This window comes from Streptomyces sp. AC602_WCS936 (assembly GCF_019049125.1).
Taxonomy (GTDB): Bacteria; Actinomycetota; Actinomycetes; order Streptomycetales; family Streptomycetaceae; genus Streptomyces.
The window spans coordinates 1-57,238 of record NZ_JAGMUF010000021.1 but is presented as its reverse complement, the minus strand read 5'-3'; the positions used below and the strand labels follow the sequence as shown (position 1 = coordinate 57,238).

The 57,238-nt window shown below is 71.7% G+C and carries 52 protein-coding genes, 3 pseudogenes and 1 riboswitch (1 of these 56 cut by a window edge); of the genes and pseudogenes, 41 read left to right on the top strand and 14 right to left on the bottom strand.

Annotation, left to right across the window (positions count from 1 at the left end; translation table 11 throughout):
* The 17 genes and pseudogenes from KUM03_RS10255 to KUM03_RS10175 form a co-directional block, all read left to right on the top strand.
* Positions 1-410, top strand: partial view of a hypothetical protein gene (locus KUM03_RS10255; protein ID WP_043379434.1) — the 3' portion only. Its footprint begins 187 nt before the window's first position; the window shows 410 of its 597 coding nt (coding positions 188-597); its start codon lies beyond the left edge, outside the window; its stop codon occupies positions 408-410.
* Positions 411-653: 243 nt separating this feature from the next.
* Positions 654-1,073 (top strand): 30S ribosomal protein S16, encoded by a 420-nt coding sequence (rpsP, locus tag KUM03_RS10250; RefSeq protein ID WP_217246727.1) that lies wholly within the window; start codon positions 654-656, stop codon positions 1,071-1,073.
* Between the two features lie 2 nt (positions 1,074-1,075).
* On the top strand, positions 1,076-1,315 hold the full coding sequence (locus KUM03_RS10245) for an RNA-binding protein (RefSeq protein ID WP_003973401.1): 240 nt from the start codon (positions 1,076-1,078) through the stop codon (positions 1,313-1,315).
* A gap of 143 nt (positions 1,316-1,458) precedes the next feature.
* Positions 1,459-2,019, top strand: coding sequence for a ribosome maturation factor RimM (rimM, locus tag KUM03_RS10240; RefSeq protein WP_217246726.1), 561 nt, complete (start codon positions 1,459-1,461; stop codon positions 2,017-2,019).
* Positions 2,019-2,852 carry a tRNA (guanosine(37)-N1)-methyltransferase TrmD gene (gene trmD, locus KUM03_RS10235; RefSeq protein WP_217246725.1) on the top strand — a complete coding sequence of 278 codons (834 nt, stop codon included), beginning with the start codon at positions 2,019-2,021 and terminating at the stop codon, positions 2,850-2,852. The genes rimM and trmD overlap by 1 nt, the downstream gene beginning before the upstream one ends.
* Positions 2,853-2,988: 136 nt before the next feature.
* Positions 2,989-3,339 (top strand): 50S ribosomal protein L19, encoded by a 351-nt coding sequence (gene rplS / locus KUM03_RS10230; RefSeq protein WP_018531094.1) that lies wholly within the window; start codon positions 2,989-2,991, stop codon positions 3,337-3,339.
* 45 nt (positions 3,340-3,384) lie between these two features.
* A complete protein-coding gene (lepB, locus tag KUM03_RS10225; protein ID WP_217246724.1) occupies positions 3,385-4,197 on the top strand; it encodes a signal peptidase I in 813 nt (270 codons plus the stop codon).
* A pseudogene (gene lepB / locus KUM03_RS10220) lies at positions 4,190-5,272 on the top strand (signal peptidase I); the annotation flags it as partial. The gene lepB (KUM03_RS10225) and the pseudogene lepB (KUM03_RS10220), both read left to right, overlap by 8 nt.
* Entirely contained in the window at positions 5,163-6,170 is a 1,008-nt protein-coding gene (gene lepB, locus KUM03_RS10215; protein ID WP_217246723.1) for a signal peptidase I, read from the top strand. The pseudogene lepB (KUM03_RS10220) and the gene lepB (KUM03_RS10215), both read left to right, overlap by 110 nt.
* A gap of 123 nt (positions 6,171-6,293) precedes the next feature.
* Positions 6,294-7,061, top strand: coding sequence for a signal peptidase I (lepB, locus tag KUM03_RS10210; RefSeq protein WP_217246722.1), 768 nt, complete (start codon positions 6,294-6,296; stop codon positions 7,059-7,061).
* Complete coding sequence (locus tag KUM03_RS10205) at positions 7,051-7,575, top strand: NUDIX hydrolase (protein ID WP_217246721.1); 525 nt, start codon at positions 7,051-7,053, stop codon at positions 7,573-7,575. The genes lepB (KUM03_RS10210) and KUM03_RS10205 overlap by 11 nt, the downstream gene beginning before the upstream one ends.
* 56 nt (positions 7,576-7,631) lie before the next feature.
* Entirely contained in the window at positions 7,632-7,940 is a 309-nt protein-coding gene (locus tag KUM03_RS10200; protein ID WP_003993268.1) for a DUF2469 domain-containing protein, read from the top strand.
* A gap of 117 nt (positions 7,941-8,057) precedes the next feature.
* Entirely contained in the window at positions 8,058-8,420 is a 363-nt protein-coding gene (locus tag KUM03_RS10195) for a YraN family protein (protein WP_217246720.1), read from the top strand.
* Complete coding sequence (locus KUM03_RS10190) at positions 8,420-10,045, top strand: YifB family Mg chelatase-like AAA ATPase (RefSeq protein WP_217246719.1); 1,626 nt, start codon at positions 8,420-8,422, stop codon at positions 10,043-10,045. Before KUM03_RS10195 ends, KUM03_RS10190 begins: the two co-directional genes overlap by 1 nt.
* A 191-nt stretch (positions 10,046-10,236) precedes the next feature.
* Positions 10,237-11,367, top strand: coding sequence for a DNA-processing protein DprA (gene dprA / locus KUM03_RS10185; protein WP_217246867.1), 1,131 nt, complete (start codon positions 10,237-10,239; stop codon positions 11,365-11,367).
* 284 nt (positions 11,368-11,651) lie between these two features.
* Complete coding sequence (gene whiG / locus KUM03_RS10180) at positions 11,652-12,494, top strand: RNA polymerase sigma factor WhiG (protein WP_055421734.1); 843 nt, start codon at positions 11,652-11,654, stop codon at positions 12,492-12,494.
* Between the two features lie 128 nt (positions 12,495-12,622).
* A complete protein-coding gene (locus KUM03_RS10175) occupies positions 12,623-13,180 on the top strand; it encodes a TetR/AcrR family transcriptional regulator (RefSeq protein WP_217246866.1) in 558 nt (185 codons plus the stop codon).
* 145 nt (positions 13,181-13,325) lie between these two features.
* On the opposite strand, the gene KUM03_RS10170 is transcribed toward KUM03_RS10175, so the two are convergent.
* A complete protein-coding gene (locus KUM03_RS10170) occupies positions 13,326-13,877 on the bottom strand; it encodes a M23 family metallopeptidase (protein ID WP_217246865.1) in 552 nt (183 codons plus the stop codon).
* A 610-nt stretch (positions 13,878-14,487) separates the two neighbouring features.
* Between KUM03_RS10170 and rpsB the strand changes: the two genes are divergently transcribed.
* The 10 genes and pseudogenes from rpsB to KUM03_RS10120 all read left to right on the top strand — a co-directional run bounded on the left by rpsB (position 14,488) and on the right by KUM03_RS10120 (position 25,411).
* Entirely contained in the window at positions 14,488-15,399 is a 912-nt protein-coding gene (rpsB, locus tag KUM03_RS10165; RefSeq protein ID WP_217246718.1) for a 30S ribosomal protein S2, read from the top strand.
* A gap of 97 nt (positions 15,400-15,496) precedes the next feature.
* Entirely contained in the window at positions 15,497-16,333 is an 837-nt protein-coding gene (gene tsf / locus KUM03_RS10160) for a translation elongation factor Ts (RefSeq protein WP_217246717.1), read from the top strand.
* Positions 16,334-16,538: 205 nt separating this feature from the next.
* Positions 16,539-17,297 (top strand): UMP kinase, encoded by a 759-nt coding sequence (gene pyrH, locus KUM03_RS10155; protein WP_217246716.1) that lies wholly within the window; start codon positions 16,539-16,541, stop codon positions 17,295-17,297.
* Positions 17,298-17,478: 181 nt separating this feature from the next.
* A complete protein-coding gene (frr, locus tag KUM03_RS10150; RefSeq protein WP_217246715.1) occupies positions 17,479-18,036 on the top strand; it encodes a ribosome recycling factor in 558 nt (185 codons plus the stop codon).
* Complete coding sequence (locus KUM03_RS10145; protein ID WP_217246714.1) at positions 18,036-19,166, top strand: phosphatidate cytidylyltransferase; 1,131 nt, start codon at positions 18,036-18,038, stop codon at positions 19,164-19,166. The genes frr and KUM03_RS10145 overlap by 1 nt, the downstream gene beginning before the upstream one ends.
* Positions 19,167-19,472: 306 nt before the next feature.
* Complete coding sequence (gene rlmN / locus KUM03_RS10140; protein ID WP_217246713.1) at positions 19,473-20,579, top strand: 23S rRNA (adenine(2503)-C(2))-methyltransferase RlmN; 1,107 nt, start codon at positions 19,473-19,475, stop codon at positions 20,577-20,579.
* Positions 20,580-20,620: 41 nt separating this feature from the next.
* Positions 20,621-20,726: riboswitch (TPP riboswitch) on the top strand.
* A 79-nt stretch (positions 20,727-20,805) separates the two neighbouring features.
* Complete coding sequence (locus KUM03_RS10135; RefSeq protein WP_217246712.1) at positions 20,806-21,891, top strand: thiamine ABC transporter substrate binding subunit; 1,086 nt, start codon at positions 20,806-20,808, stop codon at positions 21,889-21,891.
* 62 nt (positions 21,892-21,953) lie between these two features.
* Positions 21,954-23,555, top strand: coding sequence for an iron ABC transporter permease (locus tag KUM03_RS10130; protein WP_217246864.1), 1,602 nt, complete (start codon positions 21,954-21,956; stop codon positions 23,553-23,555).
* A gap of 2 nt (positions 23,556-23,557) precedes the next feature.
* A complete protein-coding gene (locus KUM03_RS10125; RefSeq protein ID WP_217246711.1) occupies positions 23,558-24,586 on the top strand; it encodes an ABC transporter ATP-binding protein in 1,029 nt (342 codons plus the stop codon).
* 24 nt (positions 24,587-24,610) lie between these two features.
* A pseudogene (locus KUM03_RS10120) lies at positions 24,611-25,411 on the top strand (maleylpyruvate isomerase family mycothiol-dependent enzyme).
* Positions 25,412-25,478: 67 nt separating this feature from the next.
* Here the strand turns inward: KUM03_RS10120 and KUM03_RS10115 are convergent.
* From KUM03_RS10115 to KUM03_RS10085, 7 genes and pseudogenes are all read right to left on the bottom strand, one after another.
* Positions 25,479-26,201: an LAETG motif-containing sortase-dependent surface protein gene (locus KUM03_RS10115; RefSeq protein ID WP_217246710.1), complete on the bottom strand. Its 723-nt coding sequence runs from the start codon at positions 26,199-26,201 to the stop codon at positions 25,479-25,481.
* Between the two features lie 156 nt (positions 26,202-26,357).
* Positions 26,358-27,508 (bottom strand): annotated as a pseudogene (locus tag KUM03_RS10110) (LOG family protein).
* A 26-nt stretch (positions 27,509-27,534) separates the two neighbouring features.
* A complete protein-coding gene (locus KUM03_RS10105) occupies positions 27,535-27,942 on the bottom strand; it encodes a VOC family protein (RefSeq protein WP_217246709.1) in 408 nt (135 codons plus the stop codon).
* A gap of 117 nt (positions 27,943-28,059) precedes the next feature.
* Positions 28,060-29,433 carry a hypothetical protein gene (locus KUM03_RS10100; RefSeq protein WP_217246708.1) on the bottom strand — a complete coding sequence of 458 codons (1,374 nt, stop codon included), beginning with the start codon at positions 29,431-29,433 and terminating at the stop codon, positions 28,060-28,062.
* Positions 29,415-30,203, bottom strand: coding sequence for an ABC transporter ATP-binding protein (locus tag KUM03_RS10095; RefSeq protein WP_217246707.1), 789 nt, complete (start codon positions 30,201-30,203; stop codon positions 29,415-29,417). The genes KUM03_RS10100 and KUM03_RS10095 overlap by 19 nt, the downstream gene beginning before the upstream one ends.
* Positions 30,204-30,397: 194 nt before the next feature.
* A complete protein-coding gene (locus tag KUM03_RS10090; protein ID WP_217246706.1) occupies positions 30,398-31,768 on the bottom strand; it encodes an aspartate aminotransferase family protein in 1,371 nt (456 codons plus the stop codon).
* 2 nt (positions 31,769-31,770) lie between these two features.
* The gene (locus KUM03_RS10085; protein WP_073731558.1) at positions 31,771-32,286 is read right to left on the bottom strand and encodes an Lrp/AsnC family transcriptional regulator; all 516 of its coding nucleotides are present in this window, start codon (positions 32,284-32,286) and stop codon (positions 31,771-31,773) included.
* A gap of 208 nt (positions 32,287-32,494) precedes the next feature.
* Between KUM03_RS10085 and KUM03_RS10080 the strand changes: the two genes are divergently transcribed.
* From KUM03_RS10080 to KUM03_RS10070, 3 genes are all read left to right on the top strand, one after another.
* Complete coding sequence (locus KUM03_RS10080) at positions 32,495-33,934, top strand: gamma-aminobutyraldehyde dehydrogenase (RefSeq protein WP_217246705.1); 1,440 nt, start codon at positions 32,495-32,497, stop codon at positions 33,932-33,934.
* Positions 33,935-34,104: 170 nt separating this feature from the next.
* Positions 34,105-35,301, top strand: a complete 1,197-nt coding sequence (locus KUM03_RS10075; protein WP_217246704.1) for a PotD/PotF family extracellular solute-binding protein — start codon at positions 34,105-34,107, stop codon at positions 35,299-35,301.
* Positions 35,302-35,314: 13 nt separating this feature from the next.
* Positions 35,315-35,860 carry an HXXEE domain-containing protein gene (locus KUM03_RS10070; protein ID WP_217246703.1) on the top strand — a complete coding sequence of 182 codons (546 nt, stop codon included), beginning with the start codon at positions 35,315-35,317 and terminating at the stop codon, positions 35,858-35,860.
* A gap of 7 nt (positions 35,861-35,867) precedes the next feature.
* Here the strand turns inward: KUM03_RS10070 and KUM03_RS10065 are convergent, their stop codons facing one another.
* From KUM03_RS10065 to KUM03_RS10055, 3 genes are all read right to left on the bottom strand, one after another.
* Positions 35,868-37,028 carry a serine hydrolase gene (locus KUM03_RS10065; protein ID WP_217246702.1) on the bottom strand — a complete coding sequence of 387 codons (1,161 nt, stop codon included), beginning with the start codon at positions 37,026-37,028 and terminating at the stop codon, positions 35,868-35,870.
* 156 nt (positions 37,029-37,184) lie between these two features.
* On the bottom strand, positions 37,185-37,898 hold the full coding sequence (locus KUM03_RS10060; protein ID WP_217246701.1) for a glycerophosphodiester phosphodiesterase: 714 nt from the start codon (positions 37,896-37,898) through the stop codon (positions 37,185-37,187).
* A gap of 14 nt (positions 37,899-37,912) precedes the next feature.
* Positions 37,913-38,974 (bottom strand): adenosine deaminase, encoded by a 1,062-nt coding sequence (locus tag KUM03_RS10055; protein WP_217246700.1) that lies wholly within the window; start codon positions 38,972-38,974, stop codon positions 37,913-37,915.
* Positions 38,975-39,128: 154 nt separating this feature from the next.
* Here KUM03_RS10055 and KUM03_RS10050 point away from each other — a divergent pair, with 154 nt between their 5' ends.
* Positions 39,129-39,821 (top strand): DUF4190 domain-containing protein, encoded by a 693-nt coding sequence (locus KUM03_RS10050; protein ID WP_217246699.1) that lies wholly within the window; start codon positions 39,129-39,131, stop codon positions 39,819-39,821.
* Between the two features lie 54 nt (positions 39,822-39,875).
* Here the strand turns inward: KUM03_RS10050 and KUM03_RS10045 are convergent, their stop codons facing one another.
* Positions 39,876-40,475, bottom strand: a complete 600-nt coding sequence (locus tag KUM03_RS10045; protein WP_217246698.1) for an NADAR family protein — start codon at positions 40,473-40,475, stop codon at positions 39,876-39,878.
* Positions 40,476-40,678: 203 nt separating this feature from the next.
* Between KUM03_RS10045 and KUM03_RS10040 the strand changes: the two genes are divergently transcribed.
* From KUM03_RS10040 to KUM03_RS10005, 8 genes are all read left to right on the top strand, one after another.
* A complete protein-coding gene (locus KUM03_RS10040; protein WP_217246697.1) occupies positions 40,679-42,214 on the top strand; it encodes a gamma-aminobutyraldehyde dehydrogenase in 1,536 nt (511 codons plus the stop codon).
* A 56-nt stretch (positions 42,215-42,270) separates the two neighbouring features.
* Positions 42,271-43,518, top strand: a complete 1,248-nt coding sequence (locus tag KUM03_RS10035) for a spermidine/putrescine ABC transporter substrate-binding protein (protein ID WP_217246696.1) — start codon at positions 42,271-42,273, stop codon at positions 43,516-43,518.
* Positions 43,519-43,523: 5 nt separating this feature from the next.
* Positions 43,524-44,693, top strand: a complete 1,170-nt coding sequence (locus tag KUM03_RS10030; protein WP_217246863.1) for an ABC transporter ATP-binding protein — start codon at positions 43,524-43,526, stop codon at positions 44,691-44,693.
* Positions 44,693-45,622 (top strand): ABC transporter permease, encoded by a 930-nt coding sequence (locus tag KUM03_RS10025; protein WP_217246695.1) that lies wholly within the window; start codon positions 44,693-44,695, stop codon positions 45,620-45,622. The genes KUM03_RS10030 and KUM03_RS10025 overlap by 1 nt, the downstream gene beginning before the upstream one ends.
* A complete protein-coding gene (locus tag KUM03_RS10020) occupies positions 45,623-46,423 on the top strand; it encodes an ABC transporter permease (RefSeq protein WP_217246694.1) in 801 nt (266 codons plus the stop codon).
* A gap of 47 nt (positions 46,424-46,470) precedes the next feature.
* Positions 46,471-47,898: an FAD-binding oxidoreductase gene (locus tag KUM03_RS10015; protein ID WP_217246693.1), complete on the top strand. Its 1,428-nt coding sequence runs from the start codon at positions 46,471-46,473 to the stop codon at positions 47,896-47,898.
* 123 nt (positions 47,899-48,021) lie between these two features.
* Positions 48,022-48,480 (top strand): hypothetical protein, encoded by a 459-nt coding sequence (locus KUM03_RS10010; RefSeq protein ID WP_217246692.1) that lies wholly within the window; start codon positions 48,022-48,024, stop codon positions 48,478-48,480.
* 87 nt (positions 48,481-48,567) lie between these two features.
* On the top strand, positions 48,568-50,382 hold the full coding sequence (locus KUM03_RS10005) for a chitinase (RefSeq protein ID WP_217246691.1): 1,815 nt from the start codon (positions 48,568-48,570) through the stop codon (positions 50,380-50,382).
* On the opposite strand, the gene KUM03_RS10000 is transcribed toward KUM03_RS10005, so the two are convergent.
* On the bottom strand, positions 50,321-51,007 hold the full coding sequence (locus KUM03_RS10000; RefSeq protein WP_217246690.1) for a phosphatase PAP2 family protein: 687 nt from the start codon (positions 51,005-51,007) through the stop codon (positions 50,321-50,323). The two genes, KUM03_RS10005 and KUM03_RS10000, sit on opposite strands and share 62 nt — an antisense overlap.
* Positions 51,008-51,443: 436 nt before the next feature.
* On the bottom strand, positions 51,444-52,778 hold the full coding sequence (gene gabT / locus KUM03_RS09995) for a 4-aminobutyrate--2-oxoglutarate transaminase (protein WP_217246689.1): 1,335 nt from the start codon (positions 52,776-52,778) through the stop codon (positions 51,444-51,446).
* Positions 52,779-53,069: 291 nt separating this feature from the next.
* Here gabT and KUM03_RS09990 point away from each other — a divergent pair, with 291 nt between their 5' ends.
* Together KUM03_RS09990 and KUM03_RS09985 are read left to right on the top strand one after the other, a co-directional pair.
* Positions 53,070-55,202: an ATP-binding protein gene (locus KUM03_RS09990; protein WP_217246688.1), complete on the top strand. Its 2,133-nt coding sequence runs from the start codon at positions 53,070-53,072 to the stop codon at positions 55,200-55,202.
* 151 nt (positions 55,203-55,353) lie between these two features.
* Positions 55,354-57,039: a PucR family transcriptional regulator gene (locus KUM03_RS09985; protein WP_217246687.1), complete on the top strand. Its 1,686-nt coding sequence runs from the start codon at positions 55,354-55,356 to the stop codon at positions 57,037-57,039.
* Positions 57,040-57,238: the final 199 nt, after the last annotated feature.

Here is a 57,238-nt window from a genome sequence, read left to right as displayed (position 1 = left end):
CGCGCGGAGTACGCGACACCTCCCGCGCGGGGCGCTATCACAACCGTCGATTCCTTGCGATCGCCGAGGAGTTGGGCCTCGACCACCCCGAGGAGCCGCATCCCAGCAGCGGTTTCTCGCTGGTCACGCTCTCCCCCGAGGCGAAGCGCCGCTACCGCCCGACGATCGAGCGCCTCCAGCGAGCGCTGAAGGCCCACACCGCCGCGACCGCGACCGACTCGGCCCGCAGCTTCCGCGGTCCGGCCGCCCGCCACGGCTCCTCCGGGGGAGGGGTGCGCGTGAAGGCGGTCTGCGACTGCGGACGCAATGTACGGGTCGTCCCGTCGGTGCTGGCCCAGGCCCCGATCATGTGCGGCGGCTGCGGCAAGCCGTTCCGGATCCCGGAGGTGGTCGGCGCGGCGGCGGGCTGAGGATCCGGCTGCTCGTGGCAGCCGGATCCGGGCGCGGCGCCCCCGGTCCGCCCGATCTGTTCCCCGGTCCGCCCTCGGTCCGAAGGGTCCGGCCGCGTGTGGCACAATGGCTAGCTGTACTCGACAGTCGCACAGGACCCCTCTCTCCTCCGGCTGACGCGTCCATCGGGCACTCGGGTACCGCAACCCCACGCGGCCTTCCCGCCGTGCCCACCCACGTCAAAACCAGGAGAACCCACTCCCGTGGCAGTCAAGATCAAGCTGAAGCGTCTGGGCAAGATCCGTTCGCCTCACTACCGCATCGTCGTCGCCGACTCCCGTACCCGCCGTGACGGCCGGGCCATCGAGGAGATCGGCAAGTACCACCCGACGTACAACCCGTCGGTGATGGAGGTCGACGCCGAGCGCGTGGCGTACTGGCTCTCCGTCGGCGCCCAGCCGACCGAGCCCGTGCTCGCCATCCTGAAGAAGACCGGCGACTGGCAGAAGTTCAAGGGCGAGCCCGCCCCGGCGCCGCTGCTGCAGCCGGCCGAGAAGTCGGCCCGTCCGTCCTTCGAGGCGATCGGTGGCGACGACGAGGGCAAGGGTGAGGCGATCACCCAGAAGAAGAAGGCCGAGAAGAAGGACGAGGCTCCGGCCGAGTCCGAGTCGACCGAGGCCTGAGCATGCTCGAGGAGGCTCTCGAGCACCTCGTGAAGGGCATCGTCGACAACCCCGACGATGTGCAGGTCGCCTCGCGCAACCTGCGCCGCGGGCGGGTGCTCGAGGTCCGGGTCCACCCCGACGACCTCGGCAAGGTGATCGGCCGCAACGGCCGCACCGCACGCGCTCTGCGCACCGTCGTTGGCGCCATCGGCGGCCGAGGCGTCCGCGTCGACCTCGTCGACGTGGACCACGTCCGCTGACGCCGAACGCAGCACCGGCTCGGGCCGGGGAGGGCCACTGGGCCGTCCCCGGCCCGCAGTCGTTTGTGAGCCCCGTACGGCAGCAGCCCCGTAGGCAGCAGCCCCGTACGGCTCGCCGCAGTTCCGACAGGAGATCAAGCACAGTGCAGCTGGTAGTCGCGCGCATCGGCCGCGCCCACGGGATCAAGGGCGAGGTCACCGTCGAGGTCCGCACCGACGAGCCGGAGCTGCGGCTCGGGCCCGGTGCCGTCCTGGCCACCGACCCCGCCTCCGCCGGGCCGCTCACCATCGAGACCGGCCGGGTCCACAGCGGCCGCCTCCTGCTGCGCTTCGCCGGCGTCCACGACCGCACCGGCGCCGAGGCGCTGCGCAACACCCTCCTGATCGCCGACGTCGACCCGGACGAGCGTCCCGAGGACGAGGACGAGTACTACGACCACCAGCTGATCGACCTCGACGTGGTGACCAAGGACGGCGACGAGGTCGGCCGGATCACCGAGATCTCCCACCTGCCCACGCAGGACCTCTTCGTGGTGGAGCGCCCCGACGGCAGCGAGGTCTACGTCCCGTTCGTCTCCGAGATCGTCACCGGGATCGACCTGGACGAGCAGCGCGCGGTCATCGACCCGCCGCCCGGCCTGATCGACGACCGCGCGGAGATCGCTTCCTCGCGTGACGCCGCCGAAGACGGGGACGGCGCGTGATGCGGCTCGACGTCGTCACGATCTTCCCCGAGTACCTGGAGCCGCTGAACGTCTCCCTGGTCGGCAAGGCACGCGCGCGTGGACAGCTGAACGTCCACGTGCACGACCTCCGCGACTGGACGTACGACCGGCACAACACCGTCGACGACACCCCGTACGGCGGCGGGCCCGGCATGGTGATGAAGACCGAGCCCTGGGGCGACGCGCTGGACGCCGTCCTGGCCGACGGCTACGAGACCGGCTCCGGCGAGCCCGCCCTCATCGTGCCCACGCCCAGCGGCCGGCCCTTCACCCAGGAACTCGCCGTCCACCTCTCCGAGCGGCCCTGGCTGATCTTCACCCCGGCCCGCTACGAGGGCATCGACCGCCGCGTGATCGACGAGTACGCCACCCGGATGCCGGTCCACGAGGTGTCCATCGGCGACTACGTCCTGGCCGGTGGCGAGGCGGCCGTCCTCGTCGTCACCGAGGCCGTGGCGCGGCTGCTGCCCGGCGTGCTGGGCAACGCCGAGTCCCACCGCGACGACTCCTTCGCCCCCGGCGCCATGGCCAACCTGCTGGAGGGCCCCGTCCACACCAAGCCGCCGCAGTGGCGCGGGCGCGGCATCCCGGACGTACTGCTGAGCGGCCACCACGGGAAGATCGCCCGCTGGCGCCGGGACGAGGCCCTGCGGCGCACCACGGCCAACCGGCCCGACCTGATCGAGCGGTGCGACCCCGAGGCCTTCGACAAGAAGGACCGCGAGATGCTCTCCATCCTGGGCTGGGAACCCGACCCGGAGGGGGAGCCGTACGGTCGATTTTGGCGCAGGACCCCGGGCATGGAAGAATAGGCGGCTGTTGTGCGTCCGTCCGGAGCGCGCCCCTGCCACAGGGGGACACGACGCCCGTCCCGACCCGCACGACCCTGATTCCGAAACACCTAGTTTCCGTTGATGACCTGTGGCATCAGCGAAGAAAGCAGACGAAATGTCTCACCTGCTCGACTCCGTCGACGCCGCGTCGCTGCGCAGCGACGTCCCGGCCTTCCGCCCCGGTGACACCGTCAACGTCCACGTGCGCGTCATCGAGGGCAACCGCTCCCGTGTGCAGCAGTTCAAGGGCGTCGTCATCCGCCGCCAGGGCGCCGGCGTGCGCGAGACCTTCACGGTCCGCAAGGTCTCCTTCTCCGTCGGCGTCGAGCGCACCTTCCCGGTGCACACCCCGATCGTGGAGAAGATCGAGCTCGTCACCAAGGGTGACGTCCGTCGCGCCAAGCTGTACTACCTGCGCGAGCTGCGCGGCAAGGCCGCGAAGATCAAGGAGAAGCGCGAGAACTGAGCGCCCTCCGAGGTCCGTGCCGGGGCCGGATAGCATCTGGCCCCGATGGACACCGAAGCACAGCACACGGAGCGCGACCGCTCCTCCCACCCCTCCGACTCCGAGCAGCCCTCGGACCCGGAGGGCCCGGAGGAACGGTCGCGTTCCGCGTTGACGGGGTGGATCACGCAGTGGGTGCCGGGCGGCCGGATCACCGTGGCCCTGCTGGGACTGCTGACGTTCCTGCTGCTGTTCAGCACCTTCGTGCTCCAGCCCTTCCAGATCCCCAGCGGATCCATGGAGCGCGGATTGAGGATCGGGGACCGGGTTCTCGTAAACAAGTTGGCGTACCGTTTCGGTGACGGGCCGCAGCGGGGCGACGTCGTCGTCTTCGACGGCACCGGGCTCTTCGGGCCCGGCGACTACATCAAACGCGTCGTCGGTGTGGGCGGGGACCACGTGGTGTGCTGCGACAGGGAGGGGAGGGTCCAGGTGAACGGCCAGTCGGTCGACGAATCGGCGTTCCTGTACCCCGGCGACCGCCCGTCCACGGTGCCCTTCGACGTCGTCGTCCCCGACGGCACCCTGTTCGTCCTGGGCGACCACCGCTCGGCCTCCAGCGACTCCCGCGACCACCTGGGCTCGCCGGGCGGCGGCATGATCCCCGTCGACGAGGTGATCGGCCGCGCGGACTGGATCCTCTGGCCCTTCGGCCACGCCACCCACCTCGACCGCCCCGACGCCTACGCGCGCGTGCCGGACGCGGAGGCGGACGGAGCGGCCGGTGGCGCGGCGGGCGGCGTGTCAGGGGGTACGGCCGGTCCCACCTCCGGTGGAGCGTCCGGCGGTGCGCGCCGGTCCGAGGGCGCCGATGGGTAGCCGGGGGAAACCGCGCGGAGCGCCCAGCAGCCCCACGGAGAACCTGCTGCCCACCGGTTCACGGCGCACCGGCCCGCCGTCGGGTGGCCGGTCCCGGGCCGAGCGGCGCAAGCTGCAGCGCAAGGTCAAGCGGCGCCGCAGGCGCGGCGCGGTCAAGGAGATACCCCTCCTCATCGGTGTGGCCGTCCTGATAGCGCTGGTGCTGAAGACCTTCCTCGTCCAGGCGTTCGTGATCCCGTCCGGCTCCATGGAGCAGACCATCCGGATCGGTGACCGGGTCCTGGTGGACAAGCTCACTCCCTGGTTCGGCTCGAAGCCGCAGCGCGGCGACGTCGTGGTCTTCCGCGATCCCGGCGGCTGGCTCCAGGGCGAGCAGACCACCAAGAAGGACGACCCCGTCGTCATCAAGCAGGTCAAGGAAGGCCTCGCCTTCATCGGCCTGCTGCCCTCCGACGACGAGAAGGACCTCATCAAGCGGGTCGTCGGCGTGGGCGGGGACCGGGTCAAGTGCTGTGACACCCGGGGACGCGTCACCGTCAACGGTGTCCCCCTGAACGAGGACTACCTGTACCCCGGTGACGCCCCCTCCAGGACGCCCTTCGACGTCACGGTCCCCGAGGGCCGGCTGTGGGTGATGGGCGACCACCGGTCCAACTCCGCCGACTCCCGCGCGCACCAGGACACCGACTTCGGCACGGTGTCCGAGGACGAGGTGGTGGGGCGGGCCATGGTGATCGCCTGGCCGTTCGGCCACTGGACGACCCTGGACGAACCGAAAACGTATGCGTCCGTGTCCGACTCGGCCTCCGCCTCGACCGCCGCCGCCGGGCTGTCGCATAGGGTTGCCCCCTACGATCCGAACGCGATGATTCAACTCCCGACCCCTGCGGAACTCCCGCTCGTTATGGGAGTGGTGGGCCTGCACCGTGTACGGCGCAGGCGGTGGCAGAGAGTGAGGAGTTGGCGTGGGGGATGTGGCGGTTGGCGCACGGTCCGGACACGACGGCGAGGAGAACCGCGGACGCCCCGTGGAAGCGGCCGGCCCGTCCCCGGACGGCGCCCCGGCCTCCGGGCACGATTCCGGGACCGAGGACGGCAGGGTGACGGACGAACAGAACGGGACCGAGGACGAGGGCGTGGGCGGAACGCCGCCCCCCAAGGCCACGGCGGCCAAGAAGCAGCGCTCCTTCTGGAAGGAGCTGCCGATCCTGATCGGCATCGCGCTGGTGCTCGCGCTGCTGATCAAGACCTTCCTGGTGCAGGCGTTCTCGATCCCGTCCGCCTCGATGCAGAACACGCTCACGATCAATGACCGCGTCCTGGTCGACAAGCTCACCCCCTGGTTCGGCTCGGAACCCGAGCGCGGCGAGATCGTCGTCTTCCACGACCCGGACGACTGGCTGGCCGGCGAGCCGACGCCCGACCCGAACGCACTGCAGACGGTCCTCAGCTGGATCGGCCTGATGCCGTCCGCCGACGAGAAGGACCTGATCAAGCGCGTCATCGGGGTCGGCGGCGACACCGTCGAGTGCGAGGGCACCGGCCCGGTCAAGGTCAACGGCGTGGCCCTGAACGAGGAGTCGTACGTCTACCCCGGCAACACGCCGTGCAGCGTCGACGACCAGGGCGGCCAGTTCAAGGTCAAGGTCCCCGAGGGCCACATCTGGGTCATGGGCGACCACCGGCAGAACTCCCGGGACTCCCGCTACAACCAGTCCGACGAGCACGGCGGCATGGTCCCGGTGAAGGAGGTCGTCGGCCGCGCCATCGTGATCGCCTGGCCGATGAACCGCTGGGACACCCTGCCGGTCCCGGACACCTTCGACCAGGCCGGCCTGCAGGCCGACGGTCCGGGGGCCCGGTCGTCGGCCGCCGCCGCGCTGTCGGTCGCGCCCCAGGGCCTGGCGGTCGCCGGGGTCGTTCCGGTCGTCTGGTGGCGCCGCAGGCGCGTCGCCGCCGCCGAGACCCGCTGAGGCGCCCCGGGTCCTGCACCCGCCACCGCGGCCGCCGACGGCCGACACCACGCGAAGAGCGGCCCCTCCCGGGCTCCGGGAGGGGCTGCCCCGTTCCGGTACCGCCGGGTAAGGTGCGGCTTCATGGGTGGCGAGAGCACGACACGTACGGCCCCGCGAGGCGGCGGGAGCAAGGGCCCGGTGGGCAGCCGGACCGGGCAGCGGCTGTCCGGCCTCGCCGTGGCGCTCGGTCTGGTGCTGTTCCTCGGGGGCTTCGCCTGGGGAGCGGTGGTCTACCGCCCCTACACCGTGCCGACCAGCTCCATGACGCCGGCCATCGACGCCGGTGACCGGGTGCTGGCGCAGCGCATCGACGGCGCCGACGTGCGCCGCGGTGACGTCGTCGTCTTCAAGGACGCGACCTGGGCCAACGCCCCGATGGTCAAGCGGGTCGTCGCCGTCGGCGGGGACACCGTCTCCTGCTGCCAGGAGGGCAGGCTCAAGGTCAACGGCAAGGTGATCGACGAGCCGTACCTGCCCGCCGGTACGCCGGCCGAGACCAGCGGCTTCCCCACCGTGACCGTTCCCGAGGGCCGCCTGTTCCTGCTCGGTGACGAGCGCGACAGCTCCGTGGACTCCACCGCCCACCTCACCGACGCCGCCGGCGGCACCGTGTCGCGCTCCACCGTGGACGCCCGCGTCGACGCCGTGGTCTGGCCCATGAACGGCATGCTGGAGCGTCCGACCGGCTTCGAGACGCTGGGCGGCCTCTCCTCACCCGGTCCGCTCAGGACAGTGGTCGGGCTGGTCGTCGCCGGCGCGGTGCTGATCCTCGGCGGTGCCGCGTACGGGCCCTTCGCCAAGCGGGCCGCCCGCTCCCGGACGGGGACGGGGAGCACCGGTGGCCGCTGAGACGACACCGGCCGGTCAGGACACCTACGAGGGCGGACTGCGCAGGGTCGCCCGGGTGGTGCTGCTCGACCCCGAGGACCGCATCCTGCTCCTGCACGGCCACGAACCGGACGACCCGGCCGACGACTGGTGGTTCACCCCGGGCGGCGGTGTGGAGGGCGACGAGACCCGTGAGGAGGCCGCACGGCGGGAGCTCGCGGAGGAGACCGGCATCACCGACATCGACCTCGGCCCGGTGCTGTGGCGGCGCAGATGCTCCTTCCCCTTCGCGGGCCGCCGCTGGGACCAGGACGAGTGGTACTACCTGGCCCGGACGCAGCAGACCGCGACCCAGGCCCTCGGGCTGACCGAACTGGAGCGGCGCAGCGTCGCCGGAGCGCGCTGGTGGACGTGTCGGGAACTGACCCGGGCACATGAGACGGTGTATCCGACCAGACTCGCCGAGCTGCTGCGCAAGCTGCTCGACGAAGGTCCCCCGGCCGGGCCGGTGACTCTGGACACCGAAATCGTCTAGGGGCTCACGGGACTGGCGCACAATGGTGGGACCGCACGGCTGAAGGGGAACATGCCATGAGCGCCGAGGACCTCGAGAAGTACGAGACCGAGATGGAGCTCAAGCTCTACCGGGAGTACCGCGACGTCGTCGGTCTGTTCAAATACGTGATCGAGACCGAGCGGCGTTTCTACCTCACCAACGACTACGAGATGCAGGTGCACTCGGTCCAGGGAGAGGTCTTCTTCGAGGTGTCCATGGCCGATGCCTGGGTGTGGGACATGTACCGCCCGGCTCGGTTCGTGAAGCAGGTGCGAGTCCTGACGTTCAAGGACGTGAACATCGAGGAGCTCAACAAGAGCGATCTCGAACTTCCCAGCGGCTGACGATCCGCGCCTTTCACCCGTGTGGGTGACAAGGTTGTCCACAGTCGTCCGACCGTCCACCAAGATCCAATAGCTCGCTGAGCTGCCCTCATCGTTGGCGCCGGAGGTGGTGCCGACATGAACGCACGAGGTGCGATGGGCAAGTACGGCGAGACGCTCGCCGCCCGCCGGCTGACCGGGGCCGGCATGACGGTCCTGGAGCGCAACTGGCGCTGTGGCCGGACCGGTGAGATCGACATCGTCGCCCGGGACGGGGACGTCCTGGTCGTCTGCGAGGTCAAGACGCGCAGGGGCGGCTCCTTCGAGCACCCGATGGCCGCGGTGACCCCCGAGAAGGCGGAGCGGCTGCGGCGGCTCGCCGAACGCTGGATCCAGACCCACGGCGGGGCCCCGCCCGGCGGCGTCCGCATCGACCTGGTCGGGGTGCTCCTCCCGCAGCGCGGGGCCCCGGTGGTCGAGCACGCCCGGGGGGTGGCGTGATGGGGTTCGCGCGTACGTGCTCCGTGGCGCTCGCCGGCGTCGAGGGCGTGGTCGTCGAGGTCCAGGCCGACCTGGAGCCGGGCGTGGCGGCGTTCACGCTGGTGGGGCTGCCGGACAAGAGCCTGACCGAGAGCCGGGACCGGGTGCGGGCCGCGGTCGTGAACTCGGGCGCCGAGTGGCCGCAGAAGAAGCTGACAGTGGGACTCAGCCCGGCGTCGGTGCCGAAGAGCGGCAGCGGCTTCGACATGGCGGTCGCCGCGGCCGTCCTCGGTGCCGCGGAGCGGATCGACCCCCGCGTGCTCGCCGACATCGTGATGATCGGCGAGCTGGGCCTGGACGGACGGGTACGGCCGGTGCGCGGCATCCTCCCGGCGGTCCTGGCCGCGGCGGAGGCCGGCTACGAGCAGGTCGTCGTGCCCGAGTGCGCCGCCGCCGAGGCGTCCCTGGTGCCCGACGTCTCGGTGCTCGGCGTGCGCAGCCTGCGCCAGCTGATCGCCGTCCTCGCCGACGAGCCCGTGCCGGAGGAGGAACAGGACCACCAGGGCCGGCCCGACCCGCTCCTGGCGGGCCTGCGCATGCCCGGCACCGGCGCCGCCACCGGGATGCACAGCATGGGCACGGCGCAGTACGAGAACGGTCGCGACCTCGCCGACGTCGTGGGCCAGGAGTCGGCGCGCACGGCGGTGGAGGTCGCCGCGGCCGGCGGACACAACCTGTTCCTGGAGGGGCCGCCCGGCGCCGGCAAGACGATGCTCGCCGAGCGGCTGCCGGCCATCCTGCCGCGGCTCCACCGGACGGAGTCGCTGGAGGTCACCGCCGTGCACTCGGTCGCGGGTCTGCTGCCGCCGGGCAAACCCCTGATCGACGTGGCTCCCTACTGCGCACCGCACCACTCCGCCACGATGCAGGCCCTGGTCGGCGGCGGCCCCGGCATCGCGCGGCCGGGAGCCGTCTCCCTGGCTCACCGAGGCGTCCTGTTTTTGGATGAGACACCCGAATTCAGCAGCCAGGCCCTCGACGCCCTGCGGCAGCCGCTGGAGTCCGGGCACGTCGTCATCGCGCGCAGTGCGGGCGTGGTGCGGTTCCCGGCGCGGTTCCTGATGGTGCTCGCCGCCAATCCCTGCCCGTGCGGGCGGTTCTCACGGAACGACGAGCTGTGCGAGTGCCCCTCCGCGGCGATCCGCCGCTACCAGGCCAGGCTGTCCGGCCCGCTGCTGGACCGCGTCGACCTGCGGGTCGAGGTGGAGCGCCTCACGCGCGGCCAACTGGCCGGGGAGGGCTTCCGGGGCGACACCACCGCGAGGGTCGCCGACCGGGTGCGGGCGGCCCGCGAACGGGCGGCCGTACGCCTCGACGGCACTCCGTGGCGGTCCAACAGCGAGGTGCCCGGACGAGAGCTGCGCAGCCGCTGGCACGCCGCACCGGGCGCGCTGGAGGAGGCCGAGCGCAGCCTGGAGCGGGGCGCGCTCACCGCCCGGGGCCTCGACCGGGTACTGCGCGTCTCCTGGACCGTCGCCGACCTCGTCGGCCACGACCGGCCCGACGCACGGGACGTCGCATTGGCGCTGCAACTGCGCACGGGAGTGCCGCGTGGCGTGCCCATGACCCTGGGGGCGCTGACGTGAACGGGGACGGGGAGGCGCGTGGCTCCGGGGACTCGCGTGGGCGTGAAGACCTGCGTGGTCGCGAGGAGGCGGGCGGATGGGGAGACCTGCGGGACCTCGAGATTTCGCAAGGACGTGAGGCTCCGCCGGAAGGTGAGGACTCGCGTGGGGGCGACGGTGAGGCGGCCGGCGCCTGGACTGACGACGACGAGCTGCTCGGCCGCGCATTCCTCACCAGGGTCATCGAGCCCGGGGACGAGACCGGTGGCCGGTGGGTGCGTGAGCGCGGTGTCGCCGACGTGGTGCGGCGGCTGCGCGGGGGCGTGCGCCCCCTGCCGGGCGTGAGCCCGAAACGGTGGGCCGGCCTCTGCGCGCGGGCGGTGCGTGCCGACCCCCGTCGGGACCTCGCCGTCGCGCGGGCGGCGGGGGTGCGGTTCGTGACGCCCGGGACCGTGGAATGGCCGGGCCCGCTCGACGACCTGGGGGACGCCCGGCCCCTCGGACTGTGGGTGCGTGGCAGGCCCAGTCTGCGGATGTGGGCGCTCAGGTCGGTGGCCGTCGTGGGCGCCCGCGCCTGCACCGAGTACGGAGCACACATGGCGGTCACGCTCGCCGCCGGACTGGCGGAACGCGGCTGGGTCGTGGTGTCCGGGGGCGCCTACGGGATCGACGGCGCCGCCCACCGGGGCGCCCTCGGCGCGGGCGGAGCCACGGCGGCCGTGCTGGCCTGCGGCGTCGACCGCCCCTATCCGCCCGGGCACGCCAGGCTGATCACCAGGATCGCGGAGCAGGGCCTGGTCGTCGGGGAGCTGCCACCGGGCGATCATCCGACGCCGAGCAGATTCATCCTGCGCAACCGCGTGATCGCCGCGCTCACCCGGGGCACGGTGGTCGTCGAGGCCGCCTACCGCAGCGGCTCGCTGGTCACCGCACGGGCCGCCCAGCGTCTGGGCCGGCACACGATGGGCGTGCCCGGGCCGGCCACCAGCGCGCTGTCCGCGGGAGTGCACGAGCTGCTGCGCGGCGACGCGGTGCTCGTCGGCGATGCCGCCGAGGTCGTGGAACTGGTCGGGGACATGGGCGAGGTGCCTCCGGACCGGCGTGGGCCGGTGCTCCCCACCGACCTGCTGGAGTCCCGCACCCGTCAGGTGCTGGCCGGGCTCCCCGCGCGCGGAGCGGCGACGGCGGGCGAGGTCGCGCGCCGGGCCCAGACCACACAGGACGACGCGATCGCGAGACTGTACGAACTTCGAGCACTTGGTTACGTCGAACGACACGGCGACGGCTGGAAGTTGACACGCCAGGCAATGATCTCGGTCCGCGGTGGCCGCCCTCCGTCCTGACGCTGCGTGTTCGGCCGTCCGGGGGAACCCCGACGCCCTTGGGAATTCAGGCAGTTGAGGTATTGGAGTGATCACGCAGAGCGATCATCGTCCCCCCTGTAGAGCGTTCAGCGGAACGTATCTGCGTACCGCCCTCGCTCCACTCTTCGCGCACCGCGACAGTCCAGTCACGCTACGCTCACGAGGACCCCCACGCAGAACACGGACAACAGGCGACAACCAGACAGCAGACCGGCGGCCTCACCAGGCACACCAGATCACGGCAGAACGGCACAAGGCGACGAATGCCCCAGCACACCTCCGGGTCCGACCGGGCGGCGATCCCCCCAGCCGCCCGCGACGGTGGCAGCGTGCGACCGCCCGCCCCCTCGACGCTCGATGAGCTGTGGCGGTCGTACAAGGCGACGGGGGACGAGCGGCTGCGGGAACAGCTGATCCTGCACTACTCGCCCCTCGTGAAGTACGTGGCGGGCCGGGTGAGCGTGGGACTGCCGCCCAACGTCGAGCAGGCGGACTTCGTCTCCTCGGGTGTGTTCGGGCTGATCGACGCGATCGAGAAGTTCGACGTCGACCGGGAGATCAAGTTCGAGACCTACGCGATCACCCGCATCCGGGGCGCGATGATCGACGAGCTGCGGGCCCTGGACTGGATCCCGCGGTCGGTGCGGCAGAAGGCCCGCAACGTCGAGCGTGCCTACGCGACGCTGGAGGCCCGGCTGCGCCGCACCCCGTCGGAGAGCGAGGTGGCCGTCGAGATGGGGATCGCGGTGGAGGACCTCCATGCCGTGTTCAGCCAGTTGTCGCTGGCCAACGTGGTGGCGCTGGAGGAGTTGCTGCACGCCGGGGGCGAGGGCGGGGACCGGCTGAGCCTCATGGACACGCTGGAGGACACCGCTGCCGACAATCCGGTGGAGGTCGCCGAGGACCGGGAGCTGCGGCGGTTCCTGGCGCGCGCGATCAACACGTTGCCCGAGCGGGAGAAGACCGTCGTCACGCTGTACTACTACGAAGGGCTCACGCTCGCCGAGATCGGGAACGTGCTGGGTGTGACGGAGAGCCGGGTCAGCCAGATCCACACCAAGTCGGTGTTGCAACTGCGGGCGAAGCTCGCCGGATTCGGCCGCTGAGCCGCGCTCGCGCCCGGTGGCCGGCGCTCCCTGTGACCCGGTCGGCGGTCGTGCGGGCGGGTGAGCGACTCCCGTACGCGGGGTCGCGTCCGTAAAGTGGTGACGTGCCAAGGATTCGAGCGGCCTCCGTGGCCGAGCACCGGTCGATGCAGCGTGCCGCCCTGCTGGACGCGGCCCGCTCCCTGCTGTCCGACGGCGGGACGGAGGCGCTGACCTTCCCCGCCCTCGCCGAGCGTACGGGCCTCGCCCGGTCGTCCGTCTACGAGTACTTCCGGTCGCGGGCCGCTGTCGTCGAGGAGCTGTGCGCCGTCGACTTCCCGGTCTGGGCCGCGGAGGTCGAGGCGGCGATGGAGCGCGAGACGAACCCCGCGGGCAAGGTCGAGGCGTACGTCCGCAAGCAGCTCGACCTTGTCGGGGACCGGCGGCACCGGGCCGTCGTGGCGATCTCCGCGAGCGAGCTGGACGCCGGCGCGCGGGAGAAGATCCGCGCGGCGCACGGCGGGCTGATCGCGATGATCGTCGAGGCGCTGGGGCAGATGGGGCACGACCAGCCCCGGCTGGCGGCGATGCTGCTGCAGGGCGTCGTGGACGCGGCCGTACGCCGGATCGAGCTGGGCGCGGCGGAGGAACCGACGGCGATCACCGAGGCGGCGGTCTCCATGGCACTGCGGGGCGTACGGGGCTGACGGCCCCGCCCGGAGAGGGCTCCCGGCATCCCCTCGGCGTGCGCGGCGCGCCGGGCACCCGCCGGGTGCCCCGTGGCCGGTGCGAGGCCGGCGTGCGGTCTCGGAGCCGCAGGGGCCCGCAGCCGTAGGGCGACGCCCACGTTCGCTACGCCCGTGGCCGGGCGGGCTCCGGTACCCCGAGGACCGGCAGCAGCACCGGAGGCCCTCCGTCGAGCAGCCAGGGCGGGAGCAGGGAGAGCGGGTTCAGGTAGACGTCGCCGCGCAGCAAGCCCCAGTGCAGGCAGCCCGTGCAGTGCGAGCCCGTCGGCTCCACCGTGCCGAGCACCTCCCCGGCCGCGACCTCGTCTCCCTTCTCCACCGACACCGACACCGCCACCGGTTCGTACGTCGTACGCAGCGGTGGATCCCCCGTCCCCGTCAGCTCGACCGAGACGACGCCCCGCCCCGCCACCCGCCCCGCGAACGACACCTTCCCGGCCGCCACCGCCCGAACCGGTGCCCCGGCCGGTGCGGCGAGGTCCACGCCGCGGTGGCCCCGGCCGTACGGGGTCGCCGGAGGCTCCCAGCCCCGCAGCACCGCCGGCCGGTCACCGACCGGCCAGCCACGCGCCACGACCGGACCTCCTGGGTCCGGCACGCCTGGGTCCGGCACCCCAGGGCCGGGCATCCTCGCCGCCGGCCTCTCCGGGCCGGGCATCGCCGGTTCGGGCGCCCCCGAGTCCGGCGCCCTCGAATCCGGCGCCCTCGAGTCCGGCGGCCCCGAGTCCGAGGGCCCCGCGTCCGGCGGCCCCGGCTCCGGGAGCCGGTCGACGCCCGAGACCTTCACCGCCGTCGCGGCCAGTCCCGACACGGCGCCTCCGGACGGACCCGACACGGCACGCCCGGCCGGACCCGACACGGCACCCCCGGCCGGTCCGTCCGCCGCACCCCCGGCCGCTCCCGCCACCGTCGGCACCGGTCGCGGCCGCCCCGGGGCCACGACCGTCAGCAGCAGCGCCACCCACACACCCGCACTCGCCCATCGCCTCGTTCGCATGCCGGAAACCGTCCCGCACTCCGCCGGTCGCCGCTCCGTCGTGTGGACCGTTCGCCGGTTGTGGACAGCCGCGTCACCCGGTACCCCGCGGGTCCCGTACACTTCTGATGGCGATCCGGGTCACCGGGTCGACTTCGCACGCCCCGACACGAGGCCGGTCAAGGCTCGTGTCAGCGCCCCTCGGTCCCTTGTGGCAGGCGCGTCGCGGGCGTCAGGCGCGGGAGCCGTCCGGCTCGCGCGGCACAACCGAGAAACTCAAGGAGATACGGCCATGGCCGTCGTCACGATGCGGGAGCTGCTGGAAAGCGGCGTCCACTTCGGTCACCAGACCCGTCGTTGGAACCCGAAGATGAAGCGCTTCATCTTCACGGAGCGCAACGGCATCTACATCATCGACCTGCTCCAGTCGCTGTCGTACATCGACCGCGCCTACGAGTTCGTCAAGGAGACCGTCGCCCACGGCGGCACGGTCATGTTCGTCGGCACGAAGAAGCAGGCGCAGGAGGCCATCGCCGAGCAGGCCACCCGCGTCGGCATGCCCTACGTCAACCAGCGCTGGCTGGGCGGCATGCTCACCAACTTCTCGACCGTCTACAAGCGCCTGCAGCGCCTGAAGGAGCTCGAGCAGATCGACTTCGAGGACGTGGCCGCCTCCGGCCTCACCAAGAAGGAGCTGCTGGTCCTCTCCCGCGAGAAGGCCAAGCTGGAGAAGACCCTCGGCGGTATCCGCGAGATGTCCAAGGTGCCCAGCGCCGTCTGGATCGTGGACACCAAGAAGGAGCACATCGCGGTCGGCGAGGCCCGGAAGCTCAACATCCCGGTCGTCGCCATCCTCGACACCAACTGCGACCCCGACGAGGTCGACTACAAGATCCCGGGCAACGACGACGCGATCCGCTCCGTCACCCTGCTCACCCGCGTGATCGCCGACGCCGTCGCCGAGGGCCTCATCGCCCGCTCCGGCGCCGGCAAGGCCGCCGAGGGTGACAAGGCCGCCGGCGAGCCGCTGGCCGAGTGGGAGCGCGACCTGCTCGAGGGCGAGAAGAAGGCCGAGGAGGCGCCCGCCGCCGAGGCCGAGAAGCCCGCCGAGGCTCCGGCCGCCGAGGCCGCCCCGGCCGCCGAGGCGCCCGCCGCCGAAGCCCCTGCCGCCGAGGCCCCTGCCGCGGACGCCGAGCAGGCCTGACCCCTCACCACCTTCGGGTTCTGGACGGCGGGGGCCCACGAAGCCCCCGCCGTCCGGCGCCCGTAGATCTTCAGACTTCGAGAGAGATTCCGGAATCATGGCGAACTACACCGCCGCCGACGTCAAGAAGCTCCGCGAGCTCACCGGCGCCGGCATGATGGACTGCAAGAAGGCGCTGGACGAGGCCGAGGGCAACGTCGAGAAGGCCGTCGAGGCGCTCCGCATCAAGGGCCAGAAGGGCGTCGCCAAGCGCGAGGGCCGCTCCGCCGAGAACGGCGCCGTCGTCTCGATCATCGCCGACGACAACACCTCGGGTGTCATCGTCGAGCTGAAGTGCGAGACGGACTTCGTCGCCAAGGGTGACAAGTTCCAGAACGTCGCCACGGCCATCGCCGAGCACGTCGCCAAGGCCGCCCCGGCCGACATCGAGGCGCTCCTCGCCTCCGAGATCGAGCCCGGCAAGACCGTCCAGGCGTTCGTGGACGAGGCCAACGCCAACCTCGGCGAGAAGATCGTCCTGGACCGCTTCGCGCAGTTCTCCGGCGGCTTCGTGACCGCGTACATGCACCGCACGATGCCCGACCTGCCCCCGCAGATCGGTGTCCTCGTCGAGCTGGACAAGCCGAACGCCGAGATCGCCAAGGGCGTCGCCCAGCACATCGCCGCCTTCGCGCCGAAGTACCTCTCCAAGGACGAGGTCCCGGCCGAGGTCGTCGAGTCCGAGCGCCGCGTCGCCGAGGAGACCACCCGCGCCGAGGGCAAGCCCGAGGCCGCCCTGCCGAAGATCGTCGAGGGTCGCCTCAACGGCTTCTTCAAGGACGCCACCCTGCTCGGCCAGCCCTACGCCCTGGACAACAAGAAGTCCGTCCAGAAGGTGCTGGAAGAGGCCGGTGTCACCCTGAAGCGCTTCTCGCGCATCAAGGTCGGCATCTGAGTCCGTACCGCGACGGACGCCCGACCCCGGTAGGGTCGACAGCAGTCGTCGGCGCCGTACGCGCATGCCGAGGCGCACGCGCGCGCGGCGGCGGACGACAGCAGATCTGACGAGGAGGCCATTGCCGCGTATGGGATGCGAAACACGCCCCCACCGGCAGTGGCCTTCTTCGTGTGTGTGACCACGTAAAAGAGGCGAGATCTCCATGACCACCAATGCCGAGAAGAGCGACGACGGCAAAGTACGCGGCCGCTTCATGCTGAAGCTGTCAGGAGAGGCCTTCTCCGGCGGTGGGGGCCTGGGCGTCGACCCCGACGTGGTGCACGCCATCGCCCGCGAGATCGCGGCCGTCGTACGCGACGGCGCTCAGATCGCCGTCGTCATCGGCGGCGGCAACTTCTTCCGCGGCGCCGAACTGCAGGTGCGCGGCATGGACCGCGCCCGCTCCGACTACATGGGCATGCTCGGCACCGTGATGAACTGCCTGGCCCTCCAGGACTTCCTGGAGAAGGAGGGCGTCGACTGCCGCGTGCAGACCGCCATCACCATGGGCCAGGTCGCCGAGCCGTACATCCCGCTGCGCGCCGTGCGCCACCTGGAGAAGGGCCGCGTGGTCATCTTCGGCGCGGGCATGGGCATGCCCTACTTCTCCACCGACACCACCGCCGCCCAGCGCGCCCTCGAGATCGACGCCGAGGCCCTGCTCATGGGCAAGAACGGCGTGGACGGGGTCTACGACTCCGACCCGAAGACCAACCCGGACGCCGTGAAGTTCGACGCGCTCGGCTACGGCGAGGTCATCACCCGCGACCTGAAGGTCGCCGACGCGACGGCCGTCACGCTCTGCCGCGACAACAGCCTCCCGATCGTGGTCTTCGAGCTGCTGAAGGAGGGCAATATCGCCCGCGCCGTCAAGGGTGAGAAGATCGGCACGCTTGTGGGTGACCAGGGCAGTCGGGACTGACCGGAGAAGCACCCCCCGTCCGTGGACACCACCTGTCCGGGGGACGGACGGGACGGGACCGGGCCGGGGGATGGACAATGTCCCGCCGGTCGGGAACCGTGCAGGAAGAACGCGACGCAGCCGGCCGCAGCTCCGACAGGGGACCGCAGCCGGGCCTACTCAAGACACGCAGGAGCAAGTGGTGATCGAAGAGACCCTCCTCGAGGCCGAGGAGAAGATGGAGAAGGCCGTCGTGGTCGCCAAGGAGGACTTCGCCGCGATCCGCACCGGCCGTGCGCACCCGGCGATGTTCAACAAGATCGTGGCCGAGTACTACGGCGCGCCGACGCCGATCAACCAGATGGCCTCGTTCTCCGTGCCCGAGCCGCGCATGGCCGTGGTGACCCCCTTCGACAAGACGGCCCTGCGCAACATCGAGCAGGCGATCCGCGACTCCGACCTGGGCGTCAACCCCAGCAACGACGGCAACATCATCCGGGTGGTGTTCCCCGAGCTCACCGAGGAGCGCCGCCGCGACTACATCAAGGTCGCCAAGGGCAAGGGCGAGGACGCCAAGGTCTCGATCCGCTCCGTGCGCCGCAAGGCCAAGGACGCGATCGACAAGCTCATCAAGGACGGCGAGGTCGGTGAGGACGAGGGCCGCCGTGCGGAGAAGGAGCTCGACGACACCACCGCCAAGTACGTCGCCCAGGTGGACGAGCTCCTGAAGCACAAGGAAGCGGAGCTGCTCGAGGTCTGATGAACGACTCTTCCTGGGGAGCGCCGCCACAAGCCGGGTACTGGGGGCCGTCCGACCGGGGACCTGTCCAGGGGGCTGCCCCGGCGGGTCCCGCGTACGATGCGCACTACGCGCAGCAGACTCGCCCCATGCCCATCGTGCCCGACGTACCCGAACACGGCGGAGACCAGGACGACGACCAGGGGGCCGCTCGGCTGAGCGGTCCCCTGTTCGACGACAGCCAGTCGGCGCAGCCGTATGCGGCGGCGCCGCGGAATCCGGAGCCCATGCCCGACGCCCCGCAGCCGGCGCAGCCCCTGCCGCAGCCGCCGAAGAAGAGCGCGGGGCGCGACCTGGGTGCCGCGATAGGGGTCGGCCTCGGACTCGGCGCGGTGATCATCGCGTCGTTGTTCGTGGTCAAGGCCGTCTTCGTCGGCGTGATCGCGGTCGCCGTCGTGGTGGGCCTGTGGGAGCTGACCAAGCGGCTCGATGAGCGCAAGGGCATCAAGGCGCCCCTCGTGCCGCTCGCCGTCGGCGGCGCGGCGATGGTCGTCGCCGGCTACGTACGGGGTTCCGAGGGCGCGTGGGTCGCCATGGCGCTCACGGCACTGGCGGTGCTGGTCTGGCGGATGACCGAGCCGCCGGAGGGGTATCTCAAGGACGTCACCGCGGGCCTGTTCGCCGCGTTCTACGTGCCGTTCCTCGCCACGTTCGTCGCGATGATGCTGATGGCGGACGACGGCGCCTGGCGTGTCCTGACCTTCCTGGTCCTCACCGTCGTCAGCGACACCGGGGCGTACGCCGTCGGCTGGCGCTTCGGCAGGACCAAGCTCGCCCCGCGCATCAGCCCCGGCAAGACCCGCGAGGGCCTGCTCGGCGCGGTCGCCTTCGCGATGGCGGCGGGCGCGCTGTGCATGCAGTTCGCGATCGACGGCGGCACCTGGTGGCAGGGCCTGGTCCTCGGCCTCGCGGTCGCCGTCAGCGCCACCCTCGGCGACCTCGGCGAGTCCATGATCAAGCGGGACCTCGGCATCAAGGACATGGGCACGCTGCTGCCGGGCCACGGCGGCATCATGGACCGCCTGGACTCCCTGCTGCCGACGGCGCCGGTGGTGTGGCTGCTGCTGGTGATCTTCGTCGGGTCGGGCTGAGGGCCGGTCGTCAGCCAGTGACCGAGCTCCGCCGCCCAGTTGGTGGCGGGGCTCGGTCCTGCCAGGCCACAGGGGGGAAGCATGTTCAGAAACCGACGGAAGAGAACACCGTCGTGCGACTGGTGCGACGCACCGGTGTCACGGCCCCGACGCTGGAGAAGGCGCCAGTACTGCGGCCCGGCACACCGCCGCAGGAGCCGGGTCGTCCGGGCCGTCCTGAACTTCCTCGACGGGATCACGTCGTGATACGCGTCCCACCTCGACGGCCTAATCGCCCCGGTACCGATCTGCGACACTGGGAACGTCATGCCTAAGCCCGGAGAACTCACATTCGTCGCCCCCCGCGGAGCCAAGAAGCCGCCGCGGCACCTCGCCGACCTCACGCCCGCCGAGCGCAAGGAGGCCGTCGCCGCAATCGGCGAGAAGCCGTTCCGCGCCAAGCAGCTCTCGCAGCACTACTTCGCGCGGTACGCGCACGACCCCGAGCAGTGGACCGACATCCCGGCCGGTTCCCGCGAGGGGCTCCGGGAGGCACTGCTGCCCGAGCTGATGTCGGTCGTGCGGCATCTTTCGACCGACCAGGGCACCACCCGCAAGACGCTGTGGAAGCTGTTCGACGGGACCCTCGTCGAGTCCGTCCTCATGCGTTACCCGGACCGGGTGACCATGTGCATCAGCTCCCAGGCGGGCTGCGGCATGAACTGCCCGTTCTGCGCCACCGGCCAGGCCGGCCTGGACCGCAACCTGTCGACGGCCGAGATCGTCCACCAGATCGTGGACGGCATGCGGGCGCTCAGGGACGGCGAGGTCCCCGGCGGGCCGGCCCGGCTCAGCAACATCGTGTTCATGGGCATGGGCGAGCCCCTCGCCAACTACAACCGGGTCGTCGGCGCCATCCGCCGCCTCACCGACCCCGAGCCGGACGGACTCGGCCTGTCCCAGCGCGGCATCACCGTCTCCACGGTCGGCCTCGTCCCGGCGATCCACCGCTTCACCGGCGAGGGCTTCAAGTGCCGCCTCGCCATCTCCCTGCACGCCCCCGACGACGAGCTGCGCGACACCCTCGTGCCCGTGAACACGCGGTGGAAGGTGCGCGAGGTGCTGGACGCCGGGTTCGAGTACGCGGCGACGTCGGGACGCCGGCTGTCCATCGAGTACGCCCTGATCCGCGACATCAACGACCAGGCCTGGCGCGGTGACCGGCTGGGACGGCTGCTCAAGGGCAAGCCGGTGCATGTCAACCTGATCCCGCTCAACCCGACGCCCGGCTCCAAGTGGACCGCCTCCCGGCCCGAGGACGAGAAGGCGTTCGTGGAGGCGATCGCGGCGCACGGTGTGCCGGTGACCATCCGGGACACCCGTGGCCAGGAGATCGACGGGGCGTGCGGCCAGCTCGCCGCGAGCGAGAGGTAACCTGACCGGCGGAAGTACGACCTGACAGAAATCACATCTTCATATTCCGACAGGGGAGCGCCACAGCGCTGAGAGTGCGGCACCGGCCGCAGACCCTCCGAACCTGGCCCAGGTCATTCTGGGTAGGGAGATCGGTCACCACTCGAGCTGTTGCGCCCTGCCCGGGACCCTCGCCAGGGGTTCCGGGCGGGGCCGCGTCTTCTCCTGGTCACCCAGGAGGAATTCAGTGAGCATCACCAAGAAGGTCACCGCCCTCGCCGTCGGGCTGGGCATGGCCGGCGGCCTCGCCGCGTGCGGATCGTCGTCCGACGGGGACGGCGGGGGTTCCGGCGACTCCAAGACCGTGACCCTCGTCAGCCACAACTCGTGGGCCGTCTCGAAGGACGTCATCGCCGCCTTCGAGAAGAGCTCCGGCTACAAGGTCGAGGTCCTGGAGGACGGCGACGCCGGGCAGGCCGTCAACAAGGCCATCCTCACCAAGGAGAACCCGCAGGGCGACGTCTTCTTCGGCGTCGACAACACCCTGCTGTCCCGCGCCCTCGACAACGGCCTGTTCCAGCCGTACGAGGCGAAGGGGCTCGACCAGGTCGACGCCGCGTACCGGACCGACACCGACCACAAGGTCACGCCCGTCGACACCGGCGACATCTGCGTCAACTACGACAAGGCGTACTTCAGCGAGCACGGGCTGACCCCGCCGGACTCCTTCGACGACCTGGTCAAGCCCGAGTACAAGGACCTGCTCGTCACCGAGAACGCGGCCGGTTCCTCGCCCGGCCTGGGCTTCCTGCTCGGCACCGCCGCCGAGTACGGCGACGAGGGCTGGCAGGACTACTGGAAGAAGCTGAAGGCGAACGGCGTCAAGGTCGTCGACAGCTGGGAGCAGGCGTACAACGAGGAGTTCTCCGGCTCGTCCGGCGGCAAGAAGGCCAAGGGCGACCGGCCGCTCGTCGTCTCCTACGCCTCCTCGCCGCCCGCCGAGGTGATCTACGCCGACCCGCAGCCGGACACCGCGCCGACGGGCGTCGCCCAGGGCACCTGCTTCCGCCAGATCGAGTACGCCGGCCTGCTGAGCAACGCCCAGAACCCGGAGGGCGGCAAGGCGCTCCTCGACTTCATGCTGAGCAAGCGGTTCCAGGAGGACCTGCCGCTCAACATGTTCGTGTATCCGGTGCGCAAGGACGCCGCGATCCCCGAGTCCTTCCGGAAGTTCGGTCCGCCGGCCGAGAACCCGCGGACCATGGACCCGGCGAAGATCGCCGACAACCGCGATCAGTGGGTCAAGTCGTGGACCTCGCTCGTCGTGAGGTGAAGCGGGCGGAGCGCGTGGAGCGCGTGAGGACCGTGCGCGGGAGCGCGGCGCGGCTCGGTCTGATGGCCGTGCCCGTCGCGTTCTTCGCGGCGTTCTTCGCCTACCCCGTCGCCGCGATCGTCGCGCGCGGACTGAAGGTCGACGGGGCCTGGCAGCTCGGGCGGATCGGGGAGGTGCTCGGGCAGTCCGACGTCCGGCAGGTGCTGTGGTTCACCACCTGGCAGGCGCTGGCCTCCACCGCGCTCACCCTGCTGATCGCCCTGCCCGGCGCCTACGCGTTCGCCCGCCTCGACTTCCCCGGCAAGCAGGTGCTGCGGGCCGTGGTGACCGTGCCGTTCGTGCTGCCGACGGTCGTCGTCGGCACGGCGTTCCTGGCGCTGGTCGGCCGCGGCGGGCTGCTCGACGAGCTGTGGGGCCTCAGGCTGGACACCACGGTGTGGGCGATCCTGCTCGCGCACGTCTTCTTCAACTACGCCGTCGTCGTCCGCACCGTCGGCGGCCTCTGGTCGCAGCTCGACCCGCGCCAGGAGGAGGCCGCGCGGATGCTCGGCGCCTCGCGGCTGACGGCCTGGCGGCAGGTGACGCTGCCCGCGCTCGCGCCCGCCGTGGCCGCCGCCGCGCTGATGGTGTTCCTGTTTACCTTCACCTCCTTCGGCGTCGTCCAGATCCTCGGCGGGCCCGCCTTCTCCACCCTGGAGGTGGAGATCTACCGGCAGACCTCGCAGGTCTTCGACCTGTCCACGGCCGCCGTACTGACGCTGGTCCAGTTCGTGGCGGTCGCCGCCGTCCTCGCCGTGCACGCCTGGACGGTACGGCGGCGGGAGACGGCCCTGCGACTGGTGGACGCGGCCACGATCGCGCGCCGCCCGCGCGGCACCGGGCAGTGGGCGCTGCTGGCGGGGGTCCTGGTCACCGTCGCCGGACTGATCCTGCTGCCGCTGGCCGTACTGGTCCAGCGCTCCCTGGACGCACCCGGTTTCGGCTACTACCGGGCGCTGACCCGCGCGGACGGCGGCACCTTCCTGGTCCCGCCGATCGAGGCGATCGGCAACTCCCTCCAGTACGCCGTCGCCGCCACCGCCATCGCCGTGGTGATCGGCGCTCTGGCCGCCGCCGCGCTCACCCGCCGCGACGCGGGCCGTTTCGTACGCGGCTTCGACGCCCTGCTGATGCTGCCGCTCGGGGTGTCCGCCGTGACCGTCGGCTTCGGGTTCCTGATCGCGCTGGACGAACCCCCGCTGGACCTGCGCTCCTCCTGGATCCTGGTGCCGCTCGCGCAGGCGCTGGTCGGCGTCCCCTTCGTCGTACGGACCATGCTGCCGGTGCTGCGGGCGGTGGACGTACGGCTGCGGGAGGCGGCGGCGGTGCTCGGGGCGTCGCCGTGGCGGGTGTGGCGCGAGGTGGACCTGCCGATGGTGCGGCGTGCGCTGCTGGTGGCCGCCGGGTTCGCGTTCGCCGTGTCGCTCGGGGAGTTCGGGGCGACCGTGTTCATCGCGCGGCCCGACAACCCGACGCTGCCGGTGGCCGTGGCGCGGCTGCTGGGACGGCCCGGGGAGATGAACTACGGCCAGGCGATGGCCCTTTCGACGATTCTGATGCTGGTGTGCGCCGTGGCCCTGGTGGTGCTGGAACGGCTGCGGACCGACCGGACCGGGGAGTTCTAGACATGCCGCCGAGCCTGCTCAGCCTTGATGGCGCGACCGTCCGCTTCGGCGGGCGGGCCGTGCTCGACACCGTCGACCTCGATGTCGCCGAGCACGAGGTGGTGTGCGTGCTCGGGCCCAGCGGCAGCGGCAAGTCGACGCTGCTGCGGGCGGTCGCCGGTCTCCAGCCGCTGGACGCCGGACGGGTGACGCTGGACGGGCGGGACCAGGCCGGCGTGCCCGCGCACAAGCGCGAGGTCGGGCTGATGTTCCAGGACCACCAGCTGTTCCCGCAGCGGGACGTGGCCGGGAACGTCGCCTTCGGGCCGCGGATGCGGGGCGCGTCCCGTGCCGAACAGCACGAGCGGGTGGGGGAGTTGCTGGAGCTGGTGGGCCTGCCGGACGCCGCCCGGCGGTCCGTCGCCGCGCTCTCCGGCGGTGAGCAGCAGCGGGTGGCGCTGGCCCGCGCCCTCGCGTCCCGGCCCCGGCTGCTCATGCTGGACGAGCCTCTCGGTCAGCTGGACCGCTCGCTGCGGGAGCGGCTCGTGGTGGAACTGCGGGAGCTGTTCGGCCGGCTGGGCACCACCGTGCTCGCCGTGACCCACGACCAAGGCGAGGCCTTCGCGCTCGCCGACCGGGTCGTGGTGATGCGGGACGGGCGGATCGCCCAGTCGGGGACGCCGCTTCAGGTGTGGCAGCGGCCCGCCGACGCCTTCGTGGCCCGCTTCCTGGGCTTCGACAACGTGGTCGACGCGACCGTCACCGGGCAGGCCGCCGACACCCCGTGGGGCAAGGTGCCGGTCCCCGAGGACGCCCCGCAGGGCGCCCGCACCCTGCTCGTCCGCCCTGCCGGGGTGCGCCTGGTGGCCGCCGACGCGGGCCTGCGCTGCACGGTCACCGCCCGCACCTTCCGCGGCACCCACGTCGCCGTCCACCTCCAGCCCGAGGACGCCCCGCGCCTGGAGGCGGCGTGCGCGCTGCGGGCCGCGCCGGAGGTCGGGGACACGGTCGGAGTGGAGTACGACGTGGCGGAAATCGTGGTGCTCGGGTGATCTTGCCCTCGTAGGGTGACGGACATGACACGCCTCGCGCATGACCGCTACTGCGATGAGATCGACCGCCAAGTGGGCCGGTTCAGGTCCGTGTTGTCCTCGGGCGCCGACCTGTCAGCCACCGTGCCGACCTGCCCGGACTGGTCCCTGGAGGACCTCGTGCGGCACGTCGGCCGCGCCCTGCGCTGGGTCTAGCTGATCGTCCGCACTCGTGCCGAGGAGGACGTCCCGCTGGACCGGGCGCCGGGAGCGGAGGGGCCCGGGGCACGGGGGGACGCGGCCGCGCTCGACGCGTGGCTGGCGGAATCCGGTGCGACGGTCGTGCGCGCGCTGCGCGAGGCCGGACCGGACGGGCGGGCGTGGTCGTGGTTCGGGGACCACACCGCGGGCTTCTGGGCCCGCCGGATGACGCACGAACTCGTCGTCCACGGTGCGGACGCGTACCTTGCGGCGGACCGGCCCTTCGAGGCGGTGAGGGCGGAGGTGGTCGCCGACGCGATCGACGAGTGGCTGGAGATCGTGCGGTTCGTGCAGCGGGTCCTGCCGGACGGGCCGGCGCGCGAGCTGCGGGCCCCGGGCCGCAGCATCCACTTGCACGCCACCGACACCGCCGCGGGCCTCGACGCCGAGTGGTTCATCGAGCTCGCCGAGGACGGCGTCACCTGGCGCCGAGCCCACGAGAAGGCGACCGTGGCGCTGCGCGGGCCGCTGACGGACGTACTGCTGGCCTTCTACGGCCGGATCGCGCCGGACGCGCCCGGGCTCCAGGTGCTCGGCGACCGCGAACTGCTCGAACTCTGGCTGGCGAAAGCGAGGTTCGGCTGACCGGATGTGAGGGTGGCCCGCCCCCGGGCAGGGGACGGGCCACCGGTCACGTACGGGGGTGCGGGCGTCAGCGGTTGCCGTTCGCTCCGCGACGGCGCAGGCCGAGGAAGACCGCGCCGCCACCGACAACGACCAGGGCCGCCGCGATGCCGACGATCACGCCGGTGTTGGAGTTGGCGCCGGTCTCGGCGAGGTTGGACTCACCGGCCGCCGGGGACGGGGCGTTGCTCGGCACGGCCGCCGGAGCGGTGCTCTCGCTCTGCGACGGTGCCGGGGCCGACGTGGAGGGTGCCGGCGTCTTCGTCTCGTCGGACGGGGTGTCGGACGGGACGGGGGAGCTCTCCGACGGGGTCGGGGAGGGGGATTCCGTCTCCTCCGTGTCGCAGGCGGTCGCCGGGGTCACGAGGTTCGGCTTGATGTCCTCGTCGACGTACTTGTCGGCCTTGACGTGGATGCGGTACTCGGCGTTCGGCTTCCAGTCCTCGGTGAAGGTGATGGTGGTGCCTTCGCTCGAGCCCTTGACCACCTGCTCGCCGACCTTCTTCGCGTCGGCGCCGTTGTTCTGCAGGTACACGCTGACGGTGGCGGGGATACCGGCGGGGTCCACGTCGGTGACCGTGATGACGCCCTTGTCGCCCTCGCACTTGGCGGCGGCGGAGAACTCGCTGATGTCGCAGGCGAGAGCGTTGCCGGCGGCGCCGATCGCCAGGGCCACCGAGGCGGAGGCGACACCGAGGGCGCGAACACCACGGCGCGATGCCGTGCTTCTGAATATGGACAGGACTGCCACGTTTGTCCTTTACGGGAGCGCAGATGCGGGGGGTGGAGAGGGTGCTGACGCCCGATGACGCGGCCCCAGCACACCCACGAGCCTCACTGGTCTATAAGCGGTGCATAAGCAGTGTCAACGCATCTGTCTGCCAAGGGCGTTGGCTTTGCTTGCTTATTAACCGCCGAGACGTTTCAGCGCCTCGGGAGCCTCCTCGATCCGGTCGACCAGAGCGATCCGGGACTCCATGGTCCGCCCCTCGGCGAGCGAGGTGAGCAGCGGCCACGCGGGCAGCTTCTCCGTCCAGTGCCGCCGGTCCACCAGCACCATCGGCGTGGGCTCGCCCCGCGACTCGTAGTAGTTCGGCGTCGCGTTGTCGAAGACCTCCTGCACGGTGCCGGCGGCGCCCGGCAGGAAGACCACGCCCGCGTTGGAACGGGCCAGCAGGCCGTCCTCGCGGGTGGCGTTGGCGAAGTACTTGGCGATGTGCGCCGCGAAGGCGTTGGGCGGCTCGTGGCCGTAGAACCAGGTGGGGATGCCGACCGAGGCGCCGCCTCCGGGCCAGCGTTCGCGCACCTCGAACGCGGACCGCGCCCAGTCGGTGATCGACGGCGTGAACGAGGCGACCTTGGCGAGGAGCAGCAGGGCCTCCTCCAGCATCCCGTCGTCGAACGGGGCCGCGTACGCGCCGAGGTTGGCCGCCTCCATCGCCCCCGGGCCGCCGCCGGTGGCCACGGTGAAGCCGGCGCGGGCCAGTTCGCGGCCAGACGCGCCGCGCCCGCGTAAGCGCTCGTGCCGCGCGCCATGGCGTGACCACCCATGACGCCGACCACCCGTGCGCCGACGAGGAGTTCGTCGACCGCGTCGGAGACGGCGTCGTCGTGGATCGCGCGCAGCATGGAGGCGAACACGTCGCCGTCCGCCTTGGTCTGCTGGAACCAGTTGTAGGCGAGGGCGTCCGGGGTCGCCTCGTAGCCCTCGTCGAGGGAGGCGTACAGCGCGTCCGGGGTGTAGACGTGCGCCCGGTAGGGCTCGAAGGGCAGGTCCGGTATGGGCGGGAAGACCAGGGCGCCGGCGGCGGCGACCCGGGCGGCCGCCTCGGGAGCCATCGGGCAGCCGAGGAAGACGGCACCCGTGGGGTCCGCGGACATCAGGGCGTCCGTACGGCCCGTCAGGTCGACGGCCTGGACGCGGTAGTGGGCGAGTGTGCCGTGCGCCGAGACGACGTCGTCGAACTCGGCGAGGCTCTCGATCTCCCGGTCGTGCGAGGCGTGGTGGGACTGCTGAGGGGACTGGGGGCCGGGCTGGGCGGGTGTCGTCGAATCCACCCGCCCATGCTAGGCACGCGGGTGGCTCAGCCCTGGACCGCCGCCGGGTCCATCCAGACGACCTCGAAGGTGTGGCCGTCGATGTCGTCGAAGGCGCGGCCGTACATGAAGCCGTGGTCCTGGGTCTCGCCGGAGACGGAGCCGCCGGCCGCGACCGCCTTGTCGACCAGCTCGTCGACCTTCTCGCGGCTCTCGGCGCTCAGCGCGATCAGCACCTCGCTGGACTTCGTCGAGTCCACGATGTCCTTCTTCGTGAACTGGCGGTACTTCTCCGGGGTGTGCACCATCACGACGATGGTGTCGCTGAGCGGGATCGACGCGGTGGAGTCGTCGCTGAACTGGGCGTTGATCTCGTAGCCGAGCCCGGTGAAGAACTTCTTCGAGGCGTCCAGGTTGTTGGTGGCCAGGTTCACGAAGATCATCTGCTGGTACATGGGGGCCTCTCCCGTCGGTGTCCTGCCGTTGTCGTGCCGTTCGAGAGGTTAGACGCGCGGGGAGTGCGGAACTCATCGCCGGATCGGAGATTTTTTCGAGGGAGTTTCCCACGCCCCTCAGCGGGCCAGCGGCAGGGACGCCAACTGGGCGACGATCACGGTCAGCGGGGCGAACAGGGCGAGCAGCGCACCGGCGCGTACGGCCGCCGCGGCGCGCAGCGTCGCCGGGGGAGCGCCCAGCCGGAGCAGGGCGCCGGTCGTGTCGGTGCGGGCGTGTTTGGCCTCGACCGCGGCGGTGAGGAGGGTGGCCACCGTGCAGCCGGCCACGACGAGAGCGCCGAGGGCGCTCAGCGGGCCGAAATCGGGGCCGTCCGTGTCGTAGAGGGCGGTGGCCGCGTAGGCGGCACAGGCCACGGCGCAGACGACGCCGAGGGGGCGGCCGATGCGGTGCGACTCCTCCATCAGGACGCGGCCGGCGAGGAGGCGCAGGGCGCCGGGGCGGACTGCCTGCAGCAGGCGGCCGCAGAGGTGGGTGAGGCCGGGGCCGGCGAGGGCGAGGCCGAGGACGGTGAGGGACCAGCCGAGGAGGACAGCCGCGGAGGGGGTGGTCCCGGGGGTGGCCGTGTCGCCGGCGTAGGTCTCGACGGCGAGGCCGGCGGTGAGTACGGCGATGCCCCAGGGGAGGGTGGTGGTGTGGGGGCGGGGGGTGGTGGGGGTGCCCGTGGGGTCGGGTACGGCGTCGGGCGTCGACGGGGTGCCGTCCGTTGTGGCCGGGGGCTGGGTGTCACTGGCCTGCGTGAGCAGGGCGCCCTCCCCAGAGGGGGGACCCCCAGCGGCACGACTGCCCGCAGGCTGCGCCGATGCCGATGCCAGGCGGGCGCCGTAGCGGCCGTAGGTGCCGAAGGTTTCGCGGGCCGCGCCCCAGCCGTACGCGCCGAAACGGCCGTAGCGGCGGGGGCCGGTGGCGGAGGCGGGCCTCGGGTCGCGGGGGCGGAGGCTCAGGGCGACGGCGGCGGACGCGGCGGCCGGGACCAGGGTCAGCAGGGTCACCACGGCCGGGGCGGGAAGGCGCTGGCCGAGCGCCAGCGTCTCGGTCACGGCGCCGTCGACCGGCGTGCCCGTCAGGTCTCCGCGCACGTACAGGAAGCCGAACAGGGCCGCCACCGAGCCGAGGGCCGCCGACAGGGCCGTGGTCGTCGCCGAGACAGCCATCAGCCGGCCGGGGCCCAGGCCGATCGCCGACAGTCCCGGGCGGGGACGCGTGCCGGGGTCGGTGCGGGCCACGGCTGCGGCGAGGTACACCGTGGCTGCCAGCGGCGCCGCGCACCAGGCCAGGCGGAGGGCGGAGGAGCCGGGCGTGTCCGGGTGGGTGAGCGCGTGGCCGAGGGCGCACAGCAGCAGGAAGCCCGTGCCCGCCGACGCCACCGTGACCAGCAGGCGGCGCAGTTGGACGGCGAGGCGGGCGGCGCGGGTCAGGCGGAGAGCGAGCACGCCGCCCGGCCTTCCGTTCCGGGGGTGCCGGAGGTTCCGCCGGGCCCGGTGGCCACCGTGGTCTCCGCGACCGGCGGCAGGTGCACGGTCCGCACCCGCCGTCCGTCGAGCAGGGCCACCGTGCGGTCGGCGAGGGCGGCGGTCTGCGCGTCGCTCGTGGCGAGCAGGACGGTGATGCCGTGCGAGCGGGCCGCGGTGGTCAGCGTGCGCAGGACGTGCGCGCGGTCGACCCGGTGCAGCGGCGCGGTCGGCTCGTCGGCGAAGAGCACCGCGGGGGCGACGGCGAGCGCGCGGGCGATGCACACGCGCTGCCGCTCGGCCTGCTGGAGCTCGTGCGGGCGCCTGCGGGCCGTCCGGCCGCCGACGTCGAGGCGGTCCAGCCACTCCATGGCGGCGGTCTTGGCCCGGCGCCGGCCGGTGCCGCGCAGCATGAGGGGCAGGGCGGCGTTCTCCCAGGCGTTGAGTTCCGGGACGAGTACCGGGGCGGGGTCGATCCAGCCGAAGCGGTCGCGGCGCAGTCGCTCCCGCTTGAGCGGGCCCATGGTGTGCACCGGCAGGCTGTTGAACCAGACCTCGCCGTCCTGGGGCCGGACCATGCCGGACAGGCACCGCAGCAGCGTGGTCTTGCCGCTGCCGCGCGGGCCGCTCACGGCGAGGATCTCGCCCTCGCGGACGCCGACCGACACGCCTTGCAGCGCGGGGGAGCCGTCGTGGTGCGTGAAGTGCAGGGCGCGGGCCCACAGCACGTCGTTGTCCGGCGGAGCCTCCATGGGCGTACACCTCGGTTCTGATCCGTGTTTCCCCGTTCGCGTCCCCCGTACGGGCGAACGAAGGCGGGGCCGATCGGTCACTGGGCACCGTAGGCAGTTGCCGTGGGGAGGCCGGACAGCACGCGGCCCCGGGCCGCCGTGTCTCACTCGAACGGGCGGCACCGGGGCCGGATGATGATCCTCTAGGAGGATGATCAGAGCTTCGTCCACGCCTCCGTCAGCGTGGCGCGCAGGATCTGCTCGATCTCGTCGAAGGTCTCCTGGTTGGAGATCAGCGGCGGGGCGAGCTGGATGACCGGGTCGCCGCGGTCGTCGGCACGGCAGTACAGGCCGTTGTCGAAGAGCGCCTTCGACAGGAAGCCGTACAGGATCCGCTCGGTCTCCTCCTCGTTGAAGGATTCCTTGGTGGTCTTGTCCTTGACCAGCTCGATGCCGTAGAAGAAGCCGTTGCCGCGGACGTCGCCGACGATCGGCAGGTCGAGGAGCTTCTCCAGCGTCGCGCGGAAGTTGCCCTCGTTGTCCAGCACGTGCTGGTTGAGGCCCTCGCGCTCGAACAGGTCGAGGTTGGCGATGCCGACCGCGGCGGAGACCGGGTGGCCGCCGAAGGTGTAGCCGTGCAGGAAGGTGTTGTCACCCTTGTAGAACGGCTCGGCCAGGCGGTCGGAGATGATGCAGGCGCCGATCGGGGAGTAGCCCGAGGTCATGCCCTTGGCGCAGGTGATCATGTCCGGGACGTAGCCGAACTTGTCGCAGGCGAACGTCGTGCCCAGGCGACCGAAGGCGCAGATGACCTCGTCCGAGACGAGCAGCACGTCGTACTGGTCGCAGATCTCGCGCACCCGCTGGAAGTAGCCGGGCGGGGGCGGGAAGCAGCCGCCCGCGTTCTGCACCGGCTCCAGGAAGACGGCCGCGACCGTCTCCGGGCCCTCGAAGAGGATCTGCTGCTCGATCTGGTCGGCGGCCCAGCGGCCGAAGGCCTCGGGGTCGTCGCCGAAGAGCGGGGCGCGGTAGATGTTGGTGTTCGGGACCTTGTGCGCACCCGGCACCAGCGGCTCGAAGGGGGCCTTCAGGCCGGGCAGGCCGGTGATGGACAGGGCGCCCTGCGGGGTGCCGTGGTAGGCGACCGCGCGGGAGATGACCTTGTACTTGGTCGGCTTGCCGGTCAGCTTGAAGTACTGCTTGGCGAGCTTCCAGGCGGTCTCGACCGCCTCGCCGCCGCCGGTGGTGAAGAAGACCTTGTTGAGGTCGCCGGGGGCCTCGTTCGCCAGGCGCTCGGCCAGCTCGACGGCCTTGGGGTGGGCGTAGGACCACACCGGGAAGAAGGCGAGCTCCTGCGCCTGCTTCGAGGCGGTCTCGGCCAGCTCCTGGCGGCCGTGTCCGGCCTGGACGACGAAGAGGCCGGCGAGACCGTCGAGGTAGCGCTTGCCCTTGTCGTCGTAGATGTGGGTGCCCTCACCGCGGACGATGGTGGGGACGGGGGCGTTCTCGTACGACGACATGCGGGTGAAGTGCATCCACAGGTGGTCGTAGGCGGTCCTGCTGAGGTCCTTGTTGTCGGTGCTCACGATTATCGGGTTCCCCACATATAGGTCTGCTTCTTGAGCTTGAGGTAGACGAAGCTCTCGGTGGAGCGCACTCCGGGGACGGCCCGGATGCGTTTGTTGATGACGTCCAGAAGGTGGTCGTCGTCCTCGCAGACGACCTCCACCATCAGGTCGAAGGAGCCCGCTGTCATCACCACGTACTCGCATTCGGACATGGCCGTCAGCGCGTCGGCGACGGACTCCACGTCGCCCTCGACGTTGACGCCGACCATCGCCTGGCGGCGGAAGCCCACGGTGAGCGGGTCCGTCACGGCGACGATCTGCATCACGCCCTGGTCGAGCAGCTTCTGGACGCGCTGGCGCACGGCCGCCTCCGACAGGCCCACGGCCTTGCCGATGGCGGCGTACGGCCGGCGGCCGTCCTCCTGGAGCTGTTCGATGATGGCGAGGGAGACGGCGTCCAACTGGGGTCCGCCGTTCCTGGACTCGCGGGAGTCCTTCTGGTCTGCGCTTCGACTGGCCACGGCTTCACTGTGCACGACGTATCGACAGTTTCGCAAGCCCGGATCGATGAAATTCGTTGTCTGAGAGGTCAGAGTCGACGGATTTCGCAACACGGAGGCGACTGGGGGTGTTGAAAACGTGGGGTCTGCGTCTAGGGTGGGTGTCTCAGTGTTTGGACACGCGCGACAGCGGCGAGGTCCGAACCGGAGAGCCGAAGTAGACACCGAATTTGGAGGGCCGGCAGTGAGCACCGAGCTGCGTCGTCTGCGCAACTACATCGACGGTGAGTTCCGGGACGCCGCCGACGGACGGACCACGGAGGTGGTCAACCCCGCCACGGGCGAGGCCTACGCGACCGCCCCCCTGTCCGGGCAGGCGGACGTCGACGCCGCCATGGCGGCCGCCGCCGCGGCCTTCCCGGCCTGGCGGGACCTGGTCCCGGCCGAGCGGCAGAAGGCCCTGCTGAAGATCGCGGACGCGTTCGAGGAGCGGGCCGAGGAGCTGATCGCGGCCGAGGTGGAGAACACGGGCAAGCCCATCGGGCTGACCCGCTCCGAGGAGATCCCGCCGATGGTCGACCAGATCCGCTTCTTCGCGGGTGCGGCGCGGATGCTGGAGGGCCGGAGCGCCGGTGAGTACATGGAGGGCCTGACCTCCATGATCCGCCGCGAGCCGATCGGCGTCTGCGCGCAGGTCGCGCCGTGGAACTACCCGATGATGATGGCCGTGTGGAAGTTCGCCCCGGCCCTCGCCGCGGGCAACACGGTCGTCCTCAAGCCGTCCGACACCACCCCCGCCTCGACGGCCCTGATGGCCGACATCATCGGCTCGATCGTGCCCAAGGGCGTCTTCAACGTCGTCTGCGGCGACCGCGACACCGGCCGCCTGATGGTCGAGCACGAGACCCCGGCGATGGCCTCCATCACCGGCTCGGTGCGGGCCGGCATGTCGGTCGCCGAGTCGGCGTCGAAGGACCTCAAGCGGGTCCACCTGGAGCTCGGCGGCAAGGCGCCCGTCGTGGTCTTCGAGGACACCGACATCCCCAAGGCCGTCGAGGGCATCTCGGAGGCGGGCTACTTCAACGCCGGCCAGGACTGCACCGCCGCCACCCGCGTGCTGGTCCACGAGTCGATCCACGACGAGTTCGTGAGCGCGCTCGCGAAGGCCGCGTCCGAGATCAAGACCGGTCAGCCGGACGACGAGGACGTGCTCTACGGCCCGCTCAACAACCCGAACCAACTCGAGCAGGTCACCGGGTTCATCGAGCGCCTGCCCGCCCACGCCAAGGTCGAGGCGGGCGGCCAGCGGGTCGGCGACAAGGGCTACTTCTACGCCCCGACCGTCGTCTCCGGCCTCAAGCAGGACGACGAGATCATCCAGAAGGAGGTCTTCGGCCCCGTCATCACCGTCCAGTCCTTCCGCGACGAGGACCAGGCGGTCGAGTGGGCCAACGGCGTCGAGTACGCCCTCGCCTCCTCGGTGTGGACCAAGGACCACGGCCGCGCGATGCGGATGTCCAAGCGGCTGGACTTCGGCTGCGTGTGGATCAACACCCACATCCCGCTGGTCGCCGAGATGCCGCACGGCGGCTTCAAGAAGTCTGGCTACGGCAAGGACCTGTCGGGCTACGGCTTCGAGGACTACACCCGGATCAAGCACGTGATGACGTCGCTGGACGCGTGACGGACCCGGCTCCACGTGTGCGGCCCCGGACGGGAACCCCCGTCCGGGGCCGCGCCGCGTGCGGGGTGAGAGCGTGAACTCGCCCCGGTCGACAGGGTGTCGGGCCTGGACCGACCCTCTCGACGCAGCGTCGATTGTCCCGGTGAGCGCGGGCGCGGCATCCTGCGGCCATGCCCCCGCTCCCGAAGACGCCCTCGCTGTCCCTGTCCCGCCGTACCCTGCTACGCGGCCTGGGCGGTTCCGCCGCGCTCGGCGCACTGGCCGGCTGCGGCGTACCGGCCGCCTATGTCGCACCGGGCGACCGCGCCGCCACCGACCGGTCCGCCACCGAGAGGCGGCTGACCTGGGCGAACTGGCCGCTGTACATCGACACCGACGACGAGCGTCCGGGTCGGCGGCCCACGCTGGAGGCGTTCGAGAACGAGACGGGCATCTCCGTCGAGTACATCGAGGAGATCAACGACAACGACGAGTTCTTCGGCAAGATCAGCCCGTCCCTGATGAACCACCAGCCCACCGACCGCGACCTGATCGTCATCAGCGACTGGATGTGCGGGCGGTTCGTACGGCTCGGCTGGGTGCAGGAGATGGACCGCTCCCGCCAGCCGAACGTCACCCAGTACCTGGACCCGCTGCTGCGTTCGCCCGCCTTCGACCCGGGCCGGAAGTTCACCGTGCCCTGGCAGTCCGGCATCACCGGCATCGCCTACAACCGCCGCAGGCTGGGCCGGGAGGTCCGGCACGTCTCCGACCTGTGGGCGGACGACCTCAAGGGCCGGGTGACCCTGCTGTCCGGCATGGACGAGGCGTTCGCGCTGCTGATGCAGGGCAACGGCGTCGACATCACCGACTGGACGGCGGACGACTTCCACACGATGTGCGACCAGGTGGAGAAGCAGGTGGCCGAGGGCCAGGTCCGCCGCTTCACCGGCAACGACTACATCAAGGACCTCTCCAGCGGTGACGTCCTGGCCTGCCAGGCCTACTCCGGTGACGTCATCCAGCTCCAGGCGGACGACCCGGACATCGAGTTCGTCGTCCCCGAGGAGGGCGCCGAGCTGTGGTCGGAGTCCCTGATGATCCCCAACCTGGCCCGGCACAAGGCCAACGCCGAGCGGCTGATCGACTTCTACTACCAGCCGGAGGTCGCAGCCGAGCTCGCCGCGTGGGTCAACTACGTCTGCCCCGTCCCCGCCGCCCGGGACGTGCTCGCCTCCTCCGACGACGAGGGGACCGCCGCGCTGGCCGAGGACCCGCTGATCTTCCCGGACGCGGCGATGCGCGAACGGCTCGCCATCGCGCGGGATATCGCGGCGGGGGAGCGGTCGGAGTTCGCGAAGCGGTGGAACGGGATCGTCGGCGTGTAGCAGACTGACCGATGTGATCAATTCACCGGACGATGAAAAGGTGGGCGCGGCGGTCACGCTCGGGCTGCTGGCCGCCTGGGCGCTGCACGACGCCGAGGAACTGGCGACCGTGCCGGGCTGGTGGCGGCGTGAGCTGCCCGCCCTGCGGGAACGGTTCCCCTCCGTGCCGGAGGCCGTGTGGCGGCGGGCCGGGTCGGTCGACGGGCGGGAGTTCGCGGTGGCGGTCGGGGCGATGGCCGCGGTCGTGGCCGCCGCGTCCGCCGCGGGACGGCTCACCGGCGGCCGGTCGGCCGCCTACCAGACCGCGCTGAACGCCTTCGGTCTGCACGGCCTGGTCCACCTCGCCCAGGCGGCACTGGTGCGCGGCTACACGCCCGGGTCCGCGACCTCGCCGCTCGTCGTCGTCCCGTTCACGCTCTGGGCCCGCCACCGGCTGCGCCGTGCTGGTGTCCTGCGCGCCACGCGCCCGCGCGACCTCGCCGTGGGGCTCGGTTTCGCGGGCGCGGCGACGGCCGGGGCGCACGCGGTGGCGCGGCGGCTGGCGGGGCGCGGCGCCTGACGGGGGACTACTTCAGCGCGGCCATGGTGATCCCGTCGAGGACCGGCTTCGGATCCGCGCTCTTGGCGTCCGTGGAGTTGACCGAGCAGACGAGGGTGCGGCTCAGGTCGCGGGTGCCGCCGATGAGCGCGCTGTATCCGTAGCGGGACCCCGACTTGCCCCAGAAGATCTCGCCGTCGACTTCCTTGTACTCCAGCCCCGCGCTGCGCTGCGCGCCCGGAACGCCCGCCGGGGTCGTGAACATCTCCTCCAGCTCCGGCTGCGGCACGATCTTTCCCCGGAACAGATTGGTGAGCAGCTTCTCCAGGTCGGCGGTGGTGGAGATCATGTCGCCGGCCGCCCAGCGGTCCGCCTGGTTCCACTCGGTCACGTCGAGGAGCTTCGTCGTGCCGTCCGGCTGCCGCACCGCCTGGTAGCCCCGGTTGTGCGGGCCCCGGATGCGGGGGTCGGTGCCGGGGAAGTACGTGTGGTGCATGCCGGCCGGGCGTAGGACCAGGCGCGTGGCCACGGAGGCGTACGAGCGCCCCGTCACCTTCTCGATCAGCAGGCCGAGGATCGTGTAGTTGATGTTCAGGTACTGCTGCCGCGTCCCCGGAGTGAAGTCCTCCGGTCCCTTGGCGATCGCCGACGCCGCGACCTGCTGCGGGGCGAGGGTCTCGAAGCGGTGCGCGTACACCTCCGCGAAGTCGTCGCCGAGACCGTCGCCCGGCTTGATGCCGCTGGTGTGGTTCAGCAGTTGGCGCACGCTGATCGGCTGCTTGAATGCCGGGGTGAACAGGTCGGGGAGATAGCCCTGCACGGGCGCGTCCAGGTCGATCTCGTCCCGCGCCGCGAGCCGCAGGACGGTGGCGGCGGTGACGACCTTCGTGATCGAACCGGCCCGGAAGCGGGCGTCGGGATGTGCCGGCCGGTCACCGGCCAGGTCGCGCACGCCCGCGCTGCCGTGCCAGTCGCCGTCCGGGTCGCCGACCCGCACGAGGGCGGCCGTGGCGTACTGGTTCGGGACGACGGAGAGCGCGTCGCGCAGTGCCTTCTCGTCCGGCCCGTCCCGGTCGACGGAGCTGGAGGCCGTGGCGGGCGGCGAGGCGAACGCCGGGGCCGCCAACGGGCCGGCGGCCAGGGCGAGGACCACGGAGGCGGCGAGAACGGAGTGGGTACGGGCACGCATCGACTGCTCCAGGGGTGAAGGCGGTTGCGGCGGAAGGATCGTTGATCATCCTTGTGCGCCGCGCCCCGTGGCGGATCGTCGGTGAGTAGGGCGCCCGCCCTGTAGCCGGAATCAGGGAACTCCCTTATGGGAAACCAGCGTTGTGCGGGGCATCCCTTACGGGGCCGGGGTGGCCCCGTTGCCGTCGCGCAGCGCGCACAGCGTGTCGATGCGGTTGGTGGTGATCGAGTCGACGCCCAGCGCGATCAGCCGGCGCATGGAGCGCCGGGTGTCCGGGGTCCACACCGACAGCAGGCAGCCGTCGCCGTGGACCCGCTCGGCCAGGGCCCGGGTCACCAGTCCGAACCGGTAGTTCAGCCACCGCGGCCGCACCGCCGCGAGCAGCGCGGGCCGCGGCGGTGCCGCCGTCGTCCAGGTCATGGCGATCTCGGCGGCGGGGTCGGCGGCGCGCACGGCGAGCATGGCCGCGGCGCCCGCCGTGTAGTACACGCGGTCCTGGGCCCCGCACTCCCGGACGACGTCCACGACGCGCCGCACCGCCCGCTCGCCCGGCCCGCCCGGCAGGTCCAGCATCAGCCGGCTGCCGTCGGTCGCGGCCAGCGCCTCGGCGAGCGTCGGCACCCTGCCCGCCGTCAGCCCGCGCACCTCCTCGGCCGACAGGGACCGCAGCGGCCGGTCGTGCTGCCACAGCCGCTTCAGCGTCTCGTCGTGCAGCAGCACGGGCACGCCGTCGCGGGTGAGCCGTACGTCGGTCTCGACCGCGTCCGCGCCGCGGTCGAGCGCGGAGCGCAGCGAGCCGAGCGTGTTCTCGCGGTAGCGGTACGGGTCGCCGCGGTGGGCCACGGCGGTCAGGTCGCGTGCGGGACTCATGGCGGGCACCCGGCTCAGGAGGCGAGCCAGGCGGAGGTGTACGTGTCGATCTCGTCCCTGATCCGCGCCTTGCCCGGCGCGTCCAGGAACGACGCGTCGACCGCGTTCTTCGCCAGGTCGGCGAGGCCTCGTTCGTCGAGGTCGAGGAGCCGGGCGGCGACGGCGTACTCGTTGTTGAGGTCGGTGCCGAACATCGGGGGGTCGTCGGAGTTGATCGTCACGATCACCCCGGCGCGTACGAACTCCTTGATGGGGTGCTCGTCCAGGGTGCGCACCGCGCGGGTGGCGATGTTGGAGGTCGGGCAGACCTCCAGGGGGATGCGGTGCTCGGCGAGGTGCGCCAGCAGCTTGGGGTCCTGCGCGGAGCTGGTGCCGTGCCCGATGCGCTCGGCACGCAGGTCGGTGAGCGCGTCCCACACCGTCTGCGGGCCGGTGGTCTCGCCGGCGTGCGGCACCGAGTGCAGCCCTGCGGCGATCGCGCGGTCGAAGTACGGCTTGAACTGCGGCCGGGCCACCCCGATCTCGGGTCCGCCGAGCCCGAAGGAGACCAGGCCCTCGGGACGGAGCCGGTCGTCGGTGGCGAGCCGTGCCGTCTCCTCGGCGGACTCCAGACCGGCCTCGCCCGGGATGTCGAAGCACCAGCGCAGCACGGTCCCGAACTCGGACTCCGCCGCCTTGCGGGCGTCCTCGATCGCGTCCATGAAGGCGCCCTCGTCGATGCCGCGCCGGGTGGACGAGAACGGGGTGATGGTCAGCTCGGCGTACCGCACCTGCTGCCGGGCCATGTCGCGGGCCACCTCGTACGTCAGCAGCCGGACGTCCTCGGGGGTGCGGATCAGGTCGACGACGGACAGGTACACGTCGATGAAGTGCGCGAAGTCCGTGAAGGTGAAGTAGTCGACCAGGGCCTCGGGGTCGGTGGGGACCTTGGAGTCCGGGTGGCGGGCGGCCAGTTCCGAGACGATGCGCGGGGAGGCGGAGCCGACGTGGTGGACGTGCAGTTCGGCCTTGGGCAGTCCGGCGATGAAGGCGTGCAGATCGCGCGGGACGGCGGGGTCGACGAGGTGCTCGGTCAAGGGTTCCTCCCCGGAACGGCGCCCCGGGCCGCGGGCGGCGGCGGGACGCGGGTGATCGGCTGATCGGTGGTACGGGGATCATCGTAGGCCGGTCGCACGCCGGACGGGCGGGGCCCGTAGCATGACGGGCACGATCGACCCAGGGGGACGGAAAATGACGGACGCGACACGGCCGGGTGGGGACTCCAACGGCGCCAACGATCCTTGGGCGCCCCCGGAGAGCAGGCCCTCGCTGGACAAGAACCGTGACGCCGCGACGGGAGTGCCGCAGCAGCCGGCCCCGCCCGCCGCCGGCGACGTGCCGCCCTGGCAGCCGCCGCCGTCCGCGCAGCCGCCGTCCGTGCACGACCAGGCCACCGTCGCCTCGATGCCCGCCGCCGGCTTTCCCCCGCCCGAGTCCGCGGTGCCGCCACCGCCGATCGCGCCCGGCGGCCCGGGTGTCCCGGGCGGGTACGGCTACCCCGCCTATCCCCAGGGCGGCTACGGCTGGGGCACCGCCCCGCTGCCCCCGCAGAACGGCATGGGCACGGCGGCGATGGTGCTCGGCATCCTGGCCTGCTGCATGTTCTGCGCGTACGGCATCGTCTCGCTGGTGCTCGGCATCCTCGCCGTGGTCTTCGGCGTCAAGGGGCGCCGTAAGGCCGAGCGCGGCGAGGCCAACAACCACGGACAGGCCCAGGCCGGCTTCATCATGGGCATCATCGGCATCGTTCTCGGCATCGCCGTGATGGCCCTGATCGCCGTCGGCATCATCGCCGCGATCAACGAGGACTCGGAGTACGAGGACCCCTACTACGGCGCCCCGCGCCCGGCGGCGGTCTCCGTGGCGGCGCAGGTGCAGAGCTGAGCGGCTGAACAGCCGAGCAGAGGCGGCTGACGCCCGCGGCACGGACCGCGGGCGTCAGCCGCCTTCGCGCAGCCGCTCCCGCGCCACCATCAGCGCGAACCCCAGCAGATTCGGCCCCCGCCACCGCTCCGGGTCCGTCGCCGCCTCGTCGTCCGCGGCCAGGCCGATGCCCCACACCCGGTCCACGGGGCTCGCCTCCACCAGCACCCGGTCGCCCGTGTTCAGCAGGAACCCGCGCAGCGCGGCGTCCGAGGCGAACTTGTGGACGCTGCCCTCGACGACGATCGAGAAGCGCTCCCGCTCCCACACCGCCTCGTCGAAGCCGCGCACCAGCCGCCCCGCCTTCTTGGCCTCGGCGGGATGCTCCGCCGCCAGCACCCGGCGCTCCGCCTCCGCGTCGCCGAAGAGCCTGGCCTTGCCCGCCATCATCCAGTGCTCGGCGGTCGCGTACTCCACCCCGGCCACGGTGAACGGCGAGGGCCACCACTGGCTCAGACAGCTCGGGCCGATCCGGCCGTCGGGGCGCGGCCGGTGCCCCCAGAAGCAGAGGTACTTGATCCGCTCGCCGGCCCGGATACGCCCGACCAGCGCGTCTCTGCTGTGGGTGATCTCCGCCGCCGACCCGTGCCCTTCCGCCCCCGTGATCTTCTCCATGCACGCGAGTCTGGCACGCGCCACTGACACTCCGTCCGGCCTTTTCCGTGGCGACTCGACACCTGGTCGACAGATTCCGTCGCGTAACCAAATGGCAACAACGGAATCACTTGTTGGTGGCCTAGTGCTCTGTCAGGATCGGCACTCACATCGAGCCTGAGCCACGCCGGCCCCCGTACATGGGGAGACCGAGGAGAGCCGACATGCACAACCCGGGCAACGACACCCCGGACCGATTCCCGGCCCAGGACCGCTTCGCGGACGGGGCCCAGTACATCGCGGGCCGTCTCACGAAGGGCACCTCCGGACGCACGCACACCGTCGTCGACCCGGCGACCGGCGACGAGGTCCTCACCTACGCACTCGCCGGTCCCGACGACGTCGACGCGGCCGTCGCCGCCGCGCGGGAGGCGTTCCCCGGCTGGGCCGGCGCCACCCCGGGCGAGCGCTCCGACGCCCTGCACCGGTTCGCCGCCGTCCTCGCCGACCGCGCCGAGGACTTCGCCCGCGCGGAGTCGCTGCAGTGCGGGAAGCCGCTGAAGCTGACCCGCGAGTTCGACGTGCCGGGCAGCATCGACAACACGGCCTTCTTCGCCGGCGCCGCCCGGCACCTCCAGGGCCAGTCGGCGGGGGAGTACTCCGGCGACCACACCTCGTACGTGCGCCGCGAGCCGATCGGCGTCGTCGGGTCCATCGCGCCCTGGAACTACCCGCTCCAGATGGCCGCCTGGAAGATCCTCCCGGCGATCGCCGCGGGCAACACCATCGTGCTGAAGCCCGCCGAGATCACCCCGCTGACCTCCCTGATGTTCGCCCAGGCCGCCACCGAGGCCGGTATCCCGGACGGCGTCGTCAACATCATCACCGGCACGGGCAGGGAGGCGGGCGAGCACCTGGTCGGCCACCCGGACGTCGCCATGACCTCCTTCACCGGCTCCACCGCCGTCGGCAAGCGCGTCGCCGAGGTCGCCACCGCCACCGTGAAGCGCCTGCACCTGGAGCTCGGCGGCAAGGCGCCCTTCCTCGTCTTCGACGACGCCGACCTCGACGCCGCCGTGCACGGCGCGGTCGCGGGCGCGCTCATCAACACCGGCCAGGACTGCACGGCCGCCACGCGCGCGTACGTGCAGCGGCCCCTGTACGACGCGTTCGTCGAGAAGACCGCCGCCCTCATGGACACCGTCCGCGTCGGCGACCCCTTCGCCCCCGGCACCGACCTCGGCCCGCTGGTCAGCCACGTCCAGCGGGACCGCGTCGCCGGTTTCGTCGACCGGGCGCGCTCCTACGCGCGCGTGGTGTGCGGCGGCGAGGCACCGCAGGGCGACCTGAAGGATGGCGCCTACTACCGGCCCACCCTCATCGCGGACGCCGCGCAGGACAGCGAGGCCGTCCAGTCCGAGATCTTCGGGCCCGTCCTGGTCGTGCTGCCCTTCGACACGGACGACGAGGGCATCCGGCTGGCCAACGACACGCCGTACGGGCTCGCCGCCTCCGCCTGGAGCCGGGACGTGTACCGGGCGAACCGCGCCACCCGCGAGATCAAGGCGGGCTGCGTGTGGGTCAACGACCACATCCCGATCATCAGCGAGATGCCGCACGGCGGGTACAAGGCGTCCGGCTTCGGCAAGGACATGTCCGCCTACTCCTTCGAGGAGTACACGCAGGTCAAGCACGTCATGTTCGACAACACCGCGGTGGCGGCCAAGGACTGGCACCGCACCGTCTTCGGGGACCGATAGTCACGACCGAGAGGCCGCCGACCACGGCCGACCCACCCGAAAGGGCAACCACGCGCATGGAGCAGTACGAGCCCGACCGCCTGTCCCCGGCCCAAGTGGCCGCCATGCGGCGCAGTTTCACCAGCGGCAGGGCCGCCCTCACCCGCCGTTCACTGCTGCGCGCCTCCGCGGGCGGCGCGCTCGCGGTCGGCGGGCTCGGCACGCTGAGCGCCTGCGGCATCCCGCCGGCCGGCAAGACCGAGGGCGGCGTGTCGTCCGACGACCGGTCCAAGGAGGAGAAGGAGGTCTCCTTCTCCAACTGGACCGAGTACATGGACGTCGACGAGAGCGGCCGGCGACACCCGACGCTTGAGGCGTTCACCAAGCGCACCGGCATCAAGGTCAAGTACACCGAGGACATCAACGACAACAGCGAGTTCTTCGGCAAGATCCAGCCCCAGCTCTCCGCGGGCCAGGAGACCGGGCGCGACATCATCGTGCTCACCGACTGGCTCGCCGCCCGGCTGATCCGCCTCGGCTGGGTCCAGAAACTGGACCCGGCCAACCTGCCGCACGCCTTCGCCAACCTGTCGCCGCAGTTCCGCGACCCCGACTGGGACCCGGGCCGCGCCTACTCGTACCCCTGGCAGGGCATCGCGACCGTCATCGCCTACAACAAGAAGGCGCTGGACGGCGTCGAGGTGAAGTCGGTCTCCGACCTGCTCGACAACCCGAAGCTCAAGGGGCGGGTCGGCTTCCTCACCGAGATGCGCGACACCGTCGGCATGACGCTGCTCGACATGGGCAAGGACCCGGCCCGCTTCTCCGACGACGACTACGACGCGGCGATCGCCCGGCTCCAGAAGGGCGTCGACAGCGGCCAGATACGCCGCTTCACCGGCAACGACTACACCGCCGACATCAGCAAGGGCGACTTCGCGGCCTGTCTGGCCTGGGCCGGGGACGTCGTCCAGCTCAAGGCGGACAACCCCGACGTCGACTTCGTCATCCCGGACAGCGGATACATCACCTCCAGCGACAACATGCTGGTCCCCAACAAGGCGCGCCACAAGACCAACGCCGAGCGGCTCATGGACTACTACTACGAGCCGGGGCCCGCCGCGCAGCTCGCCGCCTACATCAACTTCGTCTGTCCCGTGGACGGAGTGAAGGACGAGCTGGCGAAGATCGACGAGGACGCGGCGAACAACCCGCTGATCATTCCCGACAAGGCCATGCAGGCCCTCTCCCGTGCCTTCCGCTCACTGAGCCAGAAGGAAGAGACGGCCTACGAAGAGAAGTTCGCGAAGCTCACTGGGGCGTGACGACGATGACGACGATGAAGACGCGCACAGACGCGACGGAGCCCGGCGGGGACGTCCGCCTCTCCGGCATCAGCAAGACCTACGGCTCCTTCACCGCCGTGCACCCGCTCGACCTGACCGTGCCCCAGGGTTCCTTCTTCGCCCTGCTCGGCGCCTCCGGCTGCGGCAAGACCACCACCCTGCGCATGATCGCCGGACTGGAGGAGCCCAGCAGCGGCACCGTCCACCTCGGCGACCAGGACGTGACCGCGCTGCCGCCGTACAAACGGCCGGTCAACACGGTCTTCCAGTCCTACGCCCTCTTCCCGCACCTCGACATCTTCGAGAACGTCGCCTTCGGTCTGCGCCGGCGCGGCATCAAGAGCGTGAAGAAGCAGGTCGAGGAGATGCTCGACCTGGTCCAGCTCGGCGAGCAGGCGCGCAAGAAGCCGCACCAGCTCTCCGGCGGCCAGCAGCAGCGCGTCGCGGTGGCCCGCGCCCTGATCAACCACCCCAAGGTGCTGCTCCTCGACGAACCGCTCGGTGCCCTCGACCTCAAGCTGCGCCGCCAGATGCAGCTGGAGCTCAAGCGCATCCAGACCGAGGTCGGCATCACCTTCGTGCACGTCACGCACGACCAGGAGGAGGCCATGACGATGGCCGACCAGGTCGCCGTGATGAACGGGGGCCGGGTCGAGCAACTGGGCGCCCCCGCCGACCTGTACGAGAACCCGCGGACGACGTTCGTCGCCAATTTCCTGGGCACCTCCAACCTCATCGAGGCCGAGGTCGACACCCGCAGCGGCGACGACGTCGTGGTGAAGGCGGCCGGCGACAAGCTGGTCCTGCCCGGCGCCCGCTGCTCCGCGCCGGCCCAGGCCGGTGGCAAGGTACTGGTCGGCGTGCGCCCGGAGAAGATCAGCATCGCCCACGCCGACGAGGCCGGCTCCATCCCCGAGGGCCGCAACCGCATCACCGGCAAGATCAGCAACACCAGTTTCATCGGCGTCTCCACGCAGTACGTCGTGGACTGCGCGGCCTGCCCCGAGTTCGAGGTGTACGCCCAGAACATCGACCGCGACGCCCGCCTCGCCCCCGGCGCCGACGTCGTCCTGCACTGGAACCCGGCGCACACCTTCGGCCTCGACGCGGCCCAGGACATCGACGCGGGCGTCACCGAGGGCGAGGCCGCCTGATGTCCACCCTCACCGAGGCGCCACCGCCGCTCTCCCCGCCCGCGCCCGAGCAGAAGCCCCCGCGTAAACGGGGTCGCTGGACGCCGTACTGGCTGCTGCTGCCCGGCATCCTCTGGCTGCTCGTCTTCTTCGCGGCGCCGATGGTCTACCAGGCCTCCACGTCCGTGCAGACGGGCTCGCTGGAGGAGGGCTACAAGGTCACCTGGCACTTCGTGACCTACTGGGACGCGGTGTCCGAGTACTGGCCGCAGTTCCTGCGCTCGGTCACCTACGCGGCCTCCGCGACCGTGCTGTGCCTGCTGCTCGGCTACCCGCTGGCCTACCTGATCGCCTTCCGCGCGGGCCGCTGGCGGAACCTGATCATGATCCTGGTGATCGCGCCGTTCTTCACCAGCTTCCTGATCCGCACCCTGGCCTGGAAGACGATCCTCGCGGACGGCGGCCCGGTGGTCGGCGCCCTGAACACGCTGCACATCCTGGACGTCACCAGCTGGCTCGGCTGGACGGCCGGCGACCGCGTGCTGGCCACACCACTCGCGGTGGTCTGCGGTCTGACGTACAACTTCCTCCCCTTCATGATCCTGCCGCTGTACACGTCCCTGGAGCGCATCGACGGACGGCTGCACGAGGCGGCGCGCGACCTGTACGCCAAGCCGTCCACCGTCTTCCGCAAGGTCACCTTCCCGCTGTCGATGCCCGGCGTCGTCTCCGGCACCCTGCTGACCTTCATCCCGGCCACCGGCGACTACGTCAACGCCTCCCTGCTGGGCTCGGCGGACACCGGAATGATCGGAAACGTGATCCAGTCCCAGTTCCTGCGGGTGCTGGACTACCCGACGGCGGCGGCACTCTCCTTCATTCTGATGGCCGCGATTCTCGCCATGGTGACTTTCTACATCCGCAAGTCCGGCACGGAGGATCTGGTTTAAATGACCTTCGTCAACTGGTTCAAGCGCAATCTGGTCGTCATCGCCGGACTGCTGACGCTCGCCTATCTCCTGCTGCCCAATGTCATCGTCACGGTGTTCTCGTTCAACAAACCGAACGGGCGCTTCAACTACGCATGGCAGCAGTTCTCCACGGACGCCTGGAAAGACCCCTGCGGCGTCTCCGGACTGTGCGGCTCCCTGTCGATCAGTCTCCAGATCGCCTTCTGGGCGACGCTGGGCGCCACGGCGCTGGGCACGGCGATCGCCTTCGCGCTGGTCCGCTACCGCTTCCGGGCGCGCGGCGCGATCAACTCGCTGATCTTCCTGCCGATGGCGATGCCCGAGGTCGTGATGGCCGCCTCGCTGCTCACCCTGTTCCTCAACATGGGCGCCCAGCTGGGCTTCTGGACGATCCTGATCGCCCACATCATGTTCTGTCTCAGCTTCGTCGTGACGGCGGTCAAGGCGCGCGTGATGTCGATGGACCCGAGGCTGGAGCAGGCCGCGCAGGACCTGTACGCCGGTCCCTTCCAGACCTTCGTCCGGGTCACGCTGCCCATCGCCGCCCCCGGAATCGCCGCCGGCGCGCTGCTCGCCTTCGCGCTCTCCTTCGACGATTTCATCATCACCAATTTCAACGCGGGCTCCACCGTCACTTTCCCCATGTTCGTGTGGGGATCGGCCCAGCGCGGCACGCCCGTTCAGATCAACGTCATCGGTACGGCCATGTTCGTGATCGCCGTACTGTTCGTCCTGGCCTCCATGGTCATCGGCAACCGCCGAAACCGCCGCAAGGCGTAAGCCGTACGGCACAAAGCACATCAGTGTATTCGTAGGGAGTTGAAATCATGGCCCCGAGCGCCATGAGCCGCAGCAACGACTGGACGAAATCCCTCTCCGACGCCCAGCCGGTCCCGTACTGGCTGGACGACCCCGGCCGCCCCCGCCCCCGGCCCGCCCTCACCGGCCCCGAGACCTGCGACCTGCTGGTCGTCGGCGGCGGGTACAGCGGACTGTGGACCGCGCTGATCGCCAAGGAGCGCGACCCGGGGCGGGACGTGGTGCTGCTGGAGGGCCGCGAGGTGGGCTGGGCCGCCTCCGGCCGCAACGGCGGATTCTGCGCCGCCTCCCTCACCCACGGCCTCTCCAACGGCCTCACCCGCTGGCCCGACGAGATCCACAAGCTGGAGGAGCTGGGGGTCCGCAACCTCGACGCCATCGAGGAGGCGGTCGCCCGTCACGGTCTGGACTGCGAGTTCGAGCGCACCGGCGAGATCGACGTGGCGACCGAGGAGTACCAGGCCCGGGAGCTGAAGGACTGGTACACGGAGATCAGCGGCAAGGGCCTGGCCGACGGCGTCGAGTACCTGGACGCCGAGGCCGTACGGGAACAGGTCGACTCCCCGACCTTCCGCGCCGGACTGTGGGACCGCCGGGGCGTGGCCATGGTCAACCCCGCCAGGCTCGTCTGGGGCCTCAAGCGCGCCTGCCTCGACCTCGGCGTCCGCGTCTACGAGAACACCCCGGCGCTGACCCTGCGGCCGTACGGCGCCGGCATGGCCGTACGCACCCCGTACGGCGGCGTCCGCGCCCGCACGGTCGCGCTCGGCACCAACATCTTCCCGAACCTCGTCAAGCGGGTGCGCTCGTACACCGTCCCGGTCTACGACTACGCCCTGATGACCGAGCCGCTCACCGACGCGCAACTGGACTCGATCGGTTGGAAGAACCGGCAGGGCCTCGGCGACAGCGCCAACCAGTTCCACTACTTCCGGCTGTCCTCCGACAACCGCATCCTGTGGGGCGGCTACGACGCCATCTACCCGTACGGCGGCCGGGTGCGCGCCGAGTACGACGACCGCCCGGAGACCTACGCCAAGCTCGCCGGGCACTTCTTCACCTGCTTCCCGCAGCTGGAGGGCGTCCGCTTCACGCACGCCTGGGGCGGCGCGATCGACACCTGCTCCCGCTTCTCGGCGTTCTTCGGCACCGCCCACCAGGGGAAGGTGGCGTACGCCGCCGGGTACACCGGCCTCGGTGTGGGCGCGACCCGGTTCGGCGCCGAGGTGATGCTCGACCTGCTGTCGGGGGAGCGCACCGAGCGCACCGAACTGGAGATGGTCCGCAGGAAGCCGCTGCCGTTCCCGCCCGAGCCCTTCGCCTGGACCGGCATCGCGCTCACCAAGTGGTCGCTGGCCCGCGCGGACGCGCAGGACGGCCGCCGCAACCTGTGGCTGCGGACGATGGACAAGCTGGGGCTCGGTTTCGACAGCTGAGCCCGGGCGCGGTTGTGACCCGGTTCACCCCAACGAGGTGCCACAACCCGCGTAATGCACGCCGGAGACCTTCCTCTCCCTCGTGACGCACCCCGCGTCCACGAGTGAAAGGGAGGTCTTCACATGCCTGGTGCGAAGACGGCGGTCGCGTGGCTGGCATCCGTCGCACCGGATCCCGAGTCCTGCCGGCGGGAGTGGGAGCGCAACCCCCTCGGGGTCGCGCTGCTGCCCGCCGGCAAGGCCTGGGACGTGCTCATCGTGCCGAGCCGGCTCGGCTATCCGACCCTCGACGTGCTCTCCCGCGTCCTGGACCAGCCGGGCCCGGTGCTCGTCGACTTCGGCGACGCGCGCACGGGCTTCTTCGTGCCGGCCGGCACGGCGACCCGCTGGCTGGGCACCGGTGTCCGCACGGCGGGACTCGGCACCTGGATCGTGGTGCCGTACCCGGGAGGTCTGTCGTCGGGCGGCATCCGCTGGCTGATCCCGCCCGACGGGACCGGCACCCTCACCGATCCGTCGCTCCTCGAACTGGCCATGCACGAGGCGGCGGCGGCTCTCGCGGTGGAGGACGGCGGCGGGTGAGGTGCGCGAGGGGTTGACAACAGAATTGGTCTGGACCAAGTTGGGCGCGCTCCACCCTCCCCATCTCCCCCATGTCCGGAGGCACTTGTGGAACGCTCCAGACCGTTCGCCCGTCGCCGCCCCCTCGTCACCCTGCTCACCGCCGCCGCGCTCGCCGCGTCCGGCACGACCGCGCTCACGTCGGCCGCCCGTGCGGCCGACGCGGACCTCGCACGCAACGGCGGCTTCGAGTCCGGCCTCGACGGCTGGACCTGCACGGCCGGCACGACCGTCACCTCACCCGTCCACGGCGGCACCGCGGCCCTCAAGGCCACCCCGGCCGGCGCCGACAACGCCCGCTGCTCCCAGACGGTGACCGTGAAACCGGACTCCCAGTACACGCTGACCGGCCACGTCCGCGGCACCTACGTCTATCTCGGCGCGAGCGGCACCGGCACCACCGACGTCTCCACCTGGGCCCAGTCCGCCCCCGACTGGCAGCAGCTCACGACCACCTTCCGCACCGGCCCCTCCACCACCCGGGTCACGATCTACACCCACGGCTGGTACGGCACCGGCGCCTACCACGCCGACGACATCTCACTCACCGGCCCGGGAGGGGAGACGGGACAGCCCCCGGCGCCCCCCACCGGTCTGACGACGGGCTCTGTCACCTCGTCCACCGTCGCCCTGTCCTGGCCACCCGTCCCGGGCGCGACGAGCTACGCCGTCTACCGCGACGGCACCAAGGTCCGCACCGTCACCGGCACCTCCACCACCGTCACCGGCCTGACCCCCTCGACGGCGTACGCCTTCCAGATCACGGCCGTCAACGACGCCGGGGAGTCCGCGCGCTCGGCCACGGTCACCGCGACCACCGCCGAGCAGTCGGACGGCGGCGGCTCCGACCTCCCGGCCCACGCCCTGGTCGGCTACCTCCACGCCAGCTTCGCCAACGGCTCCGGCTACACCCGCCTGGCCGACGTCCCCGACAGCTGGGACATCATCGACCTCGCCTTCGGCGAGCCCACCTCGGTCACCTCCGGCGACATCCGCTTCGAGCGCTGCCCGGTCACGGAGTGCCCGAACGTGGAGTCCGACGCCGAGTTCAAGGCGGCGATCGAGGCCAAGCAGGCGGCCGGCAAGAAGGTGCTGATCTCCATCGGCGGCCAGAACGGCCAGGTGCAGCTCACCACCACCGCCGCCCGCGACAAGTTCGTCTCGTCCGTCTCCGCGATCATCGACGAGTACGGCCTCGACGGCCTCGACATCGACTTCGAGGGCCACTCGCTGTCCCTGAACGCCGACGACACCGACTTCAAGAACCCGACCACCCCGGTCATCGTCAACCTCATCTCGGCCCTGAAGACCCTCAAGGCCAAGTACGGCGACGACTTCGTGCTGACGATGGCCCCGGAGACCTTCTTCGTCCAGCTCGGCTACCAGTACTACGGCACCGGCAAGTGGGGCGGCCAGGACCCGCGCGCGGGCGCCTACCTGCCGGTCATCCACGCCCTGCGCGACGACCTGACCCTCCTGCACGTCCAGGACTACAACTCGGGCCCGATCATGGGCCTGGACAACCAGTACCACTCCATGGGCGGCGCCGACTTCCACATCGCCATGACGGACATGCTGCTCACCGGCTTCCCGGTCGCGGGCGACGCGGCCAACGTCTTCCCGCCCCTGCGCCCCGACCAGGTCGCCATCGGCATGCCGGCCTCCACCAACGCGGGCAACGGTCACGTCCCCCCGGCCGAGGTGAACAAGGCCCTGAACTGCCTGACCAAGAAGACCGACTGCGGCTCGTACGCGACCCACGGCACCTGGCCCGCCCTGCGCGGCCTGATGACCTGGTCGATCAACTGGGACCGCTACTCGAACTGGGAGTTCCAGAAGAACTTCGACGCGTACTTCGGGTGACCGGCGGCGCGGTGCGGCTGGCCACCCGCGCGACCCCGGCCAGCAGCACCGCGCCCAGACACCAGCTCGCCACCACGTCCAGCGGCCAGTGGTAGCCGCGGCGCACCAGCCCGTAGGAGGCGCCGAGGACGAGGACCGCGCACAGCGCCACCAGCACCCGACGGGCGGCGGGCGAGCGCAGCAGCGGCAGGAGCAGCAGCGTCGCCGCGCCGTACGCGACGAGGGCGGTCGCGGTGTGACCGGAGGGGTAGTAGCCGACGGCCGGCGGCACCGCCGGGGTGCCGGGGCGGTCGGTCCACGCCTTCAGCGGGGCGACCAGCACCGGCACCAGGGCCATCGCCAGGGCCCCGGCGAGGGGCGGCAGCCACCACCGGTCCGCACCACCGGCGCGCCCGTGCCACGCGACGTACGCCAGCGCGACGGCGAGGACCGGCACGGCCACCTGCACGTTGCCGAGGTCGGCCAGCAGCTCGGAGAGCCGGTCCGGGTGGACGAGCGCCCTGCTCAGCCGCTCGTCCACGCCGATCAGCGGGCCGTCGGCGAGGACCTGCCAGGTGATCAGCGCGAAGAGGAGGACGGGCGGCGCGAGGAGGGCGGACAGCGCGCGAGGTGGGGAGACCGGCATGACGCCCAGCTTCGCAGGCCCGCCGGACGCACCGAAGGGCCGGCACAAGGGGGGGAGTGTGCCGGCCCTTCGGTGAACCACCGTCCCGGGTGCCGAGGCGGCCGTCCTGACCGGAACGCCGCGCGCCCCGGGGGGTTTGGGGCGGGCGACCGTCCGATCGGTGAGGAGACCCGGAACCCACGGGTTCCGGTTGTGTGCGCGAGGCACGACCAGGTCGAAGCTGGGGAGGCCTCGGCCTGAGATCCGCCCACAGTCCCCTGTGGGCGGGTGTATCTCTCATCTGCGTAGAACCTACGGCAGGGGGTGGGCCGAGGACAGGGCCATCGGCGTCCTGCCATCCACCCCGCACACGTTCTTCACACGCTCTGCGGTTCGCCGCGCCAGGCGTGCGAAACACAGCTCAGATGCGCGTTCGGGTCCTCGCGCAGGTGCTCGCTCAGACGCGGGCGAAGGCCTGCTCGATGATGTCGAGACCCTCGTTGAGCAGGTCCTCGCCGATCACCAGCGGGGGCAGGAAGCGCAGCACGTTGCCGTAGGTGCCACAGGTCAGGACCAGCAGGCCCTCGGCGTGGCAGGCCTTGGCCAGCGCGGCGGTCGCCTCCGGGTTCGGCTCCTTGGTGGCGCGGTCCTTGACCAGCTCGACGGCGATCATCGCGCCGCGGCCGCGGACGTCGCCGATCACGTCGAACTTCTCGGCCATGGCGGACAGGCGCGCCTTCATGACCGCCTCGATGTTCTTGGCCCTGGCGTTGAGGTCCAGCTCCTTCATCGTCTCGATGGCGCCGAGCGCACCCGCGCAGGCCACCGGGTTGCCGCCGTAGGTGCCGCCGAGGCCGCCCGCGTGCGCGGCGTCCATGATCTCGGCGCGGCCGGTGACGGCGGCGAGCGGCAGACCGCCCGCGATGCCCTTCGCCGTGGTGATCAGGTCCGGGACGATGCCCTCGTCCTCGCAGGCGAACCACTGGCCGGTGCGGCAGAAGCCGGACTGGATCTCGTCGGCGACGAAGACGATGCCGTTGTCGGCGGCGAACTGGCGGACCGCGGGCAGGAAGCCCTTGGCCGGCTCGATGAAGCCGCCCTCGCCGAGCACCGGCTCGATGATGATCGCGGCCACGTTCTCGGCGCCGACCTGCTTGCTGATCTGCTCGATCGCCTGGGCGGCGGCCTCCGGGCCGGCGTTCTCCGCGCCGGTCGGCCAGCGGTAGCCGTAGGCGACCGGCACGCGGTACACCTCGGGCGCGAAGGGACCGAAGCCGTGCTTGTACGGCATGTTCTTCGCGGTCAGCGCCATGGTGAGGTTGGTGCGGCCGTGGTAGCCGTGGTCGAAGACGACCACGGCCTGCCGCTTGGTGTACGCACGCGCGATCTTGACGGCGTTCTCGACCGCCTCGGCGCCGCTGTTGAACAGCGCCGACTTCTTGGCGTGGTCGCCCGGCGTCAGCTCGGCCAGCGCCTCCGCGACGGCGACGTAGCCCTCGTACGGCGTCACCATGAAACAGGTGTGGGTGAAGTCGGCGAGCTGCGCGGACGCCTTGCGTACGACGGCCTCGGCGGAGGCGCCGACGGAGGTCACGGCGATGCCGGAGCCGAAGTCGATCAGGCGGTTGCCGTCGACGTCCTCGATGACGCCGCCGCCGGCGCGGGTGACGAACACCGGCAGTGTGGAGCCCACACCCTGCGCGACCACGGCCGTGCGGCGGGCCTGCAGCTCCTGCGACTTCGGGCCGGGGATGGCGGTGACGACGCGGCGCTCCTGCTCAAGTGCGGTCATGGGGGCTCCTGGGTCTTGCGCGATCTGCGGGATCTGCGGGATCTGCGGGTCTGCGGGGTCTTACGGCGCTTGCCTTCTTTTCTCGCAGGCTAGGACCGGGACGGGGGAGCGGGCATGCTCCATGTGGGCGTTGTCCGCGGTGCCCGTTGTCCGTGATGGACATGTGGTGGATACGGCGACCTGTGGACACGTCGACGCGGGCCCGGCCGCGTAAGCGGTGAACTCCCCATGGGAGGGCGTTAGATTGGCTCGCTGATGGTGGACGGAGCGGCTGGTCAGGGGGCAAGGGCGATGGACAGCGACGGGATGCGGGACGCGCGGGGTACGCATGCGAATCCTGTGCCGCGCCCGGCGGGGCCACCCGAGGTGCCGTCGGCGCCCTCGGTGCCACCGCGACCCCCGGCGCCCCCGGGAGCGCCGCCCCTGCCGGACGGTTCCGCGTTCGTGGCGTGGCTGCGGACCGCCCGTCCCGAGGCGCTGCCCGGCGTATGGCGGTTCGGGCACCGGGCCCGGCCGGACGAGGAACCGGAACAGCTGCCCACCCGGCAGCTGCTGAGCGGGGCACTGATCGCCTTCCTGGTCGGGTGGCTCATCTGGTCGCTCCTCGCCAACGGCTACCTGGGCGGCTGGTGGATCCTCCCCCTGGAACTGCTCACGCCGGACTCGTGGCGCACCAGCGACAGCCAGCTCGTCAACCTCGTCGTCTGGGACGGCTACACCCTGCTCGTCGTACTCGCGATCATGATCGGAGTCGGCCGGCTGGGCCGCTGGGACGAGGTGTGGCGCCGTCTCGTCAGGCCCCGGCTGCGCCGCCCCGAGCAGCGCGAGCCGCAGTCGGCACCCGGCGAGGACCCCGCCGAGTGGCCCGCCCTGCGCGCCGCCGGTGCCCACGACGCCGCCGATCGGCTCGCCACGGAAGCGCGCCAGGGCCTCATGCGGGACGTCGACCACGCCCGCATCACCCGCGCCTGGCAGGGCGTGCGCAGCGGGCGGCACACCCTGGCCACCTTCACGAACGCGGTGCTCACCCACGGCTCCGGCGCCTGCCCGCACCCCTCCGGCGCCCGCGACCTGCCCGTCCGCCAGGCCCGGCACGACCTGGTCACCGGGCAGGTCCGCATCGGCACCGCCGCCGACGACGCCCGCAACCCCTACGCCTACCGAGGCGCCGGCCTCGCCCTCGGCCCCGACCTGCTCGCCACATCCCTGCTCGCCGTCGGCCCGGCGGGCTCCGGCAAGACCGGCAGCCTCGTGCGACCGCTCACCGAGTCGCTGTGCCTGCACGCGCTCGCCGGACGCGCCGCGGTCGTCGTCGTCGGCGCCGCGGGCGCGGACCACGGCCCGGCCGACGCCTACGACGTGGTCGTACGGATCGGCAACCCCGACTCCGTGTACGACCTCGACCTGTACGGCGGCACCACCGACCCGGACGAGGCCGCCGTCGTCCTCGCCGAAGCCCTGGTCGGCGACCTCGCCGACCCGCACGCCGGCGGCGACACCCGCCGCTCCGCCACCGTCCTCGCCCAGCTCCTCGGCCCCTTCCACGCCGTGCACGGACGCTTCCCCGGCGTCCCGGAGCTGCGGCAGCTGCTCGACGGCACCCCCGGACCACTGTCCGAACTGCGCCAGAAGCTGCGGGCGGCCGGCCAGGACTCCCTGCTGCGCGAGCTGGACGCCCGCGAGCGGCAGATCGGCAACCCCGGGGACGTGGGCGGCGTGCTGGCCGACCGGGTGGCGCTGCTCGACCGGCCCGCCTTCGCCCCGTTCTTCGACACCTCGGGACAGTCCCGCCCCTTCTCGCTCAAGGCCCTCGACCACCCCGTCCGGGTCCGCGTCGACCTGCCCGAGCGCGGGCACGCCGACGCCTCCCGGATCCTGGCCCGGCTGATCCTCGCCCAGTTCACGGCGAGCGTCACGGTGCGGGAGGACCGGTCGCTCTTCGCCTGCCTGGTACTCGACGACGCGAGCGGCGTGGTGACGCCGGAGGCCGTACGGGGCGTGCAGCGGCTGCGTTCGGCGGGAGCGGGGGTCGTCCTGACGCTGCGAACCCTGGACGACGTACCGCGCCCCCTGCGCGGGCCGCTGCTCGGGGCCATCGGCTGCCGGATGGCGCTGTCCGGGCTCACCCCCTGGGACGGGCAGGACTTCGCCGAGGTGTGGGGCAAGGAGTGGACCGAGGCCCGGGACGTCACCGACCGGCAGATCATCGCCGAGACCCCGGCGGGCAAGGCCGTCCATATGCTCCGCCGGGTGATCACCGGGAAGGCGCCCACCGCGCGCGCGGTGACCGTGCGCCAGGTCGAACGGGAACGCTGGTCGGCGTCCGAGCTGGCGCACGCCGTGCCCGCCGGACACGCCGTGCTGTCGCTGACCAGCGCCAAGGGCGAGCACGCGCCGCCGCTCCTGGTGGACCTGCGCGGGTGACCTGTCCGGGGCGGACGCCCGGGGACCGTACAGTGAGGCAGAATCGACACAGGTCGTTCATACGCGACGGCCAAAAGATCACAGACGCCTCACCGCACGCCCACCCCACCCCGCCCACCCCACCGACGCAGACCCGAAGGCCCAGGCCCCCATGCCCCCCACGCTCGCCTCGCTCGTCCACCACTCCGCGCTCAAGCTGACCGTGCGCGCGGGCGAGGACCGCCTCGACGTGCCGGTGCGCTGGGCCCACGTCAGCGAGCTCGCCGACCCCGTGCCCTACATGGAGGGCGGGGAACTGCTGCTCATCACCGCGCTCAAGCTGGACGCCGGGGACCCCGAGGTGATGCACAGGTACGTGAAGCGGCTGGCCGGCGCCGGAGTGGTCGGGCTCGGGTTCGCCGTCGGCGTCAACTACGACGAGATCCCCGAGGCACTGGTCGAAGCGGCCCGCAAGGAAGGGCTGCCGCTGCTGGAGGTGCCCCGCCGTACCCCCTTCCTCGCCATCAGCAAGGCCGTGTCCGCCGCGATCGCCGCCGACCAGTACCGGGCGGTCACGGCAGGCTTCGCGGCCCAGCGCGAACTGACCAAGAAGGCCCTCACCGACGGCCCCGAAGGCCTGCTGGCCGCGCTCGCCGCACAGGTCGACGGCTGGGCGGCGCTCTACGACGCCTCGGGCGCCGTCGTCGCCGCGGCCCCGGAGTGGGCCGGCCGCAGGGCCGCACGCCTCACCGCGGACGTACAGCGGCTGCGGGAGCGCCCGGCGCCCGCCTCCTCCGTCGTCGGCGGCGGCGAACACCCGGACCACCCCGAGAACGCCGACCGCGTCGAACTCCACTCCCTCGGCACCTCTCGCAGGCCCCGCTCCGCCCTCGCCGTCGGCACCGCCGCCGCCCCCGGCACCGCCGAGCGGTACGCCGTCCACTCCGCCATCGCCCTGCTGACCCTGACCACCGAACGCTCGCGCTCACTCCACGAGGCCGGGCAGCGCATCGACGCGGCCGTACTGCGCATGCTGCTGGCCGGCGAACCCGACCACGCCCGCACGGTCGCCGGTGACCTGTACGGCGGCCTGCTGGACGCCCCCTTCCGGATCATCGTCGCCGAGTCGGCCTCGGCGTCCGCCGCACGGGCGCACGCCGGCCCGCAGGCGCGCGTGCCCGCCGCCACCGCCAAGCCCTCCGCCGCCGCCCTGGCCGCCGCCGACACCGACGGCGACCCGCTCGGCGCGCTCGCCGAGGTCGTGGAGTCCGCGGCCGCCCGCTCCGGCGAGGCGGTGCTCGTCGTCCCCGAGGGCGAGCGGCTGGTCGTGCTGGCCACGGACCAGGGCGCGGCCGTCGCCGCCTGCGCCGAGTACGCGACCGCGCTGGAGACCGCCCGCCCCGCGCCCGAACCGATGCCCAACGGCGACGTCGACGGCCTGGTCGTCGGCCTCTCGGCGCCCTCCGGGCCCATCGCCGCGTCCACCGCCTACAAACAGGCCGAACAGGCCCTCTCGGTGGCCCGCCGCCGAGGACGCGTCTGCGTGGAACACGAACACCTGGCGGCCGGCTCCGTCCTCCCTCTCCTCGCCGACGACGCCGTACGCGCCTTCGCCGACGGACTCCTGCGCGCCCTGCGCGACCACGACGCGACCGGCCGCGGCGACCTCGTGGCCTCCCTGCGCGCCTGGCTCTCCCGCCACGGCCAGTGGGACGCGGCCGCCGCCGACCTCGGCGTCCACCGCCACACCCTGCGCTACCGCATGCGGAGGGTCGAGGAGATCCTCGGCCGCTCCCTGGACGACCCGGACGTCCGGATGGAGCTGTGGCTCGCATTGAAGGCAACGTCGCCCGAATAAGCCCGTCCGGCGCTTGAGGACGAGGCCGTCCAGGCCGAAAAGCGGGGGTCTGGGGGCGCAGCCCCCAGGGACGGGAAGGGAAGGGGCGGCGGGGGCGAAACTCCCACGGGCCGCGACCCGCGCGCCACCACGTCCACCCCACCTGGCCACACCGTCGAACAGCCCGCCCCCCACCACTACACCCCGGACAAACACCATC

What these genes read in the sequence shown, in the direction of transcription:
- KUM03_RS10245 (WP_003973401.1), top strand. Translation starts at nt 1,076, where the DNA reads ATGCTCGAGGAGGCTCTCGAGCACCTCGTGAAGGGCATCGTCGACAAC.
- trmD (WP_217246725.1), top strand. Translation starts at nt 2,019, where the DNA reads ATGCGGCTCGACGTCGTCACGATCTTCCCCGAGTACCTGGAGCCGCTG.
- rplS (WP_018531094.1), top strand. Translation starts at nt 2,989, where the DNA reads ATGTCTCACCTGCTCGACTCCGTCGACGCCGCGTCGCTGCGCAGCGAC.
- lepB (WP_217246724.1), top strand. Translation starts at nt 3,385, where the DNA reads ATGGACACCGAAGCACAGCACACGGAGCGCGACCGCTCCTCCCACCCC.
- lepB (WP_217246722.1), top strand. Translation starts at nt 6,294, where the DNA reads ATGGGTGGCGAGAGCACGACACGTACGGCCCCGCGAGGCGGCGGGAGC.
- KUM03_RS10200 (WP_003993268.1), top strand. Translation starts at nt 7,632, where the DNA reads ATGAGCGCCGAGGACCTCGAGAAGTACGAGACCGAGATGGAGCTCAAG.
- KUM03_RS10195 (WP_217246720.1), top strand. Translation starts at nt 8,058, where the DNA reads ATGAACGCACGAGGTGCGATGGGCAAGTACGGCGAGACGCTCGCCGCC.
- KUM03_RS10190 (WP_217246719.1), top strand. Translation starts at nt 8,420, where the DNA reads ATGGGGTTCGCGCGTACGTGCTCCGTGGCGCTCGCCGGCGTCGAGGGC.
- whiG (WP_055421734.1), top strand. Translation starts at nt 11,652, where the DNA reads ATGCCCCAGCACACCTCCGGGTCCGACCGGGCGGCGATCCCCCCAGCC.
- KUM03_RS10170 (WP_217246865.1), bottom strand. Translation starts at nt 13,877, where the DNA reads ATGCCCGGCCCGGAGAGGCCGGCGGCGAGGATGCCCGGCCCTGGGGTG.
- rpsB (WP_217246718.1), top strand. Translation starts at nt 14,488, where the DNA reads ATGGCCGTCGTCACGATGCGGGAGCTGCTGGAAAGCGGCGTCCACTTC.
- tsf (WP_217246717.1), top strand. Translation starts at nt 15,497, where the DNA reads ATGGCGAACTACACCGCCGCCGACGTCAAGAAGCTCCGCGAGCTCACC.
- pyrH (WP_217246716.1), top strand. Translation starts at nt 16,539, where the DNA reads ATGACCACCAATGCCGAGAAGAGCGACGACGGCAAAGTACGCGGCCGC.
- KUM03_RS10145 (WP_217246714.1), top strand. Translation starts at nt 18,036, where the DNA reads ATGAACGACTCTTCCTGGGGAGCGCCGCCACAAGCCGGGTACTGGGGG.
- rlmN (WP_217246713.1), top strand. Translation starts at nt 19,473, where the DNA reads ATGCCTAAGCCCGGAGAACTCACATTCGTCGCCCCCCGCGGAGCCAAG.
- KUM03_RS10130 (WP_217246864.1), top strand. Translation starts at nt 21,954, where the DNA reads ATGGCCGTGCCCGTCGCGTTCTTCGCGGCGTTCTTCGCCTACCCCGTC.
- KUM03_RS10125 (WP_217246711.1), top strand. Translation starts at nt 23,558, where the DNA reads ATGCCGCCGAGCCTGCTCAGCCTTGATGGCGCGACCGTCCGCTTCGGC.
- KUM03_RS10105 (WP_217246709.1), bottom strand. Translation starts at nt 27,942, where the DNA reads ATGTACCAGCAGATGATCTTCGTGAACCTGGCCACCAACAACCTGGAC.
- KUM03_RS10095 (WP_217246707.1), bottom strand. Translation starts at nt 30,203, where the DNA reads ATGGAGGCTCCGCCGGACAACGACGTGCTGTGGGCCCGCGCCCTGCAC.
- KUM03_RS10075 (WP_217246704.1), top strand. Translation starts at nt 34,105, where the DNA reads ATGCCCCCGCTCCCGAAGACGCCCTCGCTGTCCCTGTCCCGCCGTACC.
- KUM03_RS10065 (WP_217246702.1), bottom strand. Translation starts at nt 37,028, where the DNA reads ATGCGTGCCCGTACCCACTCCGTTCTCGCCGCCTCCGTGGTCCTCGCC.
- KUM03_RS10060 (WP_217246701.1), bottom strand. Translation starts at nt 37,898, where the DNA reads ATGAGTCCCGCACGCGACCTGACCGCCGTGGCCCACCGCGGCGACCCG.
- KUM03_RS10050 (WP_217246699.1), top strand. Translation starts at nt 39,129, where the DNA reads ATGACGGACGCGACACGGCCGGGTGGGGACTCCAACGGCGCCAACGAT.
- KUM03_RS10045 (WP_217246698.1), bottom strand. Translation starts at nt 40,475, where the DNA reads ATGGAGAAGATCACGGGGGCGGAAGGGCACGGGTCGGCGGCGGAGATC.
- KUM03_RS10040 (WP_217246697.1), top strand. Translation starts at nt 40,679, where the DNA reads ATGCACAACCCGGGCAACGACACCCCGGACCGATTCCCGGCCCAGGAC.
- KUM03_RS10035 (WP_217246696.1), top strand. Translation starts at nt 42,271, where the DNA reads ATGGAGCAGTACGAGCCCGACCGCCTGTCCCCGGCCCAAGTGGCCGCC.
- KUM03_RS10030 (WP_217246863.1), top strand. Translation starts at nt 43,524, where the DNA reads ATGACGACGATGAAGACGCGCACAGACGCGACGGAGCCCGGCGGGGAC.
- KUM03_RS10025 (WP_217246695.1), top strand. Translation starts at nt 44,693, where the DNA reads ATGTCCACCCTCACCGAGGCGCCACCGCCGCTCTCCCCGCCCGCGCCC.
- KUM03_RS10020 (WP_217246694.1), top strand. Translation starts at nt 45,623, where the DNA reads ATGACCTTCGTCAACTGGTTCAAGCGCAATCTGGTCGTCATCGCCGGA.
- KUM03_RS10015 (WP_217246693.1), top strand. Translation starts at nt 46,471, where the DNA reads ATGGCCCCGAGCGCCATGAGCCGCAGCAACGACTGGACGAAATCCCTC.
- KUM03_RS10010 (WP_217246692.1), top strand. Translation starts at nt 48,022, where the DNA reads ATGCCTGGTGCGAAGACGGCGGTCGCGTGGCTGGCATCCGTCGCACCG.
- KUM03_RS10000 (WP_217246690.1), bottom strand. Translation starts at nt 51,007, where the DNA reads ATGCCGGTCTCCCCACCTCGCGCGCTGTCCGCCCTCCTCGCGCCGCCC.
- gabT (WP_217246689.1), bottom strand. Translation starts at nt 52,778, where the DNA reads ATGACCGCACTTGAGCAGGAGCGCCGCGTCGTCACCGCCATCCCCGGC.
- KUM03_RS09990 (WP_217246688.1), top strand. Translation starts at nt 53,070, where the DNA reads ATGGACAGCGACGGGATGCGGGACGCGCGGGGTACGCATGCGAATCCT.
- KUM03_RS09985 (WP_217246687.1), top strand. Translation starts at nt 55,354, where the DNA reads ATGCCCCCCACGCTCGCCTCGCTCGTCCACCACTCCGCGCTCAAGCTG.